The organism is Nocardia sp. NPDC059177 (assembly GCF_042755165.1).
In the GTDB taxonomy this organism is placed as follows: Bacteria; Actinomycetota; Actinomycetes; order Mycobacteriales; family Mycobacteriaceae; genus Nocardia.
In genome coordinates, this window is sequence record NZ_JBHZBX010000021.1 from 55,744 (window position 1) to 110,773 (window position 55,030).

The 55,030-nt window shown below is 67.3% G+C and carries 59 protein-coding genes and 1 pseudogene (2 of these 60 running past the window's edge); 27 read left to right on the top strand and 33 right to left on the bottom strand.

Annotated features, from left to right (window positions below):
• A protein-coding gene (locus ACFXK0_RS23665; protein WP_379412881.1) for a glutamate decarboxylase crosses the window boundary here: on the bottom strand, positions 1–687 show its 5' portion. It extends 684 nt beyond the left edge of the window; only the first 687 of its 1,371 coding nucleotides appear in the window; the start codon lies at positions 685–687; its stop codon lies beyond the left edge, outside the window.
• A gap of 149 nt (positions 688–836) precedes the next feature.
• Here ACFXK0_RS23665 and ACFXK0_RS23670 point away from each other — a divergent pair, with 149 nt between their 5' ends.
• From ACFXK0_RS23670 to ACFXK0_RS23680, 3 genes are read left to right on the top strand one after another with little or no spacing between them, the layout of a single operon-like run.
• Positions 837–2,261, top strand: a complete 1,425-nt coding sequence (locus ACFXK0_RS23670) for an APC family permease (protein WP_379412883.1) — start codon at positions 837–839, stop codon at positions 2,259–2,261.
• Positions 2,258–2,695 carry a hypothetical protein gene (locus tag ACFXK0_RS23675; protein WP_379412885.1) on the top strand — a complete coding sequence of 146 codons (438 nt, stop codon included), beginning with the start codon at positions 2,258–2,260 and terminating at the stop codon, positions 2,693–2,695. Before ACFXK0_RS23670 ends, ACFXK0_RS23675 begins: the two co-directional genes overlap by 4 nt.
• Before the next feature lie 11 nt (positions 2,696–2,706).
• The gene (locus ACFXK0_RS23680; RefSeq protein WP_379412886.1) at positions 2,707–4,059 is read left to right on the top strand and encodes a dipeptidase; all 1,353 of its coding nucleotides are present in this window, start codon (positions 2,707–2,709) and stop codon (positions 4,057–4,059) included.
• On the opposite strand, the gene ACFXK0_RS23685 is transcribed toward ACFXK0_RS23680, so the two are convergent.
• Entirely contained in the window at positions 4,060–4,704 is a 645-nt protein-coding gene (locus tag ACFXK0_RS23685; protein WP_379412887.1) for an MBL fold metallo-hydrolase, read from the bottom strand.
• A 99-nt stretch (positions 4,705–4,803) separates the two neighbouring features.
• Between ACFXK0_RS23685 and purS the strand changes: the two genes are divergently transcribed.
• Together purS and purQ are read left to right on the top strand one after the other, a co-directional pair.
• Positions 4,804–5,040, top strand: coding sequence for a phosphoribosylformylglycinamidine synthase subunit PurS (gene purS / locus ACFXK0_RS23690; protein WP_022565847.1), 237 nt, complete (start codon positions 4,804–4,806; stop codon positions 5,038–5,040).
• Positions 5,037–5,711, top strand: coding sequence for a phosphoribosylformylglycinamidine synthase subunit PurQ (gene purQ, locus ACFXK0_RS23695; protein WP_379412888.1), 675 nt, complete (start codon positions 5,037–5,039; stop codon positions 5,709–5,711). Before purS ends, purQ begins: the two co-directional genes overlap by 4 nt.
• Positions 5,712–5,808: 97 nt before the next feature.
• Here purQ and ACFXK0_RS23700 read toward each other — a convergent pair whose 3' ends face one another.
• On the bottom strand, positions 5,809–6,885 hold the full coding sequence (locus ACFXK0_RS23700) for a substrate-binding domain-containing protein (protein ID WP_379412889.1): 1,077 nt from the start codon (positions 6,883–6,885) through the stop codon (positions 5,809–5,811).
• 95 nt (positions 6,886–6,980) lie between these two features.
• Here ACFXK0_RS23700 and ACFXK0_RS23705 point away from each other — a divergent pair, with 95 nt between their 5' ends.
• Both ACFXK0_RS23705 and ACFXK0_RS23710 read left to right on the top strand, forming a co-directional pair.
• A complete protein-coding gene (locus ACFXK0_RS23705; protein ID WP_379412890.1) occupies positions 6,981–7,376 on the top strand; it encodes a MarR family winged helix-turn-helix transcriptional regulator in 396 nt (131 codons plus the stop codon).
• A 17-nt stretch (positions 7,377–7,393) separates the two neighbouring features.
• Complete coding sequence (locus ACFXK0_RS23710) at positions 7,394–8,686, top strand: M18 family aminopeptidase (RefSeq protein ID WP_379412891.1); 1,293 nt, start codon at positions 7,394–7,396, stop codon at positions 8,684–8,686.
• Between the two features lie 22 nt (positions 8,687–8,708).
• Here ACFXK0_RS23710 and ACFXK0_RS23715 read toward each other — a convergent pair whose 3' ends face one another.
• Positions 8,709–9,971 (bottom strand): glycosyltransferase 87 family protein, encoded by a 1,263-nt coding sequence (locus ACFXK0_RS23715; protein WP_379412892.1) that lies wholly within the window; start codon positions 9,969–9,971, stop codon positions 8,709–8,711.
• Between the two features lie 134 nt (positions 9,972–10,105).
• Between ACFXK0_RS23715 and purL the strand changes: the two genes are divergently transcribed.
• Together purL and ACFXK0_RS23725 are read left to right on the top strand one after the other, a co-directional pair.
• A complete protein-coding gene (gene purL / locus ACFXK0_RS23720) occupies positions 10,106–12,397 on the top strand; it encodes a phosphoribosylformylglycinamidine synthase subunit PurL (RefSeq protein WP_379412893.1) in 2,292 nt (763 codons plus the stop codon).
• 22 nt (positions 12,398–12,419) lie between these two features.
• Positions 12,420–14,216 carry an alpha/beta hydrolase gene (locus tag ACFXK0_RS23725; RefSeq protein WP_379412894.1) on the top strand — a complete coding sequence of 599 codons (1,797 nt, stop codon included), beginning with the start codon at positions 12,420–12,422 and terminating at the stop codon, positions 14,214–14,216.
• A 48-nt stretch (positions 14,217–14,264) separates the two neighbouring features.
• Here ACFXK0_RS23725 and ACFXK0_RS23730 read toward each other — a convergent pair whose 3' ends face one another.
• Positions 14,265–14,558 carry a YiaA/YiaB family inner membrane protein gene (locus tag ACFXK0_RS23730; protein ID WP_379412895.1) on the bottom strand — a complete coding sequence of 98 codons (294 nt, stop codon included), beginning with the start codon at positions 14,556–14,558 and terminating at the stop codon, positions 14,265–14,267.
• 137 nt (positions 14,559–14,695) lie between these two features.
• Between ACFXK0_RS23730 and ACFXK0_RS23735 the strand changes: the two genes are divergently transcribed.
• Entirely contained in the window at positions 14,696–16,426 is a 1,731-nt protein-coding gene (locus ACFXK0_RS23735) for an alpha/beta hydrolase (RefSeq protein ID WP_379412896.1), read from the top strand.
• On the top strand, positions 16,423–17,205 hold the full coding sequence (locus ACFXK0_RS23740) for a CPBP family intramembrane glutamic endopeptidase (RefSeq protein WP_379412897.1): 783 nt from the start codon (positions 16,423–16,425) through the stop codon (positions 17,203–17,205). The genes ACFXK0_RS23735 and ACFXK0_RS23740 overlap by 4 nt, the downstream gene beginning before the upstream one ends.
• Here ACFXK0_RS23740 and ACFXK0_RS23745 read toward each other — a convergent pair.
• From ACFXK0_RS23745 to ACFXK0_RS23790, 10 genes are all read right to left on the bottom strand, one after another.
• Entirely contained in the window at positions 17,185–18,216 is a 1,032-nt protein-coding gene (locus ACFXK0_RS23745) for an alpha/beta hydrolase (RefSeq protein WP_379412898.1), read from the bottom strand. The genes ACFXK0_RS23740 and ACFXK0_RS23745 overlap by 21 nt on opposite strands.
• A 166-nt stretch (positions 18,217–18,382) precedes the next feature.
• The gene (locus ACFXK0_RS23750) at positions 18,383–19,003 is read right to left on the bottom strand and encodes a DUF6968 family protein (RefSeq protein WP_379412899.1); all 621 of its coding nucleotides are present in this window, start codon (positions 19,001–19,003) and stop codon (positions 18,383–18,385) included.
• A gap of 89 nt (positions 19,004–19,092) precedes the next feature.
• Entirely contained in the window at positions 19,093–20,640 is a 1,548-nt protein-coding gene (locus ACFXK0_RS23755; RefSeq protein WP_379412900.1) for a molybdopterin-dependent oxidoreductase, read from the bottom strand.
• A 49-nt stretch (positions 20,641–20,689) separates the two neighbouring features.
• The gene (locus ACFXK0_RS23760; protein ID WP_379412901.1) at positions 20,690–21,424 is read right to left on the bottom strand and encodes an anti-sigma factor domain-containing protein; all 735 of its coding nucleotides are present in this window, start codon (positions 21,422–21,424) and stop codon (positions 20,690–20,692) included.
• Positions 21,421–22,068, bottom strand: coding sequence for an ECF RNA polymerase sigma factor SigK (sigK, locus tag ACFXK0_RS23765; protein WP_379412902.1), 648 nt, complete (start codon positions 22,066–22,068; stop codon positions 21,421–21,423). Before sigK ends, ACFXK0_RS23760 begins: the two co-directional genes overlap by 4 nt.
• A gap of 122 nt (positions 22,069–22,190) precedes the next feature.
• Positions 22,191–22,838 (bottom strand): fasciclin domain-containing protein, encoded by a 648-nt coding sequence (locus ACFXK0_RS23770; RefSeq protein WP_379412903.1) that lies wholly within the window; start codon positions 22,836–22,838, stop codon positions 22,191–22,193.
• A gap of 178 nt (positions 22,839–23,016) precedes the next feature.
• On the bottom strand, positions 23,017–23,886 hold the full coding sequence (locus tag ACFXK0_RS23775; protein WP_379412905.1) for an alpha/beta fold hydrolase: 870 nt from the start codon (positions 23,884–23,886) through the stop codon (positions 23,017–23,019).
• A gap of 34 nt (positions 23,887–23,920) precedes the next feature.
• Positions 23,921–24,421, bottom strand: a complete 501-nt coding sequence (locus ACFXK0_RS23780; RefSeq protein WP_379412906.1) for a hypothetical protein — start codon at positions 24,419–24,421, stop codon at positions 23,921–23,923.
• An 11-nt stretch (positions 24,422–24,432) separates the two neighbouring features.
• Positions 24,433–25,335, bottom strand: coding sequence for a ribonuclease Z (locus tag ACFXK0_RS23785; RefSeq protein WP_379412907.1), 903 nt, complete (start codon positions 25,333–25,335; stop codon positions 24,433–24,435).
• 54 nt (positions 25,336–25,389) lie between these two features.
• Entirely contained in the window at positions 25,390–25,788 is a 399-nt protein-coding gene (locus ACFXK0_RS23790; RefSeq protein WP_379412909.1) for a HicB family toxin-antitoxin system, read from the bottom strand.
• Positions 25,789–25,980: 192 nt separating this feature from the next.
• On the opposite strand from ACFXK0_RS23790, the gene ACFXK0_RS23795 reads away from it, so the two are divergent.
• Positions 25,981–26,376 carry a sterol carrier family protein gene (locus ACFXK0_RS23795; protein WP_379412910.1) on the top strand — a complete coding sequence of 132 codons (396 nt, stop codon included), beginning with the start codon at positions 25,981–25,983 and terminating at the stop codon, positions 26,374–26,376.
• Positions 26,377–26,432: 56 nt separating this feature from the next.
• The gene (locus ACFXK0_RS23800) at positions 26,433–26,837 is read left to right on the top strand and encodes a multiprotein-bridging factor 1 family protein (RefSeq protein WP_379412912.1); all 405 of its coding nucleotides are present in this window, start codon (positions 26,433–26,435) and stop codon (positions 26,835–26,837) included.
• A 35-nt stretch (positions 26,838–26,872) separates the two neighbouring features.
• Here the strand turns inward: ACFXK0_RS23800 and ACFXK0_RS23805 are convergent, their stop codons facing one another.
• Positions 26,873–28,339: an ATP-binding protein gene (locus ACFXK0_RS23805; RefSeq protein WP_379412913.1), complete on the bottom strand. Its 1,467-nt coding sequence runs from the start codon at positions 28,337–28,339 to the stop codon at positions 26,873–26,875.
• Positions 28,340–28,356: 17 nt separating this feature from the next.
• Complete coding sequence (locus tag ACFXK0_RS23810) at positions 28,357–29,667, bottom strand: YhgE/Pip domain-containing protein (protein ID WP_379412914.1); 1,311 nt, start codon at positions 29,665–29,667, stop codon at positions 28,357–28,359.
• Positions 29,668–29,940: 273 nt separating this feature from the next.
• Between ACFXK0_RS23810 and purF the strand changes: the two genes are divergently transcribed.
• From purF to ACFXK0_RS23825, 3 genes are all read left to right on the top strand, one after another.
• A complete protein-coding gene (gene purF, locus ACFXK0_RS23815; protein ID WP_379412969.1) occupies positions 29,941–31,503 on the top strand; it encodes an amidophosphoribosyltransferase in 1,563 nt (520 codons plus the stop codon).
• Positions 31,504–31,658: 155 nt separating this feature from the next.
• Complete coding sequence (locus ACFXK0_RS23820; protein WP_379412915.1) at positions 31,659–32,183, top strand: DUF3558 domain-containing protein; 525 nt, start codon at positions 31,659–31,661, stop codon at positions 32,181–32,183.
• A 25-nt stretch (positions 32,184–32,208) separates the two neighbouring features.
• Positions 32,209–32,598 (top strand): hypothetical protein, encoded by a 390-nt coding sequence (locus ACFXK0_RS23825; RefSeq protein ID WP_379412916.1) that lies wholly within the window; start codon positions 32,209–32,211, stop codon positions 32,596–32,598.
• A 181-nt stretch (positions 32,599–32,779) separates the two neighbouring features.
• Here ACFXK0_RS23825 and ACFXK0_RS23830 read toward each other — a convergent pair whose 3' ends face one another.
• From ACFXK0_RS23830 to ACFXK0_RS23845, 4 genes are all read right to left on the bottom strand, one after another.
• Complete coding sequence (locus tag ACFXK0_RS23830; protein ID WP_379412917.1) at positions 32,780–33,163, bottom strand: DUF6188 family protein; 384 nt, start codon at positions 33,161–33,163, stop codon at positions 32,780–32,782.
• A 2-nt stretch (positions 33,164–33,165) separates the two neighbouring features.
• Complete coding sequence (locus ACFXK0_RS23835) at positions 33,166–34,419, bottom strand: hypothetical protein (protein WP_379412918.1); 1,254 nt, start codon at positions 34,417–34,419, stop codon at positions 33,166–33,168.
• 145 nt (positions 34,420–34,564) lie between these two features.
• Positions 34,565–34,870 carry a WXG100 family type VII secretion target gene (locus ACFXK0_RS23840; RefSeq protein WP_379412920.1) on the bottom strand — a complete coding sequence of 102 codons (306 nt, stop codon included), beginning with the start codon at positions 34,868–34,870 and terminating at the stop codon, positions 34,565–34,567.
• Entirely contained in the window at positions 34,870–35,214 is a 345-nt protein-coding gene (locus ACFXK0_RS23845; RefSeq protein ID WP_379412921.1) for a WXG100 family type VII secretion target, read from the bottom strand. The genes ACFXK0_RS23840 and ACFXK0_RS23845 overlap by 1 nt, the downstream gene beginning before the upstream one ends.
• Positions 35,215–35,358: 144 nt before the next feature.
• Between ACFXK0_RS23845 and ACFXK0_RS23850 the strand changes: the two genes are divergently transcribed.
• From ACFXK0_RS23850 to ACFXK0_RS23865, 4 genes and pseudogenes are all read left to right on the top strand, one after another.
• Complete coding sequence (locus ACFXK0_RS23850; protein WP_379412922.1) at positions 35,359–35,526, top strand: hypothetical protein; 168 nt, start codon at positions 35,359–35,361, stop codon at positions 35,524–35,526.
• A 275-nt stretch (positions 35,527–35,801) separates the two neighbouring features.
• Positions 35,802–36,326, top strand: coding sequence for a DUF3558 domain-containing protein (locus ACFXK0_RS23855; RefSeq protein ID WP_379412923.1), 525 nt, complete (start codon positions 35,802–35,804; stop codon positions 36,324–36,326).
• Positions 36,327–36,358: 32 nt separating this feature from the next.
• Positions 36,359–36,748, top strand: a complete 390-nt coding sequence (locus ACFXK0_RS23860) for a hypothetical protein (RefSeq protein WP_379412925.1) — start codon at positions 36,359–36,361, stop codon at positions 36,746–36,748.
• 812 nt (positions 36,749–37,560) lie between these two features.
• Positions 37,561–37,736, top strand: a pseudogene (locus ACFXK0_RS23865) (amidophosphoribosyltransferase); the annotation flags it as partial.
• Positions 37,737–37,781: 45 nt separating this feature from the next.
• Here the strand turns inward: ACFXK0_RS23865 and ACFXK0_RS23870 are convergent.
• Both ACFXK0_RS23870 and ACFXK0_RS23875 read right to left on the bottom strand, forming a co-directional pair.
• Positions 37,782–38,162 carry a type II toxin-antitoxin system HicB family antitoxin gene (locus ACFXK0_RS23870; protein ID WP_379412926.1) on the bottom strand — a complete coding sequence of 127 codons (381 nt, stop codon included), beginning with the start codon at positions 38,160–38,162 and terminating at the stop codon, positions 37,782–37,784.
• Positions 38,159–38,383, bottom strand: a complete 225-nt coding sequence (locus tag ACFXK0_RS23875; protein WP_379412928.1) for a type II toxin-antitoxin system HicA family toxin — start codon at positions 38,381–38,383, stop codon at positions 38,159–38,161. Before ACFXK0_RS23875 ends, ACFXK0_RS23870 begins: the two co-directional genes overlap by 4 nt.
• Before the next feature lie 107 nt (positions 38,384–38,490).
• On the opposite strand from ACFXK0_RS23875, the gene ACFXK0_RS23880 reads away from it, so the two are divergent.
• Positions 38,491–38,742: a hypothetical protein gene (locus tag ACFXK0_RS23880; RefSeq protein WP_379412929.1), complete on the top strand. Its 252-nt coding sequence runs from the start codon at positions 38,491–38,493 to the stop codon at positions 38,740–38,742.
• A 25-nt stretch (positions 38,743–38,767) separates the two neighbouring features.
• Here the strand turns inward: ACFXK0_RS23880 and ACFXK0_RS23885 are convergent, their stop codons facing one another.
• Positions 38,768–39,502 carry a helix-turn-helix domain-containing protein gene (locus ACFXK0_RS23885; RefSeq protein WP_379412931.1) on the bottom strand — a complete coding sequence of 245 codons (735 nt, stop codon included), beginning with the start codon at positions 39,500–39,502 and terminating at the stop codon, positions 38,768–38,770.
• A 133-nt stretch (positions 39,503–39,635) separates the two neighbouring features.
• On the opposite strand from ACFXK0_RS23885, the gene purM reads away from it, so the two are divergent.
• Positions 39,636–40,715, top strand: coding sequence for a phosphoribosylformylglycinamidine cyclo-ligase (gene purM / locus ACFXK0_RS23890; RefSeq protein WP_379412932.1), 1,080 nt, complete (start codon positions 39,636–39,638; stop codon positions 40,713–40,715).
• Between the two features lie 275 nt (positions 40,716–40,990).
• On the opposite strand, the gene ACFXK0_RS23895 is transcribed toward purM, so the two are convergent.
• From ACFXK0_RS23895 to ACFXK0_RS23910, 4 genes are all read right to left on the bottom strand, one after another.
• Entirely contained in the window at positions 40,991–41,215 is a 225-nt protein-coding gene (locus ACFXK0_RS23895) for a DUF3073 domain-containing protein (protein WP_379412934.1), read from the bottom strand.
• A 175-nt stretch (positions 41,216–41,390) separates the two neighbouring features.
• Positions 41,391–42,341: an asparaginase gene (locus ACFXK0_RS23900; protein WP_379412935.1), complete on the bottom strand. Its 951-nt coding sequence runs from the start codon at positions 42,339–42,341 to the stop codon at positions 41,391–41,393.
• Positions 42,338–42,988, bottom strand: coding sequence for an MOSC domain-containing protein (locus ACFXK0_RS23905; RefSeq protein WP_379412970.1), 651 nt, complete (start codon positions 42,986–42,988; stop codon positions 42,338–42,340). Before ACFXK0_RS23905 ends, ACFXK0_RS23900 begins: the two co-directional genes overlap by 4 nt.
• Positions 42,989–43,200: 212 nt before the next feature.
• Complete coding sequence (locus ACFXK0_RS23910) at positions 43,201–44,346, bottom strand: YgfZ/GcvT domain-containing protein (protein ID WP_379412937.1); 1,146 nt, start codon at positions 44,344–44,346, stop codon at positions 43,201–43,203.
• Between the two features lie 92 nt (positions 44,347–44,438).
• Between ACFXK0_RS23910 and ACFXK0_RS23915 the strand changes: the two genes are divergently transcribed.
• The 5 genes from ACFXK0_RS23915 to ACFXK0_RS23935 all read left to right on the top strand — a co-directional run bounded on the left by ACFXK0_RS23915 (position 44,439) and on the right by ACFXK0_RS23935 (position 51,658).
• Positions 44,439–45,344, top strand: a complete 906-nt coding sequence (locus ACFXK0_RS23915) for an aminodeoxychorismate lyase (protein ID WP_379412939.1) — start codon at positions 44,439–44,441, stop codon at positions 45,342–45,344.
• 130 nt (positions 45,345–45,474) lie between these two features.
• Positions 45,475–46,935, top strand: a complete 1,461-nt coding sequence (locus ACFXK0_RS23920; RefSeq protein WP_379412940.1) for a cytochrome ubiquinol oxidase subunit I — start codon at positions 45,475–45,477, stop codon at positions 46,933–46,935.
• Between the two features lie 9 nt (positions 46,936–46,944).
• Entirely contained in the window at positions 46,945–47,973 is a 1,029-nt protein-coding gene (gene cydB / locus ACFXK0_RS23925; RefSeq protein WP_379412942.1) for a cytochrome d ubiquinol oxidase subunit II, read from the top strand.
• Between the two features lie 113 nt (positions 47,974–48,086).
• Complete coding sequence (gene cydD / locus ACFXK0_RS23930) at positions 48,087–49,946, top strand: thiol reductant ABC exporter subunit CydD (protein ID WP_379412971.1); 1,860 nt, start codon at positions 48,087–48,089, stop codon at positions 49,944–49,946.
• Positions 49,943–51,658, top strand: a complete 1,716-nt coding sequence (locus ACFXK0_RS23935; RefSeq protein ID WP_379412944.1) for an ATP-binding cassette domain-containing protein — start codon at positions 49,943–49,945, stop codon at positions 51,656–51,658. The genes cydD and ACFXK0_RS23935 overlap by 4 nt, the downstream gene beginning before the upstream one ends.
• 223 nt (positions 51,659–51,881) lie before the next feature.
• Here the strand turns inward: ACFXK0_RS23935 and ACFXK0_RS23940 are convergent, their stop codons facing one another.
• The 5 genes from ACFXK0_RS23940 to ACFXK0_RS23960 all read right to left on the bottom strand — a co-directional run.
• Entirely contained in the window at positions 51,882–52,568 is a 687-nt protein-coding gene (locus ACFXK0_RS23940) for an FABP family protein (RefSeq protein ID WP_379412945.1), read from the bottom strand.
• 180 nt (positions 52,569–52,748) lie between these two features.
• Complete coding sequence (locus ACFXK0_RS23945; RefSeq protein ID WP_379412947.1) at positions 52,749–53,054, bottom strand: DUF1416 domain-containing protein; 306 nt, start codon at positions 53,052–53,054, stop codon at positions 52,749–52,751.
• Between the two features lie 5 nt (positions 53,055–53,059).
• Complete coding sequence (locus ACFXK0_RS23950) at positions 53,060–53,893, bottom strand: sulfurtransferase (RefSeq protein ID WP_379412948.1); 834 nt, start codon at positions 53,891–53,893, stop codon at positions 53,060–53,062.
• A gap of 29 nt (positions 53,894–53,922) precedes the next feature.
• Positions 53,923–54,393, bottom strand: a complete 471-nt coding sequence (locus ACFXK0_RS23955; protein WP_379412950.1) for a DUF4395 domain-containing protein — start codon at positions 54,391–54,393, stop codon at positions 53,923–53,925.
• Between the two features lie 269 nt (positions 54,394–54,662).
• A protein-coding gene (locus ACFXK0_RS23960) for a thioredoxin family protein (RefSeq protein ID WP_379412951.1) crosses the window boundary here: on the bottom strand, positions 54,663–55,030 show its 3' portion. 67 nt of this gene lie beyond the right edge of the window; 368 of the gene's 435 nt are visible here — the last part of the coding sequence; the start codon falls outside the window, past its right edge — the gene reads right to left on this strand; the stop codon is at positions 54,663–54,665.

Below are 55,030 nucleotides of genomic sequence, written 5' to 3' on the forward strand. Positions count from 1 at the left end.
GGCCGCGTCGACGTGAATCGGGATATCGGGGCCGCCGGCGGCCTGCAAACGGTCCAGCTCGGCGCTGATCGCGGCCACGTCCTCGTAGAGGCCGGTGAAGGTCTGGCCGAAGGTCGGTACCACCGCGATGGTGTTGGCGTCGCAGTATTTCGGCAGGTCATCGGGGTGCAGTGTGTATCGGTCGCCGCGTAGCGGTACCTGACGCAGTTCGACATCGAAATAGCGCGCGAACTTCTCCCAACAGACCTGGACCGGCCCGGATACCAGGTTCGGTGTCCCGGTGCCGCCGGCCGCTCGCCAGCGGAATTTGGCCGCCAGTCCGCCGAGCATCGCGGCCTCGCTGGAGCCGGTGGTCGAGGTGCCGAGGGTGGTGGCGGGGTCGGGGGCGTGCCACAGATCGGCGAGCATGCGGACGCAGCGGCGCTCGAGCTCGGCGGTCTGCGGGTATTCGTCCTTGTCGACGATGTTCTTGTCGGTCGACTCCGTCATCAGTTTGCGCGCGGAGTCGTCGATCCAGGTGGTGCAGAAGGTCGCCAGGTTCATCCGGGAGACGCCGTCGAGGATCAGTTCGTCGTGCACGATCTCGTAGGCGACGTCAGGCATGAGCTCGTGGATGGGGAAACCGCCGTGGGGTGCGGGGCGGGTGAAGCCGGGACGGCTGAACAGATCTTCGCGATTCTCGGCCACGGTTCCTCCAGTCGGTGAATGCACTGCCCGGGGTTAGCTGCGGTCTAGCTCGTTTCGAGCCTACCGGGCGGATGCTCAGCGGTTACTATGCGTCGGCAGGTGATCGAGGGTTTCCGCTAGTTGTGCAGACACAGCAGGAGGCAGCGCTGATGACGGGCACCGCGACGAAAGCCGCGACGACGACGAAGTATTTGTCCTGGGTGACATTGGCGTTGATGACCACCAGCTCGGTGGCCAGCCTCCGATCGGCCCCGACAATGGCGGTCTACGGACTCGCCTGTGTATTCCTCTACGTGATACCCGCGATTCTGTTCCTGATGCCGACCTCGCTGGTCGCCGCGGAACTCGCCTCGGGCTGGGAGGGCGGGGTCTACAAATGGGTCGGGGAGGGGCTGAACAAGCCACTCGGCTTTCTCGCCGTCTGGTGCCAGTTCGCCATGACCATTTTCTACTATCCGAGCCTGCTCGCTTATGTGGCGAGCACTTTCGCGTACATCATTCATCCGTCACTGGCCGGCAACGGATTGTATGTGGCGATCGTGATCATCACCGTTTACTGGGCCGGGGTGTACGTCTCCTCGCAGGGCACGAAAACCGTTGCCGGACTGTCGAGTATGGGTCTGGTCATCGGCACGCTGATTCCCGGCACGGTGCTGGTGGTGCTCGGGCTGGTCTTTCTCGCGCAGGGCAATCCGTCGGCGGCGCCGATGGATTCGTCGCACCTGCTGCCCGCCTGGACCGGGCTGGCGAGCCTGGTGTTGATCGTCAACAACTTCCTGTCCTACGCGGGCATGGAGATGAACGCGGTGCACGTGTCCTCGCTGCGCAATCCCGCCAGGGAATTCCCGAAGGCGATGTTCCTGGCCATGGGCCTGGTGCTGGTGATCTTCATCCTGCCCGCGCTGGCGATCAGCTGGGTGGTGCCCGCGGCCAGCCTGAGCCTCACCGCGGGCGTGATGCAGGCCTTCGACGGATTCTTCAGCCACTTCGGGATCGGATTCCTCACCCCGATCGTCGGCATCGCGCTGGTGGCCGCCGCGCTCGGCGGCATGCTCACCTGGCTGGCCGGACCGTCCAAGGGGCTGTTGCTGATCGGTCGCAGCGAAGGCTATCTGCCGCCGATCCTGACCACGCTGAACAAACACGGCGTGCAGCAGAACATGCTGGTCGCCCAGGGTGTGTTCACCACCTTGATCGCGCTGCTCTACGCCTTCATCCCGAATGTCTCCAGCGCGTACTGGATTCTGTCGGTGATCACCACGCAGGTGTATCTGATCATGTACGTGCTGATGTTCGCCGCGGCCGCGAAATTGCGCCGCGACGATCCGGCTCATCCACGCGGTTATCGGGCGCCGATGTTGTTCGCGCTGTGCGGGCTCGGCGCCGCGTCCTCGATCGCCGCCTTCGCGATCGGTTTCGTGCCGCCTTCGCAATTCGGTGCGGGCAGCCCGTGGATCTATGTGCTCATCGTCGGTGGCGGTATGGGCATCGTCGGCCTGCTCATCCCGTATCTGTTCTACCGAAATCGCAGTGACAGCTGGAAACGCGCCGTCCCGGAAGGGGAGAAGGCATGACCACCGGAGACGCTCCCGACCGCAAGCGCCGCTGGATCTATCTCACCGCCGCCGGGTTGCTGGTCGTCTTCGCGCTGACCGGCCTGTTCACCTTCACCGAAATCCGCGAGAATTCCCGGGCGCACGCCAAAGCCGAACAGCTGCACAACAATCTGCTTGTCGCCGGCCTGCCCGCACCCGCTGTCGGGGTGATCGCCAATGCGCTCGGTGACGACGGCGGTTCGGTCTGCCAGGACCCCGGCGCCCCGCTGATCAGGGCGAAATACCAGGCCTCGATCACCAATGGCGCGGCCGGGCCTGGCCGGCGGCCGGTGATCGGACCCCGCGACACCACCGAGGCGGTCGCGCTGACCATCGCCACCTACTGCCCGGATCGACTGCCGGACTATCTCTCTCATCTCGACACCCTGAAACTGGACGACACCACGAAGTGAGGCGTGAGGCAATGACCGAAACACCCGAAGTGACCGCGCTGCGTACCACGGTCTCCGGGCTGATGAACCAGGCGAAAAAGGATCTCACCCAACTGGTTTCGTTCAAGTCCGTGGCCGACGCACGGCAGTTCCCGCCCGCGGGATGCGAGCAGACAGCGCAGTGGGTGGCCGACGCACTCGCCGCCGCCGGGCTGACCGAGGTCGACCTGCACGAGACACCCGACGGCAGCAAGGCTGTCATCGGGCACAAGCCGGGACCGCCCGGCACGCCGACGGTGCTGCTCTACTGCCACTACGACGTGCAGCCCCCGCTCGATGACGCCGCCTGGCACACCCCCGTGTGGACGCTGACCGAGAAGGACGGCCGCTGGTACGGTCGCGGCGCCGCCGACTGCAAGGGCAATATCGTCACCCATCTCACGGCCCTGCGCGCGATCGGGCCGGACTTCCCGATCGGTATCAAGGTGGTCTCGGAGGGGTCCGAGGAGCAGGGCACCGGTGGGCTCGAGCAGTTCGTCGCCGCCAATCCCGACATGCTCAGCGCCGATGTCATCCTGGTGGCCGACTGCGGCAACTTCGCGGTCGGTGTGCCCACCTTCACCCAGACCCTGCGCGGGAACGTCAATGTCGTCGTCACGGTGACGACGATGGCGGGGCCGATGCACTCGGGCATGTTCGGCGGCCCGGCCCCGGACGCGCTCGCCGCGATGATCCAGCTGCTGGCCACCCTGCGCGACTCGCACGGCAACACCACCATCGACGGGCTCACCGACATCCAGAAGTGGGCGGGCGTGCAGTACCCGGTCGAGGACTTCCGCGCCGATGCGGGCGTGCTCGACGGCGTCGACCTGCTCGGCAGCGGCACCGTCGCCGACATGGTCTGGGCGCGGCCCGCGCTGACCGTGCTCGGCCTGGACGTGCCCGCCGTGGTCGGGTCGTCGGCGGCGATCCAGCCGAGTTCCCGGGCCCGGCTCAACCTGCGCATTCCGCCGGGTACCGAACCGAAACAGGCCCTCGACCTGCTGGAAATGCATCTGCGTGCGCATGTGCCGTGGAATGCCCGCATCGAGATCGAGGTGGAGGCGCTCGGTGAGCCGTTCGTCGCGTCCGAGCGCGGGCCTGCGCGCACCGCGCTGTCGCGGGCGCTGGCGAGTGCCTACGGCCGCGAGGTGACCACCGAGGGACAGGGCGGCTCGATCCCGCTGTGCAATGTCTTCGCCGACACCTATCCGAAGGCCGAGATCATGCTGATCGGGGTGGAAGAACCGAAATGCCTGATCCACGCGCCCAACGAGAGTGTCGACCCGACCGAGATCGAGCACATGGCCCTGGCCGAGGCACTGTTCCTGCGCAGCTACCGCTGATCAGAACTGCGCCTGATCCTCGGGCTGGATCACCCGGAACTCGGTGCCGGCCGGCGCCATCTCGGTGAGCCTGCCGAAGTAGACGCCCTGCGCCGCCGGCGCGACGATCCCGTGATGGATCGGGATGGCGGTGCGGGGGTTGACCGCGCGCAGGTAGTCGACGGTGTCCCAGATCCGCATCCACGGGGCGACGGCCGGGATGGCCAGCACGCCCACCGGGACCGGCGGCACCCACAGCGAGTCGCCGGGGTGGACCAGCTGGGCGGGGTCGGCCGCGGTGCCGAGCTGGAAGACCGTGTTGTCGATCACCGGGATCTCCGGATGGATCACCGCATGGCGCCCGCCACCGCCGGTGATCTGGAGCTCGCCGATATCGAGTACCTGACCGGCCGACACCGGCTCCCAGCCCTCGCTGCGCTGCTGGGCGGTCTGCGGGTCCGACAGCAGGCGGGCGGCCGGATTGGCCTCGATCAGCGCTTCGATCCGGTTCGGGTCGATGTGGTCGGGATGCTGATGGGTCACCGCGATCGCGTCCAGTCCGGTGATGCCCTCGAAACCGTGCGCGAAGGTGCCGGGATCGAACAGCACTTTCACGCCGTGCAGATCCACGAGGATGCAGGAATGGCCGAAGTGGGCGATACGCATACGCCGATGCTAAGCCGCCGCGACCCCGGAAGGCGGGTACGACGGCCGGGTCAACTAGGATTTCTGGAGTAAACCCCCACACCACATGAGGAGCAACGCGTGGCACGAGTCGTGGTCGAGGTCATGCCGAAGGCCGAGATCCTGGACCCCCAGGGGCAGGCCGTGGTCGGCGCGCTCCCGCGTCTGGGATTCGCCGGAATCTCGGATGTGCGGCAGGGCAAGCGATTCGAGCTCGAGGTGGACGAGAGTGTCTCCGACGCCGAGCTCGAGCAGATCGCCGAGGCGCTGCTGGCCAACACCGTGATCGAGGACTGGAAGGTCGTTCGGGTCTCGTGAGTCGCATCGGCGTCATTACTTTTCCTGGCACGCTCGACGACGTCGACGCGGCCCGCGCGGTGCGCCTGGCCGGTGGCGAGGCGGTGAGCCTGTGGCACGCCGACGCCGACCTCAAGGATGTCGACGCGGTCATCGTGCCCGGCGGCTTCTCCTACGGCGACTACCTGCGCTGCGGCGCCATCGCCCGGTTCGCGCCGGTGATGGGCGAGGTCGTGCGCGCGGCCGGCCAGGGTATGCCGGTGCTCGGCATCTGCAACGGTTTCCAGGTGCTGTGCGAGGCCGGGCTGCTGCCCGGCGCGCTGACCCGCAACGAGGGCCTGCACTTCATCTGCCGCGACGAATGGCTGAAGGTGGAGGCCACGAACACCGCGTGGACCTCCCGTTACGAGCCGGGCGCGCAGATCCTCGTCCCGCTGAAGTCGGGCGAGGGCCGCTACCAGGCGTCGCAGGCCGTGCTCGACGAACTCGAGGGCGAAGGTCGCGTGGTGTTCCGCTACGCGGGCGACAACCCGAACGGTTCGCAGCGTGGCATCGCGGGCATCGCCTCGGCCAACGGCCGCGTCGTCGGCCTGATGCCGCACCCCGAGCACGCCACCGAGGCACTGACCGGCCCGAGCGACGACGGCCTCGGCATGTTCTATTCGGTACTCGACACCCTGGTCAACGCCTGAGTTTTTGGAGCGCTGGCGCGCTCGAGGTCGCGGCGGGACGGCCGCGACGGCCGACTTCGTCGGCCTGCCCCTCCTCAGGGTCGGGGCGTGGTGGTCGCTAGGGCAGCCGGTCGATGATGTCGAAGTCGACGCCGTCGGCTCTGGCCAGGAAGGCCGGGCCGACGGCCTGATTGCCGTGGAACCCGTGCCGGGCGGCAGGGCCGTCCAGGGTGATGCCGTCGGCCAGGCGCGCGGTGATGGTGTCCACGTCGAGGGTGCCGACCGCGTCGGCCAGGGTGCCCAGCAGGTGCACCGCCTCGTAGGTGGAATTGCTGAATGTGGTCAGCGCGGGGGCGAAGGAGCCCTGGTGCCTGCGATAGCGGGCGCGCCGGTCGCGGCCGTCGGCGGTGTGGTCGTCGACGAAGAATCCCGAGGCCACGTACAGGTTGTCGTTGGCCTTCGGGCCCGCGCTGAGCAGCACGTTCTCGTCCACCGCCGGGCTCAGTCGCGGCATGATCGCCGGCAGGCCGGTCGCGGTGAACTGCCGGTTGAAGCGGGCGGTGTCGGCGCCGACCATCAGCACCAGGACCGCGTCGGCGAACAGCAGCGCCGGGTCGTCGAGGAAGGCGTGGAAATCGGTGGTGCCGAGCGGGACATAGCGCTCGAGCACGATGTCGCCGGGCGTGGGGAGCGCGCGGCGCAATGCGCGCACCGTCTGACGTGGCCAGATGTAGTCGTTGCCGATCACGGCCCAGCGCCGCACACCGAGTTCGCGGGCCATCCAGGCGGCGGCGGGCACGGTCTGGTGATCGGGATGTTCGCCGACCATCAGCACACCGGGCCGTTCGTCGGTGAGGCCCTCGTGATCGGTCGCGTACAGGTAGGGCACCCGCCCGCCCACCGCGTCGGCGACCGCGCGGCGCACCGCCGAGGTGTGCCAGCCGGTGATGGCGCCGACCATACCGGTCGCCAGGAAGGCCTCGACCTCGGTGGCGACCTCGTGCGGCGGGCGGCCGCCGTCGATTGTCGTCATCCGGATTTCGCGGCCGAGAATTCCTGTGCTGCTGTTGATTTCGTCGACGGCAAGCGAAATCGCGGCCGTGCACGATGGTGCGATGATGCCACCCGGGCCCTGCGTCGGGACGATCGAGAGAATCTCGATCGTCTCCTCCCGGCTCTCGGGGAACGTGGGCATTCGGTACTCTATCGCCTAGGTGAACGGTTTCGTTCGACGGAATGTTTCGGCAGGTGGGAATGCAATCGGTGTCCATCATAAGTGGGTTTTCCACATTGCACGCTGCGCTGCGCCGCGCCGAGCGTAACTGGGTCCGCCGTCTCGAATCCGCGCTGTCGGCCGATAATCTCTCGGCCGACCATTGGGCGATTCTGTCGCAGCTGTCCACCGACGAGGGCATCACCATGTCCGAATTGGCGGCGCTGGCCCGGCTGGCCCCCTCCTCGGCCACCCGCCATGCCGACCATCTCGCCGAACGCGGCCTGATCTTCCGCGTCGCCGCCACCGACGACCGCAGGCGCATTCTCATCGGGCTGAGCAGCCTCGGCGCCAAACTCGTCGCCCGGATCAGGGCCGAGGAGCAGATCGCCGAAGAGGAACTGCGCGCCCGCCTCGGCGCCCGCCGCTACGGCGATCTCGTCACCGCGCTCGGGGTCATCGCGCAGCGTTAGCCCCTAGTATCGGGCGCATGCCTGTATCTCTGACAGCGGCCACTGCCAGTGGACTGTGTGCCTTCATCGATGCTTCGCCGTCGCCGTTCCACGTGTGCGCGACGGTGGCCGCCGAACTCGATGCCAATGGGTTCACGGCGTTGCCGGAGGCGCGGTCCTGGGATGACGCGGGCGGGAAACACTATGTAGTGCGCGGTGGTTCGCTGATCGCGTGGGCCGATTTCGATGCCGCGCCCACCGATCCGTTCCGGGTGGTCGGCGCGCACACCGACAGCCCGAATCTGCGGGTGAAACAGCATCCGGATCTGTCGTCGGCGGGCTGGCAGCTGGTCGGGCTCGAGCCCTATGGCGGTGCCTGGCTGAATTCGTGGCTGGACCGCGAACTCGGGATCTCGGGGCGGCTGAGTGTGCGCGAGGGCAACCGGATGCGCGATCAGCTGGTGCGCATCGACGAGCCGATCCTGCGGGTGCCGCAGCTGGCGATCCACCTGTCCGAAGACCGGCGCGGGGTGACGCTGGACCCGCAGCGGCACGTGAACGCGATCTGGGGGATCGGTGAACCGGCGGTCTCGTTCCTGGATTTCGTGGCCGGGCGGGCCGGGGTCGACGGCGCCGAGGTGCTCGGCTGGGAACTGATGACCCACGATCTGGCGCCGAGCACACTGGTCGGGCGCGAGCACGATCTGGTCAGCGCGCCCCGATTGGACAACCAGGGCACCTGCTATGCCGGGCTGCAAGCGTTCCTGGCCGCGGTCGACGAGCCGGGCGCGGCCTCGCCGGTGCTGGTGATGTTCGACCACGAGGAAGTGGGCAGCCAGTCCGACCGGGGCGCGCAGTCGGATCTGCTGCCGGCGGTGCTGGAACGGATCGTGCTCTCCCGCGGCGGCGGGCGCGCGGATTACCTTGCCGCGCTGGCCGGTTCGATCGTCGCCTCCGGGGACATGGCCCATGCCACCCATCCCAACTACCCCGAGCGGCACGAGCCCGCGCATCGCATCGAGATCGGCGGCGGACCGGTGCTGAAGGTCAACCAGAACCTGCGCTACGCCACCGACGCGGCGGGCGCTGGCGCGTTCGCGCTGGCCTGTGCGCAGGCGCAGGTGCCGTTGCAGCGCTATGTGCATCGCGCGGATCTGCCGTGCGGGTCGACGATCGGCCCGATGACGGCGGCGCGCACCGGCATGTCGACCGTCGACATCGGCGCCCCACAGCTGGCCATGCACTCCTGCCGCGAGCTCATGGCGGCGGCCGACGTGCCCGCCTACGCGGCGGCGCTGGCCGCGTTCCTGACCCCGGCCGACCTGGACTGATCGCCACACCGCGGGGCCGGTCTTACGCGGCCGGGAGCTCCTGGGCGGCGGGCTTGTTCGGCCGGTACGTGCACACCGCGTAGACGATCACCGCGAACGTCGCCCACACGTAGCTGCTGCCGATGATCTGCTGCCACCACGCCCAGGCGAGTTCCTTGTCGTTGGAATGTGGCAGCACCCACTGCGGCCCGACGATGAACATCAGCGTGAACAACACCACCACGGCGGTGAAGGCGCGCGAGCGGCGCCGCGTCGCCTGGTCGACCGCGAGGACCAGCACGGGGGCCACCCACACCCAGTGATGCGACCAGGACACCGGCGACACCAGCAGGATCGCCGCCGCGTTGACCAGCAGCGCGGCCACCTCCGACCCCGCGCTGATCAGCCGCGACATCCACACCGCCGCCAGCCCGACGACCAGCACCGACAGCGCGATCCACAGCCCGGTCGCCACCGTCTCGTCGAGGCCGAGCCGGAACAGTGTGCCCTTGATCGACTGGTTACCCGCGAAGTACGGGGTGCCGATGCGCCCGGTATCGGTGACGGTGTGGAACCAGTACTCCACCGAATCGTTCGGGAACAGCAGGAACCCGATGCCCACCGCACCCGCCGCCGAGGCGACCAGGGTGGCCGCGGCCTTCCAGTCGCGGCGCACCAGGAAGTACAGCAGATAGCCGGCGGGGATGAGTTTGATCGAGACCGTGATCCCGATCAGCATGCCGCGCGGCCAGAACGGCTTGCGGACCAGCACGTCGACGGCCACCACAGCCATCAGCACCAGGTTGATCTGGCCGAAGTTGAGGGTCTGGCGTACCGGCTCGAGGTACTGCGCCAGGCCGAGGCCGCCGATCACGATGGTCAGCACCGCGATCCGGTCCAGCTCGGGCCGCACCCGGACCAGGGCCAGCCACAGCACGATGGCCAGGCTCAGCAGCGAGCTCGTCAGCACCGCGATCTCGGCCACCACCAGCGGCATCAAGGCCAGCGGGACGAAGAACATGGCGGCCAGCGGCGGATAGGTGAAGGGCAGGCCGAGTCCGTAGACCGGCGGCATCGGGCCGTACAGGTCGCCGCCGTCGAGCCACACGCGCGCGCCGTTGCGGTAGACCTGCAGGTCGATGAACCCGTGCCACCAGTGCACGAGCAGCGCGATCACCGCGGAGAAGACGAACAGCCCGATCGCGGCGGCCAGCCAGCGCCGCTGACGCTCCGGGTCCATGGACTCGGGCGGGCACGCGGGAACAGACGGCTCGACCTGCTCGGCAACCCCCGGACTTTCGTTCACCGCGCCAGAGTAACGGGTCGGCGCCTGGTCGCAGTGCGGGTGTGACGAGCTCCGTACGGGGCGGCGTGGGCGCCCGTCCAGGGCCGATTAGACTCAGCGGCAAGTTCCCCCGGCCGAAAGGACCCTGGTCTCCCGTGACACTGCAGGTCGACACCGTCGCCACCGCCGCAGCCACCCCGGATGCTCCGCAGCCGTACAAGGAACTCGGTCTCAAAGACGACGAGTACGCCCGCATCAAGGAGATCCTGGGCCGTCGGCCCACCGACGCCGAGCTGGCGATGTACTCCGTGATGTGGAGCGAGCACTGCTCCTACAAGTCCTCCAAGGTGCACCTGCGCTACTTCGGTGAGACCACGACCCCCGAGATGAAGGCCTCCATGCTGGCCGGTATCGGCGAGAACGCGGGCGTGGTCGACATCGGCGACGGCTGGGCGGTCACCTTCAAGGTCGAGAGCCACAACCACCCGTCCTACGTCGAGCCGTACCAGGGCGCGGCCACCGGCGTCGGCGGCATCGTGCGCGACATCATGGCGATGGGCGCGCGCCCGATCGCGGTCATGGACCAGCTGCGCTTCGGCGCGGCGGATGCCCACGACACCCGTCGCGTGGTCGACGGCGTGGTGCGCGGCATCGGCGGCTACGGCAACTCCCTCGGCCTGCCGAATGTCGGCGGCGAGACCGTCTTCGACGCCTCCTACCAGGGCAACCCCCTCGTGAACGCGCTGTGCGCGGGCGCCATGCGGGTGGAAGACCTGCACCTGGCCTTCGCCTCCGGCGCGGGCAACAAGATCATCCTGTTCGGCGCGCGCACCGGCCTCGACGGCATCGGCGGCGTCTCCGTGCTCGCCTCCGACACCTTCTCCGGCGAGGAGACCGGCACCGGCCGCAAGAAGCTGCCCGCCGTGCAGGTCGGTGACCCGTTCACCGAGAAGGTGCTCATCGAGTGCTGTCTCGACCTCTACAAGGCCGGACTCGTCGTCGGTATCCAGGACCTCGGCGGTGCCGGGCTGTCCTGCGCCACCTCCGAACTGGCCGCGGCGGGCGACGGCGGCATGCACATCGACCTGACCAAGGTCCCGCTGCGCGCCAAGCACATGACCCCCGCCGAGATCCTGTCGAGTGAGTCGCAGGAGCGCATGTGCGCGGTCGTCACCCCCGAGAACGTGGACGCCTTCATGGCCGTGTGCAAGCGCCACGACGTGCTGGCCACCGTGATCGGTGAGGTCACCGACGGCGATCACCTGGTGATCAGCTGGCACGGTGAGACCGTCGTCGACGTGCCGCCGCGCACCGTCGCCCACGAGGGCCCGGTCTACGAGCGCCCCGTGCAGCGTCCCGACACCCAGGACGCGCTGATCGCCGACACCACCGCGAACCTCACCCGGCCCAAGACGGCCGACGAGCTCCGCGAAACCCTGCTGACGATGATCGCCAGCCCGCAGCTGTGCAGTCGCAAGTGGATCACCGAGCAGTACGACCGCTACGTGCGCGGCAACACCGTGCTCGCCGAGCACGCCGACGCCGGTGTGGTCCGCATCGACGAGGAGTCCGGTCGCGGTATCGCGCTGGCCACCGACGCCTCGGGCCGCTACACCAAGCTCGACCCGTACACCGGCGCGCAGCTGGCGCTGGCCGAGGCCTTCCGCAATGTCGCCACCACCGGCGCCACCCCGAAGGCCGTCACCAACTGCCTGAACTTCGGTTCGCCGGAGGACCCGGGCGTGATGTGGCAGTTCCAGCAGGCCGTGCGCGGTCTCGCGGACGGCTGTGCGGCCCTTGGTATTCCGGTCACCGGCGGCAATGTCAGCTTCTACAACCAGACCGGCAAGGACGCCATCCTGCCCACCCCGGTGGTCGGCGTGCTCGGCGTCATCGACGACGTGCACCGCCGCATCCCCACCGGCCTCGGCCTGGAGCCGGGCGAATCGCTGATCCTGCTCGGTGACACCCACGACGAGCTGGACGGCTCGATCTGGTCGCAGGTCGTGCACGATCACCTCGGTGGTGTGCCGCCCAAGGTCGACTTCGCCCGCGAGCAGCTGCTCTCGGAGGTGCTCACCTCCGGCTCGCGCGACGGCATGATCTCCGCCGCGCACGACCTGTCCGAGGGCGGCCTGATCCAGACCGTCGTCGAGGCCGCGCTGGCCGGCGAAACCGGTTGCCGCATTCTGCTTCCCGAAGGTTCCGATCCGTTCGTTCAGCTGTTCTCGGAATCGGCCGGGCGCGTGCTCGTCGCGGTGCCGCGTTCGGAGGAGACCCGGTTCACCAAGATGTGCGACGCGCGGCAGCTGCCGTGGGTGCGCATCGGCGTGGTCGACCAGGGCTCGGATTCGGTCGAGGTGCAGGGCCAGTTCTCGGTGACACTCGCCGAATTGCGCGAGGCGTTCGAAGGCACCCTGCCTAAGCTGTTCGGAGCGCACACCTAAGCAGGCAGATGAGGAGTCGAGCTTGACCATCGAGGATGCGAGCTCGGCTCCCGCTCCCGCGGCCACCGGAGCAGCCCCGGCGGCACCGGATTCCGGCAAGCTCCGCGTGATCCACCTGGTGGAGCGGTTCTTCCACCCGAACTACACCGGCCTGCTGGTGGCCACCATGTTCTACGGCTGGTCGATGACGCCCTCGCTGCTGCCGCGCGGCTGGTTCTTCCAGGGCCTGGTCAGCGGCATCAACGCCACCATCGGCTACGGCCTGGGCTGCGCACTGGCCTGGGCCTGGCGGCGCTGGGTTCTGCCGCGGATCACCTGGCCGGACCGGGTGCAGGCGATCTGGGCGCGACGGGCGAGCTGGACGGCGATCGCGGTGAAATCGGTGATCGTGCTGGTGTGCCTGGTGTTCGCGATCCTGATCACCCTGCAATCGGCGCGCTGGCAGCGCGAGATCACCGATCTCATGGGGATGGAGCCGGTGTCGGAATCGCTGGCCGGCTACCTGCGCACCACCCTGCTCGGCGCCGTGGTGGTCGGGCTGCTGATCTGGATCTCGCGTGGCGTCGTGCGCCTGGTCCGCGCGGTGAGCCGTGGATTGAACCAGTGGGTGCGCATCCCCACCTCCTTCGCCCGCCCGCTCGGCATCCTCATCGTCGGCGTGGCGGCGGTGCTGCTGTTCAACGGCGTACTGGCGAAAGCCTTTTTCACCGTGGCCAATTCGGCGTTCAGTGCGCGGAACACCCACACCTCCGAACACGCGGTCCAGCCCATCCAGCCCGAACGATCCGGCAGCCCGGCCTCACTCGCAGGCTGGGACACGCTCGGTTCGGAGGGCCGCTGGTTCGTCGCCAACGCGCCGACGCCGCTGGCCATCGAGGAGGTCACCGGAAAGCCTGCCCGCGAACCGATCCGGGTGTACACCGGCCTGGAATCGGCCGACGGTTTCGAGGCGCAGACGGATCTGGCCGTGGCCGAGCTGGAGCGGACCAAGGCCTTCGAGCGGGAGGTGCTCGTTGTCATCAGCACCACCGGCACCGGCTGGGTCGACACCACCAGCGCCGAGGCGATCGAGCTGATGTTCAACGGCGACACCGCGCTGGTCGCCACCCAGTACTCGTATCTGCCCAGCGCGCTGTCGTTCCTGTCCGACCGCGACAAGTCGATGACCATGGGCAGGCTGCTGTTCGACAAGGTCTACGAACGCTGGGCGGTGCTGCCCGAGGACGCACGACCCAAGCTGCTCGTCTACGGGGAGAGTCTCGGCTCGCAGGGTTCCGAAGGCGCGTTCTCCGGGCTGGCCGACATCCGCAACCGCACCGACGGCGTGCTCTGGGTGGGCCCGCCCAATTCCAATCGTCTCTGGTCGGAGTTCGTCTCGCGCCGCGATCCCGGCACCAGGGAGATCACCCCGACCTTCGCCGACGGGCTGTCGGTGCGTTTCGCCGCGAATGCCGAACAGCTGGCGAAACCGTCGCCGAACTGGACCGATCCGCGCATCGTGTATCTGCAGTACGCCTCGGACCCGGTGGTGTGGTGGTCGCCGGATCTGCTGTTCAGCAGGCCGGACTGGCTGCGTGAGCAGCGCGGACCCGATGTGTCGCCGTCGATGTCGTGGTATCCGATCGTCACCTTCTGGCAGGTCGCCGCGGATCTGCCGCGCGCGCAAACAGTGTCGGAAGGCCACGGCCACAACTACGGCGATCTCGTGCCCGACGCGTGGGCCGCGGTGGCCCAACCACCGGACTACACACCGGAATTGGCGGCGCGGATCAAGACGTATCTGATCGAGTCGATGGCGACCGAGCGTCAGCTGAAGTGACGAACCGGGGCAGCTCCTGACCCCTCGACGGGAGCTGCCCCGGTTCGCTCACGACACCGTCTTGAACGGATTGTGTTCGGCGATCAGCTTTTCCAGCCGCGCCTCGTCGATGCGCCCGATCAGCGTCTGCGTCTCCTGCTGGTCGCGTACGACCTTGGCGAGGGTGAAGCAGCTGGTCACCAGGAACAGGCCCGACATGGCCAGGAACGCGCGCTGCCAGCCGTCCAGCGGCAGGTAGGCGATCCCGGCGCCGGTCCCGAACAGGCTGACCGCGAAAGCGATCGCGGCCTGGGCCATGTAGGCCGAGGTGTTCTTCGGCTTGGCATTGGGTGCTGTGCTCATGGGAACAAGTCTGCGCAGCGGCGGGTTCGCGCGGGCGCGTGAAACTACTCGAGTGCGTTGGGTAGTTGCCGCCGATGTGACCGACCCGCCATCCACAACAGCCGACCGTGCCGAATCCGGGCAGCCATACTGGGTTGGTGTCTGCGGCAGGCTCGACCCTCGTGACGTTGCGTGCGCGCGGCGCCGCGTTGTTGCGCCGCGCCGAGGACGTCATCGACCTCAACTATCCAGGCCTGGTGCTGGCCACGCTGTTCTTCGCGCTGTCGGTGACGCCCTCGCTGGTACCGCGCGACTGGCTGTTCCAGGGCCTGATCAGCGGGATCAACGCCGCGATCGGCTACGGGCTCGGCTGTGTGCTGGAGTGGATCTTCCGGCGCTGGGTGCGCGCGCGGATTCCGCTCCCGAGCCCGTCGGACCGGCTGCGCTACCTGATCAAGGCGACCGTGCTGGTGGTGTGCGCGCTGGTCGCGGCGCTGATGCTGATCCAGTCGGCGCGCTGGCAGCGCGAGATCACCTCGCTGATGGGGATGGCGGGCACCACCAACGCCGCCTACCTGCGCACCGGGCTGCTGAGTGTGGCGGTCGGGGTCGCGGTGGTCGCCGCGTATCGGACCTTGCGCGTGCTGGTGCTGGTGCTGGCGCGTCAGCTCAACCGCTGGGTGAAGGTGCCGCGCGAGCTGGCACCTGCCGCCGGGGCGCTGGTGCTGGTGGTGTTCGCGGCGACGCTGTTCAACGGTGTCGCCTCGCGCGCGTTCATCGCTGTGGCCAATTCCGCGTTCAGTGTGCGCAACGACCGGACCACGCCGTTCGCGGTGCAGCCGACGGCGCCGCAACGGTCCGGCAGCCCCGAATCGCTCGCGCCGTGGCGCACCCTGGGTTACGAGGGCCGCTGGTTCGTCGCCAACGGGCCAAGCGCCGACGACATCGCCGAGGTGACCGGAAAGCCCGCCCGCGAACCCATCCGCGCGTACGTGGGCCTGGAATCGGTGCGCGGCGGGCAGACCGCGGCGCAGCTGGCTGTCGCCGAACTCGAACGGACCGGGGCCTTCGACCGTGCCGTGATGGTGGTCATCACCACGACCGGGACCGGGTGGGTCAACGCGATGGCCGCCGGCGCCGTGGAATATCTCTTCGGTGGCGATACCGCCCTGGTCGCCACGCAGTACTCCTATCTGCCCAGCGTGCTGTCGTTCCTGTCCGACCGGGACAAGGCCGCGGCGGCCGGGCGGGAACTGTTCGACGCGGTGTATCAGCGCTGGCTGGCCGAACCGGAAGGGGAGCGGCCCGAGCTCTACGTCTACGGCGAGAGCCTGGGCTCGCAGGGTTCGGAGGCGGCCTTCGACGGGCTCGCCGATCTGCGCGAGAAGGTCGACGGGGCGTTGTGGGTGGGGCCGCCGAACTCCAACCGGCTGTGGAAACAGTTCGTCGACCGTCGCGACCCGGGATCACCGCAGGTGGAGCCGGTCTACGCGGACGGTCTTGTGGTGCGCTTCGCCGACGACGCCACCGACCTCGGCCCACCCGAAACCTGGCGCGCCCCCCGCATCGCCTATCTGCAACATCCCTCCGACCCGATCGTCTGGTGGTCGGTTGACCTGATCTTCACCCAGCCCGATTGGCTGAGCGAGCCGCGCGGCGCGGATGTGTCGACGCAGATGCGGTGGGCGCCGTTCGTGACGTTCTGGCAGGTCACCGCCGATCTCACCAATGCCCAGGGCGTGGTCGACGGGCACGGGCACCGGTACGGGAGCCTGGTGCTCGACGGGTGGCTGGCGGTGGCGGCGCCACCCGGGGTGAGTACTGCGGTGGTCGAGAGCATCCGGGACGCGCTGGTGGCGGCGGAGGTCTACGAGCGGGAGGTCAAGTGAGGCGCGTGCGGTCGCGGGTCGGCGGCGGTGCCGCGCTGAACCTCGCGCGATCGGTCGGTGTGTCGCCGGGTGCGCGCGCTGTGGCGCGAGACGACCGTAAGCAGTCGGGCGGGGCGCTGCGACGGCACTGTGTCGCCGCTGAAAGTGTTGTTGCGCTGGCACTTCCACTGGCGTGGAACAATCGGGTACTGCCCGCGCTCGACCTTCCCTTGCGCGGGCGCACGGTGGCGCACACTGTCTTCGCCGTGGGCTATGTCGCGGTATTCGGTGGTCGGCCGAAGTGGTTGTCGGCCAGTGGGTTTCGCTGGGGGATCGGTAGTTCGGCGGTTGTGCTCGCGGGTTATGCGGTGGCGCTGTCGATTCCGGCGGTGCGGCGGGTGCCGCTCGAGGTCGCCGAGCGGGTGCCCGAGACCTCCACGCTGGAATGGATCGCGCTACACATCCCGGTCGGCACAGTGCTGGCCGAGGAAGCGGTGTTTCGCGGCACGCTCGACCGGCTGCTCGACGACGCATTCGGTCCGTCGGCCCCGGTCCTCGCCGCGCTCGACTTCGGGCTGTGGCATGTGCATCCGGCCCGCGTCGCCGGTGATTCGGTGGCCGCGACGGTGCTGGCGACCACCGCGGCCGGGCTGGTCTTCGGCGTGCTGCGCCGCCGCACCGGCAGTGCCACCGCCCCCGCCCTCCTACATCTGGCGATCAATATCGGGGGAGCGCTGATGCCGGTCGCGGCCCGGTGGATCGAGGAGCTCATGGGCCGCTCAGCTCGTTCGGCTACCTAGCGAACGTGCGAGGAAGGGCCATGAGGTCTTCAGATCGTCTTCCCAGTAGCCCCACGAATGGGTACCGACAGCACGCTCATCCGTCGTCACCGGGATATTCAGAGCACGGAGGCGGTTTGCGAGGTTGACCGTGCAGAAGTGCACTGCCGCTTCGATAGGGCCGCCGAAAGCGATCTGGATCGGAAGTGGAATCCTGCCGTCCTGGACCCGCGCGTCCGCGGGGGTGTCGTGCGGTGCGCCGGGGAGCCCGGTGCCGGTGCTCAGATAGATATCTGTGCCCCGTAGCCCTTCCGCGTTGAGCAATGGATCGTTCGCCCGCCACAGCGCGCTGTCGCGGGGTCCCCACATGTTCTCGATACTCTGCCCGCCGCCCCAGGTCTCGACGGTGATCCGCACGAACTCTTGGCCGATGGGGTCCGAGGTCTGGGCGCAACCACTGTAGGAGGCCACACTGTTCCAGAAACCGGGCTTGGCGATGGCCAGATTCAGCACGGAGGTGCCGCTCATCGACACACCGACCAGGGCCCGGTTGCCGTCCGCGTTCAGATAGTCCTCGACTACCGGTGGCAGCTCCTCGTTGAGAAACGTCTGCCATTTGTTGCGGCCGAGTACCGGGTCGTCTCGCACCCAGTCGGTGTAGTACGAGCTGGCTCCCCCCACCGGGGTGACGACGTTGATGTCCTTGGCGCGCAGGAATTCGTGGGCGTCGGTCTGCGAGTCCCATCCGCTCTGGTTCGGGCCACCTTGCGAACCATTGAGTAGATACATCGTCGGCCGCGGGGTCATTGTGTCCGCGGCGCGGATGACCTGCACGGTGATGGGCTTGTCCATCGCCGCCGAGAAGACGGTGATGTCTTGGCGTCGCTCGTCGACAGCCGCAACCGAGACAATGCGTGCGGACTCCGGCTCCGCGTTGGCCGCCGGTGCCGGGAACATCAGCGCGGCGGCGGCCAGGATGCCCAGCGCCAGCTGCGAGGTTGTCGAGCGAGCGGTTCGTCGTTGCTTCTTCACTATCGGGGAAACCTCCGGTATATCGAACGGGGCGACGGGCCGTGTATGAACCGTGTGCTCACTCGGCTGCGCACACGGCATGATCTGGACTTCGGGCCGCGTGCCTTCGCGGATGGGTTGTCGAAACGGACTTCGGCTGATGCCGTCCTGACGATTCGCCGGGTGACTAATCGGTCCGATAGTTCGGCGCCGGCCAGTCGCGCGGTATGCCCAAGATCGCGCTCACACTGCGGATCGCTGACATCACCGCGTGTACATCGTCGAATCCCTGCCCGAACGCTTCGGTGCGATCAGCGATACGGAAGGGGCACAGATAGGTGTGCTGAAGAGCCGGATCCAGGCGGGGCCGCCCGATGACGATGACAACCGGACCAGAGGTGGTCTCGACAGCCCGCGCTCCCAGCGGTGGGCCGAATTCCCAGATGTTCGCCGCGGATGCGGCAGGACCGCTCTCGCCGGTGCGGCGGACCGCGGGTACTCCCGACCCGGCCACGTCTCTTGCGGCGTCTGGCGAACCGAATCGGGCTGCCGCGGTCTGGATGTCGATCAAAGCCGCGTAGATGGCGGACAACCTGTCCGTCCCGCGCACGCGGTGTGTGCTCGTGCCATCGACTCGATAGGTGCAGTGCCAATCCCGGCTGGTGACGTCTTGCCGGGGATCGGCGATTTCTATGTCGACTTTTCGAGTACTGTCCCTGACGGTACTCGCGATAACTATTTCGCCCAGCTCGGTCCTCACAGATCCTCCCACCTGGATATTCGTGGCTTTCGTCGGTGCGATCAGCAAGGGGAATTCCTTTCCAAGATGCGGATCTATTGCGGAGGTATTTCGCCGCGAGCAGCTACAGGGCTGGGTACCGGTGCGATGCGGTTACGTCAGCGCACTGTCACCACCCGAGTGTGTCTGCCGGTGGCGCCGTCGGGGAATGGCGTGGTGCGGACGCCGGTCTGGACCACACCGGTGGCATCGACGGCGCGTACGCGCAGCGTGTGGGTACCGGGCGAGGCGTCCCACGTCCATGTCCACTGACGCCAGGTATCGAGGGAATACGCCGCGGCCAGCGTGGCCGGACTCCAACGGCCGTCGTCGACCTGCACCTCGACGGCGGTGATGCCACGTCCCTGCGCCCAGGCGACACCGGCCACGGTGACCGGTCCGGACGGAAGGGTCGCGAATGCGGCCGGGACGTCGATCCGTGATGCGGTCTTGATGGGTGCCCGCTCCGCCCAGCCACGCTCGGTCCAGTACGCACGGGCCCGGTCGAATCGAGTGAGCTCGAGGTCGACGACCCACTTGGTGGCCGAGACGTAGCCGTAGAGGCCGGGCACGATCATCCGGGCCGGATAGCCGTGGGCGACGGGCAGCGCTTCGCCGTTCATGGCGACGGCCAGCAGTGCGTCCGGATTGCCGAGGACCGCATCCAGCGGGGTTCCGGCAGTGAAGCCGTCTACGCTGCGCGACAGGATCATGTCGGCGTCAGGTGCCGGGCCGGCCTCCGCCAGTAGGTCGGTGAGACGATAACCGGTCCAGGTGGCCGTACCGGCCAGATTGCCGCCGACCTCGTTCGACACACAGGTCAGCGTGATCAGCGATTCGACGGCGTCGCGAGCGCTCAACGCGTCGAAATCCAGCACGACCTCCCGGTCCACCATGCCGTGAATGCGCAGGCGCCACTGCGCACGCGTCAGCGACGGGAGCTGCAAGGCCGTGTCGATGCGATAGAACTCCGTGTTCGGGGTGATGAAGCGGGTCAAGCCAGGCACCGCGAGATCCATCTCGGGCAGCACCGGTGACGCGGGATCGGCGACACGCGGTAGCACGAAAGCCGAACGGTCGGCCCCGATATCACGCAGACGGCTCCCGACGAATCGGCCCGTCGCCCCCGCGGCCGCCGCACCGGCGGCGACCGCAGCCACGGCGAACAGGAAACCGCGCCGGGTCGGCCCGTCACCGTCACGGCCGCCGCGAGCGGCAGGCACGACGAAAAGCAGACAGAGCGCGGCGACTCCCGCCATCGTTGCGACCAGGGCGGGAACCGCGAAAGCCAGGCCCGCGGTCGGCCGCAGCAGCGCGAGGCCGGCCACCGCGGCACCGAGCCCGCCGAGAACACCCGCCCCCAGCGCGAGGCGGCGGCGGGCGAGGAGGCCGATCAGAACGGCTCCGGCCACCATGACGCCGAGCATCGTGATCGCCAGCGCCAGTTTGTCATTGGTGCCGAACCAGCGGATAGCACTGTCCTTCAGCCACCTCGGCGTGTGGTCGATGACGGTGGCGCCCAGGACGAAGAACGGGGAGGCATTCGGATCGATGACCGCCGCGACGAGGTGTCCGACGCCGAGAACGACCGCGGCGGCGGACGTGGCGGCGAGCGCGGCAGCGGCGGGGCCCAGCGGACGAGAGGTGAAGGCGATGCGGCGGACCATGCTGTCACTCCTGAGGTTTCGAGTGCCGGCATGGCCCGCCGCGAGCGGGTCAGCCGACTGTCATGCTGGCGATTACCGGTGGGCTCGGGGCGGGCGAACCACCGGCGGGTTCGACTGTCACCGCGAGGGTGTCGGTGGCGTCGACGGCGGTGACCACAGTGGCCGGATCGTCCATGACCGCCACCGAGCGGGGCGCGCCGCCTGTGGGTACGATCCACAGCTGGTACGTGCGATCGGCAGGCAGCGCGGGCAGGTCGCGGAACGACACTGCCGCGGCACCCAGGGCCGTGGACTCATACACCGTCATCGCGCCGCCACCGGTCACTGCGACCGAGGACTCCCGGCTGTCCGACTGATCGACCACCTGCTGCGCGGTGATCGCACCGGTGTCATCGGTGGCCCGGTCGATCACGGCGGCCCCGACGATCCCGGCGACAACGGCCACGACGGCGGCCGCGGCGGCGGTCAACCAGCGCACATTCCGACGCCTGCCGAGTGCGTCCCGCGGGGCTGGCGGACGCACCTGCGGGTCGAGCTGGTCAAGCGCGCGCATCAGCGCGGATTCGAGCCGGGCGGGTGGCGGCACCGAATCGACAACGGTGGCCGTCGCCATCGTCTCCTGGATCCGATGGACGGTGGCGCGGAACTTCGACGCTACGTCTGAGCCCGCGGTGTCGAGCCAGTCGTCGACGGCACGCCGTTGCTGGGGTTCCAGCGCGTCCAGCGCGTACGCGTATGCCTGGTCGAGCCGCGACTCGGAGATCCACCGATCTGTCTCGCTCATCGGGAAATACCTCCGGTCAAACAGGTTTCCAGTCTTCTCAAGCCGTCCCTGATCCGGCTCTTCACCGTCGGCAACGGCACGTCCAAGGTCGCGGCGACCTCGACGTAGGTGCGCCCGCTGTAGTAGGCCAGCGCCACTGCCTCACGCTGCAGGTCGGTCATCGTCTCGAGGCAGTCCTGTACAGACTGCTCGTCGAGCCGCTGGGTGACCTCCTCGGCCACGATGTCGTGGTCACGACCGAGATGGGTGTGCCCGAACACCAGGTCACGGGTGGTCGCCGACTGTTCGGCGCGCACCCGGTCGACCGCGCGGCGGTGAGTCAGCATCATCAGCCAGCCGATCGGGCTGGCCTTGCCCGCGTCGTACTCCCCGGCCAGCGACCAGACCTGCAGGAACACCTCCTGCGCGATGTCCTCGGCGGCGCCGTGGTTGCGCACGACCCGCAGCGCGAGCCCGAACACCCGCGGGCTGGTGGCACGGTAGAACTCGGCGAACGCCGTCCGATCCCCGGACGCGATCTCATCCAGCAGTGTCACCAGCCGGGCTTGGACGGCGTGGTCGGGCTTGGTAGCCGTCGGGCAAGCCGGCGCCGGATCGGCGACCACTCGCAAACGGATCGGCGCCGAGCCCGGTTGGTTCGTCATCTTCTGGCCTCTGCGTGCATCAGCATAAGAAGGATTTCGGCCAGCCCTGCGGGACGGATGGGCGCCGTAGCGAAGTTCTTCCCGCGACTCTACGGCCTCCCATGACGCGACCATCATCGACCTCACGCCGCGGGCGGCATGAGCACGCTGTCGATCATGTACACGGTGGCGTTCGCGGTGCGCACACCACCGCAGACGACGGCCGCGTCGCCCACCTTCAGCGCGTCACCGGACCCGGTGACCGTCACCTCGGCGCCCTCGACTGTCTTGTGCTTGCCCGCGATGTCCTTCGGCGCGATCTGACCAGGCACGACGTGATAGGTCAGGATCTTGGTGAGGGTGGCCGAGTCGGTCTTCAACGACTCGATGGTGGCAGGATCGATCTTCGCGAACGCGGAGTCGACGGGCGCGAACACGGTGAACTGGCCGCCGTTGAGCGTGTCGACCAGGTTGACCTGCGGGTTGAGTTTGCCCGAGACCGCTGATACCAGGGTGGTGAGCATCGGGTTGTTGGACGCGGCGGTCGCCACCGGGTCCTGAGCCATCCCGCTGACCGAGCCCGGGCCGCTGGGGACCTGGGCGGCGTATTCGGCGCACCCCGGCCCGACGAGGTCTGCCGCGGCGGAGCCGTTCGCGCCGGACGCGGTCGAGGTCATCGGCGCGGAGGTTGCCGTCGCCGAAGAGGTCGAATCGTCGGAGGAACACGCCGAGGCTCCGAGCACCGAGCCGAGAAGCGCTGCCGTCAGGAGGGTAGTGCGCAGGGGTCGCATTAGTCTGTCCGTCATTTCCGTAAGGGCGGCGAGATGCCGCACTGGTTGGTGTGCAACGGAGTTCGGCCAGCCCGTCGGCCCGGATGGCTCCTGATCTACATCTACTGCGGCAGGCGGGGCGTTCGGTCGAGCCGCGCATGGTACGGCGCTGGCTGGAAGTCGCTCGCCGGTTGTCGGTTCAGGCGGTGGCGACGAAGGTGGCGACGGCGTCGGTGAAGGCGTCGTTGTCGTCGCCTGCGGCGGTGTGGGCGGCGGTGCCGATCTCGGCCAGGCGGGCGTGCGGTGCGAGGGCGAGGAAGGCGGCGGCGCCCTCGTCGCTGACCACATCGGACTTGCCGCCGCGGACCAGCAGGACCGGGATGGTCAGCGCCTCGGCGGCGGCTTCCATCTCGGCGACCCGGTCGTCGGGGTTGGCGTCGACGTCGCCGATCAGGTTCGGGTCCCAGTGCCAGTACCAGCGGCCGTCGCGCTGACGCAGGTTGCGCAGCAGGCCGTCGGCATTGTCGGGGCGCGGGCGATGCGGCATGTAGGCGGCGACCGCGTCGGCCACCTGTTCGAGGGTGTCGAAGCCGTCGCGGTGCCTGCCGAGGAAGTCCATCACCCTGGCCACGCCCGCCGATTCCGACCGCGGCACGATGTCGACCAGCACCAGCGCGCGGATCGCGCCGCCACCCGGCTCGGCGGTGGTGAGCAGCCCGGTGATCCCGCCCATGCTGGCGCCGACCACCACCGCGCCCCGCTCCGGGGTCGCGCCGAGCTGGTCGAGGACGGTCACCAGGTCGGCGACCATCGAGGTCCGGGAGTAGTCACGATCCGGCGCCCAGTCGCTGTCGCCGTGACCGCGCGCGTCGAGGGCGACCACGCGCATCCCCCCGGCCGCCAGCGCTCGCCCCGTCCGCTTCCACGAATGCCGCGTCTGACCGCCGCCGTGCAGCATCACGACCAGCGGCCCGTCGGCCGGGCCGAAGCTGTCGGCGGCCAGCGTGAGCCCGTCCGTGCTGCTGCGCAGCCGCACCGTCGTCGGTTCCAGTGGATCGATGACACTCATGGGACGAATGTACGACTTCTTCCCGGACGGGTGGTCAACCGGTCACGATTTCCCAGTTCAGCAGCTCGGCGCCGGGCGACGGCGTGCCGTCCCACGGATGCTGTCCGAAGGACTGGTCGCGCACCGCGATGGGCCCGGGATTCGCCGGGCACACGCACGCGACGGCGAGCGCGGCGGTGCGGGTGCCGAGCTCGTGCGCCTTCAGGTCGTGGGCCAGCGCGGTGGCGACCGCGCGCAGCTCGTCGAGGTCCGCCGCACCCGGCAGGCAGAGGTCGAGCGACAGATCGACCAGTCCCGGCTGCGCGGCCGACAACGCCAGCTGGCCGCCCGCCACCCGGACGCCCGAGGGGAGCTGGGTGTCCGCGATGAATCTCGCGAGATCGGGGCCGGCGATGGTCTGCGGTCCGGTCGGCTGCTCACCCGCGCAGGCGGCGACGAGCAGCGGCGTTCCCGGCGGGGTGATGTCGTCGGGCGCCTGGCACCCGGCGGCCAGCGCCACGGTGGCGATCGAGAGCAGGATTCGCGTGCCTCGCATAGCTGCCGACCCTAGTCCGCGCGCGGATCGGCCGGGCGGCGCGGAGGCAGGGGGATGCGGGCGAGGTCGTGGGCGAGGACGGCGCCGGGGAAGTCGGCCTGGTCGAGGAACGTGGCGTCGTCGGATGCGGTGTAACGCTCGGAGAAATGAGTCAGGACAAGGGTTTTCACGCCAGCGCTGTGGGCGACTTCGCCGGCTTGGCGGGCGGTCAGGTGGCCGCGTTCCTCGGCGAGGTGTGCTTCGGAGTCCAGGTAGGTGGACTCGATGATGAGCATGTCCGCGCCCGCGGCGAGCGCGAAGACGTTGTCGCACAGGCGGGTATCCATCACGAACGCGACCTTCTGGCCCGGCTTACGCACCGAGTACTCCTCCAGCAGCGCCCCCGAGAGTTCGCGGACCGCCGCGCCGGTGATGCCGTTGGCGCGCAGCCGATCCGGCAGGAAGGTGCGGCCGTCCGGTTCGGCGAGGCGGTAGCCGTAGGTGGGGATGCTGTGGTCCAGCGGTAGTGCGGTGAGGGTGAAACCGTTGCCCGGCAAGGTTTCCCGCTCACCGCTGACCGGATGCTCCACGAGCGAGGGCGAATCGTAGTAGCTGGTCGCGTACTTGAGTCGCTCCCAGTACTGCGCGCCGTCGGCGGGGAACACGGCGTGGACATCGTGCGGCACGCCGTCGCGCCCCAGTCGCTGCACGATCCCGGGCACGCCGAGCGAATGGTCGCCGTGGAAATGCGTGACGCACAGCCACCGCAGTTCGGTCGCCGACGCCCCGGCCAGCGCCATCTGCCGCTGGCTCCCCTCCCCGGGATCGAACAGAATCCCCTGCCCATCCCACCGCAGCAGATACCCGTTGTGATTACGGCGGCGCGTCGGCACGGCCCCCGCCGTCCCGAGCACGATGAGCTCCCTGGTCGACATCGCCCCATCCTCGCCGCTGCGCGGTGCCCGCGCCACGCCGTTTCGGTCAGAGCGTCAGGAGTTGGCCAGCTGGGATGCGCGCTGGAAAGTGACGCCGAGAACGGCGCCGATATCGCGAACGGGGACCCCGTCCGCAGCCAGGAGTCGGGCGGTCGCGGTCGCGATCGTCATGGCGCGGGCCTCCTGCCGCGCTGCCTCGGCTCGCGCGCGGGCGAGTTCTTCCGCAGCGGCCGTCACATCGGTATCGCCGACATGGGCGGTGATGCTGAGCTCCACGGTCGACGGTGCGATATCGGCCACGGTGCAGATGTAGTCGGTCGCTTCCTTGCTGATGTCGGCGTAGCGCCGTGCCTGGGTGAGACCTTCGATATTGCCGTTGACGCCGTCGAGTTGGGGAATCCTGATCATCCACCAGCGGTCGTCGCGGGACACATCGATCCGGTAGACGGTCATGCTTCCTCCGTGCATTGCGCTTGGCACTGGCAATCGCCTTGTTGACGGTGCGGACCATGCCCGGCGACTGCGAGTTGTGCCCGGAGGCCACGGTCACCGTGACGGCTCGATGCTTACAGATCCACATCGTATGGGTGCTATTGCCCTGGTGGTGGGGGTCCTGATGGATTGCCGGCGGTAGCGTTACGGGGTATGGGTCGGAATTCGGTGGATGCGGGGGCGGTGCGGGCGGCGGTGCTCGTGGTGGGGGAATGGTTGCGGGATGAGGGGGTGGCGGCGCCGGCTAGGGGGGAGATCGCGGCGGCGGTGCGCGGGACAGCGCGAGCGCTGGCGAGCAGTGCGCCGGGGCATTCGGTGGAGGTGCGTGTGCCGCCGTTCGTGGCGGTGCAGTGCATCGAGGGGCCGCGGCACACGCGCGGCACGCCGCCCAACGTGGTGGAGACCGACCCGCGCACCTGGCTACTGCTGGCGACCGGCCTGCTCGATTTCGACACCGCGGTCGACTCCGGCACCCTCACGGCCTCGGGCTCACGAGCTCGCGAGATCGCCCCCTGGCTCCCGATCGTCCCGCTCCGGCCTGCAGACTGAAGGTCCTCGTCGAGCGCTGCGGCAATGTCGAAGCATGAAGGGAACCCGTGATATCCATGGATTACCGGGAACTTCTGAACGAGCGCCTCGCGCGTATGATGCCCTCGGCGCGAGCCGAGTACGACGCTGCTCATGAGCGCGCCGGACTGGCGCTCCGATGGGCTGAGTTGTGCTACGAAGCCCGTGTCGCGGCTGGGTTGACGCAGGCGGAGTTGGCCCAGCGCATGGGCACCACGCAGCCCACGGTAGCCCGCATCGAGGACGGCGATCGGATGCCGACGGTGGACATGCTCGAACGTCTGTCCACCCTTGTCGGCCGGCCCGAGGAGGGGCATCAGGCCTCCGAGTGTACTGCCGAAGCGGATATCGTTGCGGGGCATCACAACACATTCGATGACGCCGAGGCATTGCTGGTGCACTTGGACTCACTCGCCGCAGGTTCCGCCGGGACGGGGGAGTGACGTAGCGGGGGCGGCGTGCCCGGATGGGCGGGGTCCTAGCGGTACAGCGTCGCCAGGTCGACCAAGACAAGGTCGCCGGTTTCGGCGGCGGCAGCCCTTGCCTTGTCGTTGAATCCCGCACCGCTGAAGAGCAGCAATCGGGTGTGTGCGGTGTCGAATTTGCCGTTGGCGGTGATGGTCTCGCGGATCGTGCGGAGCCGGTCGATATGCGCCGCGCCGATCGTGTCGTTCCACTTCGCCTCCCCGATCGCCAGCAGTGGCGGCTTGCCGCCGTCGGCGACGCCGACGAGCGCGACATCGATCTCGCTGGTGGTCCGGGTTCGCGGGTCATGGACCGCGCCGTGGCCGACCCGGGCGGGTAGCCCGGCGAACAGGTCCGGGTCGGCGAAGTAGAGCGCCCACTCCCGGCAGAGCTGCTCGAAATGCGGGCCGACGACATTGCCCGCGAACCGATGACGGCTACCCCGCCACACCCGGGTCGCGTTGCCCGGTCGCTCCAGCTGCGGCCACACCGGTCGCATGATCGACTGGTAGAAGGTGATCAGCGGCTCGGCGATGCGGTAGGTGGATCGGTTGTCGCGGAACGCGTCGGCGTCGCGGTGCAGCAGGCCGACGTCTTCGAGGACGGTGATCGGGTGGGCGATGTCGGTCGCTTTCCGTTCGAGATAGGTCGCCACTCCGCCGCGCGTGCTGTTGCCGGTGGCGATCGCGGCGAGCACGGAAAGGTACAGGCCCCGATCCCGGAGGTCGGGTTCCTCCGCGAGCAGGTAGCGGGGTTCGCGGAAGAGCGGGGTTTCCGGGTTCAGGACGGTGCGGGTGACCCAGTCGTCGAAGTCGTCCCAGTTCGCCGGGGTGTCACCGCGCGCGAATTCCCGCCGGTACGCGGGCGTTCCGCCGACAATGGCATGCACCGAGACGGCCAGTCGTGGGTCGTCGATATCCCAGAAACGGGCCGCGGCTCGGTAGTCGAGTGGATGGACGACGAGTTCGAGGCCCGCGCGCCCGCGCAGTGGCGCGTTTCCCGAGAGCAGCCGCCCCATGAACGGCATTGCCGACCCACACAGCAGCAAGCGCGTGCGGGAGTTCATCCGCTGCTCGCGCAACGGGCGATAGGCGTCCTGAATCACCGAGGGCAACTCGGGGTTGGCCCGCGCCAGAAACGGAAACTCGTCGATCACCACCGGAACCGGGCGCTGCGAACCCAGTTCGAGAAGTACGTCGATCACCTCGGCCCAGTGCTGGAAATGGAACGGGCTGGCGGGCCGGAGGTGACTGCTCAGCGCCTCGCCGATCCTGCGTAGCGACTCCGCGTCGGCTGCCTCGGTGGCGCCGAAGTAGAAGCCGCCCGCCGCCTGAACAGCCGCCTCCAGCAGAAACGTCTTACCTTGCCTGCGCCGTCCCGCGACGACCCCGAGCGTGGCGCCGGCGCGCCCGTCCTCGATGAACCGGGTCAGCGCGGACCACTCGTGGTCGCGATCGAACATGTCGTGGGGCTTGTCCACGCCATCTCCCTATAAGGCTAAACAGCCTTCTTATCGAGGAAGTTCTCCCGGTGCAGGCCCTTGAAGTCGTAGTACCGGGTGATGGCGATGCCGCCGATCAGGGCGAGGAGCAGGCCGAGCAGCGACATCCAGATTCCCCGGCCGAGGCCTGCGGCGTAATCGGATTCGAAGTACAGGATCGAGCGCATCCCCAGGTAGACCTGGTGCATCGGCTCGAACTCGGCCAGCCAGGCGATATAGCGGGGCGTCGCCTGGATCGGGACGGTGCCGCTCGAGGAGGGCAGGCCGAGGATGACGAAGACGGCCAGGTTGATCAGCAGGCCCGCGGTGCCGAACGCGGCCAGCGAGGCCATGCAGGTCATGCCGACCGCGATCAGCGCCAGCACCGAGAACAGCAACAGCTGCACCGGCTGGTCACCGGCCACCCCCAGGATCTTCGCCACCAGCAGGTAGAGCAGCGAGATCACCACGGCGACCACGACCATCACGCCCCACTTGAGCAACAGGGTGTGGAAGCGCGAGATCGGCGTCGGCGGATAGTGCACGTACCAGGGTCCGTACTCGGTGGGCTGGAAGCCCAGTTGCGCGTCGACCATGGTGTGGATGACCATCGCGCCCACCACGCCCGCCATCAGGATCAGCAGCGCGTAGAAGAAGGCGGTCAAGCCCATGCCCGCGCCTGCGCGCAACGGCCGCCATTCCTGCTCGATCACCTGGATCGGCTGGGCCAGCGTGAGCTGGGCGGCGCCGGAGATCTCCGGCGACCCCTGGGGGCTCGCGGCGAGGGTGTCGCGCACGCGGGTGGTGAGCTGGTCGCCGACTTGCTTGTTCACCTCGGCCATCGCCTGCGCACCGATGCGGGTCACGATGCCCGCGGAGTACGGGCCCATGCCGGAATTGGTCTGCACGGTGATGATCGGGCGCTCGATCTCGCCGCCGACCACGCTGCCGACCCCGAGAATGCCCAGCCGTTTGCTGAAGTCGCTGGGGATGATGACGGCACCGTAGATCTGGGCGGTGCGCATGAGCCGCTCGGACTCGCTGATCCCGACCACCCGCAGATCGACCTGGTCGGCGGGCACTCCCGCGACCAGCGCGTCGGCCACTTGCTTGCCGAAGTTCACGTGTTCGGCGCGGCCGTCGGTGTCGATGGTGTCGCCGACATCCTGGTTGACCAGCGCGATCGGGAAATCGTGCAGGTTTCCCTCCGGATCGGCGATGTAGGCCAGATACATGACACCGAGCAGCGACATCACCACCGCCAGGACCGCCGTCGGCGCCGCCACCATCCGGGCCAGCCGCCGGGGTGTGATCCGGATTGTGTCCAAGGTCGCTTCCGGCCGCGGCGACGAATCGGAATTCCGCGCTACCGACGCGGCGTTGTCTCTGTCAGACGCTGGGGAATCAGCTGGTTCGTGCGCACTGTCGTCGGTGGTCACAATCGGCACCGTAACAGCTGTTCCACCGGAATTCGGGTGATCACTACCGTCGATTGCGCCGGGTTTGCGCCGCGGTGCGCGTCGCTGCTCCATTCACCCGTAGAATGACGGGTGCCCCCAGCCCGCCCGAACAGGGAGCACACGGTGACCCACGCCGATCCGATGATCGACAGCCCTTCCACACTTCCGGACGAGCCCGAGAACGAGCCCCGCGAGGAGTGTGGCGTCTTCGGCGTCTGGGCTCCCGACGAGGACGTGGCCAAGCTCACCTACTACGGCCTGTACGCGTTGCAGCATCGCGGCCAGGAAGCGGCCGGTATCGCCGTCTCCGACGGCTCGCAGATCCTGGTCTTCAAGGATCTCGGCCTGGTTTCCCAGGTGTTCGACGAGCAGACCCTCGGCGCCATGCCGGGGCATATCGCCGTCGGTCACTGCCGGTACTCCACGACCGGTGGTGTCACCTGGGAGAACGCGCAGCCGATCTTCCGCACCACCGCCGTCGGCTCCGGCCTCGCGCTCGGCCACAACGGCAACCTGGTCAACACCGCCGAATTGGCTGGTCGCGCCCGCGAACTCGGCCTGATCGGCGCCGGCGTCATCGACGGCCGCCCGCAGATGACCGGCGCCACCTCCGACTCCGACATCGTCACCGCGCTGCTGGCCGACGCCGCCGCGGACTCGAGCATCGAAGCCGCCGCGATGCAGCTGCTGCCTCAGCTGCGCGGCGCGTTCTGCCTGACGTTCATGGACGAGCACACCCTCTACGCCGCCCGCGACCCGCACGGTGTGCGTCCGTTGGTGCTCGGCCGGCTCGAGCGCGGCTGGGTGGTCGCTTCCGAGACCGCCGCGCTCGACATCGTCGGTGCCGCGTTCGTGCGTGAGATCGAGCCGGGTGAGCTGCTGGCCATCGACGCCGACGGTGTGCGGTCGATGCGTTTCGCCAACCCCGAGCCCAAGGGCTGCGTGTTCGAGTACGTGTATCTGGCGCGTCCCGACACCACCATCGCGGGCCGCTCGGTGCATTCGACCCGGGTCGAGATCGGCCGCAAGCTGGCCAAGGAACATCCGGTCGAGGCCGATCTGGTGATCCCGGTGCCGGAGTCGGGCACGCCCGCCGCGGTCGGTTACGCGCAGGGTTCGGGCATCTCCTACGGCCAGGGCCTGATGAAGAACGCCTATGTGGGCCGCACCTTCATCCAGCCCAGCCAGACCATCCGTCAGCTGGGTATCCGGCTCAAGCTCAACCCGCTGCGCGAGGTCATCCGCGGTAAGCGCCTCATCGTCGTGGACGACTCGATCGTGCGCGGCAACACCCAGCGCGCCCTGATCCGCATGCTGCGCGAGGCAGGCGCGCTCGAGATCCACGTGCGCATCGCCTCGCCGCCGGTGAAATGGCCCTGCTTCTACGGCATCGACTTCGCCTCGCGCGCGGAACTGATCGCCAACGGCACCGGCGCCGACGACAGCTACGCCGACATGGTGGAGAACGTGCGCCGCTCGATCGGCGCCGACAGCCTCGGCTACATCAGCACCGAGGGCATGATCGCGGCCACCGAACAGCCCGCCACCCGCCTGTGCACGGCCTGCTTCACCGGCGACTACCCGATCCCGCTGCCGCAGGAGGCCGCCATCGGCAAGAACGTGCTCGAGGGGATGCTCTCGGGTCAACCGGAGTCGAAACTGCTGGGCGAGAACATCAACGCCGACGCTTTGAGCCGCCCGTAGCGGCGACCAGCGAGGGCCGGTCAGGGAAACCTGACCGGCCCTCTTGTTTTCGTGCCGGCGAACGGCGAAGGTGGCTGTTCTGTAATCCGAGGGAACCGAATCGGGCGCCGGCGCGTCCAAGTTATCGAGTGGGTGCTGTGCGGAACGAGGAGACGATGATGCGACTGGTCGGCGTGGTGGCCGCGGGCTGTGCGGTGCTCGCGCTCGCGGGGTGCTCTCAGGATGTGGCGGGGCAGCCGGAGGCGAGTGGGGCGCCGTTGACGAAGGAGCAGTTGTTCGATCCGTGCTCGGTGCCGGATGATGTGCTGCTGGCTGCGGGGGCGGATCCTGCGTCGAAGGACGACAATCCGTTCTCGGTGGAGCGGGCGGAGTGGAAGGGGTGCAGCTGGAAGACACCTGGATACTTCCTGAACTTCCACTCGACTACCAAGACGGTTCAGGAATTTCGCGAGAACGACTACTTTCACGATTTCACCGACATCACCGTCGGCGATCGGCTGGCTCTCCAGTATCTCCTCGGCACGAGAACGCCGATTGATCAATGCGCGATCGCCTTCGCGACCAGTCGCGGCACGGTCACGTTGACGGCGGCCCTGTTCGTGAACGACAAGTCGGGAACAGACCCGTGCCCGCTGGTCAATGCTGCGGCAGCAGATTTCGTAAAAGTCATTCCCGAGTAGCTCTGCTAACAAGGAGGATCCAGCGATGGCAGCGAACGAGCTGGCCGATCACTTCAAATCACTGGCTGGCCAGGCCGCCGCCGGCAATCTGATCATCGAATACGACGCTGCCGAACGATGCGCGAAGTGGTGTGACGACTACATCAACGATCTGACCGCACTTTCGAACCGCACACGACAGATGGTCGTGGTCGATTCATTCGGAGACCTCAACTCTGCCAAAGCCCTTGGAAAGAAGTTCCTCGACCTCGCCGAGGGCGGCGAAGGATCCGGCTCCTACCTCGACGCCGCCACCAAACACATCGAGATCCTCACCCAGATGGCCGACATGTACCGCAAAGCCGGCGCCGCCTACAAGAACTGCGACGAGGCAACCCAGCTCGCCATCAAGCAACAGACCAACAAGCTCGATTGATCCCCGGGGTGCACTGATCCCCGGGGTACAGCGAGCCCGGCGTGGAGTACCGGCTCGGTGTTCGGCGACCGTTAGAGTCGTCCACGCCCGACCAGTCAAACGAACTCCCGCGAATCCAGCACCCATGCCCGCTTCAACTCCGCCAACGCTGCCAGATACCAGGCTCTGCCCGGCAGCATTCTTATTTTGCGGACCAGATGGCCAGCTCTCCGCCAGGTAGGCAAATGACTCGATATCCGCTCAGCCCAACTATTCCCCAAGCTTCATAGTGATCGTCAACGGGAACTTCGAGTACTGTGCCAGAACTCAATACGATTTTCAAACCGTTGACTTCGCTGGCGATGGCTCGTGTCACTTTCGAGCCAACGATGGATTCCAGTTCATTGCGTATGTCGGCGTAGTTGTTCGATGGAGCACTCGCCAGTCTCCCGTCTGTGGTATGGATGGATATTTCACCCTCTACCTGTAGTTCAAATTCAATCGGCGAACCGAGCCTAATCGTCGCCGTGAAACCCAACTCGACCTCGGAGATGGGTTGTCCAATGATTTCCAACTGTAGTTCCATGATCACCAACCTGGAGGTGTCGGGTACGTGCCATCGGCGTTCTTAGGTATGTGTGTTTCTGCGTTGCTGCCAGGCTTTCCGTCGAGTTTAAGCGGTTGACCGTGCTCGTTGTAGAAGCGTACATATCCGTTCGGATAGTCTTTTGTAGGAAGAGCATCGCGGAATGTGTTTTGATTGAAATTCGATCCCGGCTTCTGCCAAACCCAGCCTTTCCCATTGTCTGCAAGTCGCGCCTCCCAGTCGTCAGGAACATGACTCGGACGCTTAGGAGACCCCAGCTTGACCGCCCGCTTGGCGAGGTCGATAATGCGTTGTAGCTTACCACGAATAGTGGTTGGAGGGTTTTTTACCTTGATTGCTCGCAGAAGCTTGAAGGTGGTGTAAATTCCCCTAAGCTTCTCGACGTATACCTGTACTTTATCGTATATCTTTTTTGCTCGATATGCTGCAACGGCGACCGCGCCATACCCTGCAGACAATGCGCCAGCGATCACCGATATAATTACACCCTCGACGACGTATTCGGCGATGTCAGCGGCAAGGTCCTGAAGGAGTTTTGTTATCTGCTTGCGCATATCATCGATAGCGGTTTTCTGATCGCGACACGATTGTGCTATCTCTGCGAACAGTGCAAGGATGTCCTCGGCGGCGGTCTTCATTTCCCGCAGGTCCTCGTCAATGAACGAAGCATCCTTTGCGGTAATGGCTTCGAAACATTTGGCCTGGGCTTCGATCCGGGCCGGTAAGTTTGCCGCTTTACCCTTGGTTGCGAGAGTTTCCCATGTTGTTGCAGCTGCTAGCAACTTGTCTGGGTCGCCATCTGGGATGGTAACTCCAGCCTGTGCGGCGAGGTCGAAACCGTCGTCGATGAGGCCGTTTCCTGGACCTCCGGCCGATGGTGGCGGCACCGGGCATGTGCGCCAGGCGGGCATGAAAGGTGACGGTTGGATCGGTTCGGGTCGACCGGTGCCTTTTGCGTAGTCGGCAAGCGCATAGTTGTATCCGGCCTGTTGCAAGATTCCTGCGTAGTTGTCGAGCGCTTGAATCAATGAGCTTGCGAGATTGTAGGCTTCGGTGGACAGCTCGTCGTATGAGGCTGCCCAATTCTTGCACTCCCCGACACTGCCCCCCATGTTCCCGGAATCGCTCAGCGCCGCCATCTGAGTTCGGAAGTCGGCGTGGAAGTCCACGGCGGCACTATGGAGATTGGATGCGGAGGTGGCGTAAACGATTGGATCGACATTTAAGGTAGTCACGCTGAATATGTCCTTGTAAGGATAAGTATCGAAGCGGCAAATAGGTAGAGCAGATTGCTCTTGACGGTGGCAGTTCGCAATTCGGTTACAAAGTCTCGGCGCGCTACAGGTGCGTTCGCTGGGAATGACGCATATCGCCTGCTACTTACGATCGCCCTAACATTCCTAAATTCGCTGCGAGGGCATCGGAGTATCGGTTATGGACAGCTTGTGCGGCCTGGCGCATTATTTCAATACCGTCGGCGACATCTGTTGCGCCGGAGTGCCATTCTCGGTATGCCTCCGCTTGCGCATCGGCTGCTGCACCGCTCCAGTTCTGTTGAACCGTTGTGATGCGCTGCTGAATTCCATCGAGACTGTCGGTTAGAAATCCGACGAAACTTGATACGCGGATGACGATCTGCTCGAGTTCGGCGAGGTTGACAATGAAGGGCTGAGAGTTGTCGACCATCAGAATTCCGGTAGGTCGAGGGAGCCGGACAGTGTGTTGGTGTTGCCTGCCCAAATGTGGTCTTGATTGTCAAGTGTCTTGCTGGTGACGCCGAGAAGTTCGGCCATATCGGAAAGGGCATCAAGAACGGTGTCTGCGCCGTACTTCGTCTCGGTCCACCCTGCAGAGAAAGAGTCAGCTGAGGTGCCGCGCCAGTTGTTCAGAAGATCGGCGATGTCGGTATCCAAGGACGTCAGCCCATTTATCAGGGATTCGGCAACTTGCTGCACGAACGTCCCGGCGTCTGCAACTTCGTCTGGCACTAACGAGAAGTTGCCGTTTGATCCGTTTGATTCCATTGTCATGTATCCCCCTCTGGATGAAGCCACTGGACCGTACCATAAGAGTGTGCACTCGCGGACGGTTGACCATGGACTTTCAGTAGGGCGAGATCAGGATTTCGAGCAGGTGACGTTGAGTGTGACTGACCGGCCGCCGAGGATACTGTGGTGGCAGCAGACAAGAGTGCCAGGGCCTTCGGCCGGCCAAAGCGGCGGCGATTCGCCTCGGAGTGCAAGCTGGCAATCGTGGCCGAGTACGAGCAGTTGACCGAGCCGGGTGCTCGGGGCACACTGCTGCGCCGTGAGGGCCTGGTCCACTCTCACTTGATCGAGTGAGCCTGCCTCATCATCCCGATGGAATCCATTGCCGCGCTGGATGGCTGAGGCGTCCCTCGTGCTGTGACTGACGAACCCCTGAGTGAGAACATCAACGTCGACGCTTTGTGCCGTCCGTGGTCGATCACTGCGCGGTCCGGTCAGGATAGGCCGGACGGGACCCGTGTTTTCGATCGGGCGAACAGCGAAGGAGACTGATCTGTGATCCAGGGGAACCGAATCGGGCGCCGGCGCGTCCAAGTTATCGAGTGGGTGCTGTGCGGAACAAGGAGACGATGATGCGACTGGTCGGCGTGGTGGCCGCGGGCTGTGCGGTGCTCGCGCTCGCGGGGTGCTCGCAGGATGTGGCGGGGCAGCCGGAGGCGAGTGGGGCATCGTTGACGAAGGAGCAGTTGTTCGATCCGTGTTCGGTGCCGGAGAGTGCGCTGATCGCGGCTGGGCTCGACCCCGCGTCGAAGGACGACAACCTGTTCTCGGTGCCGCGAGCCGAATGGAAGGGCTGTGGCTGGCGAGCGGACGGCTACTTCATAAATTTCATGTCGACCGTTTACACGATGGATGAAATTCGCGGAAACGACCGATACCACGATTTCAAGGAGATTTCCGTCAGCGGCAGAAGCGCGCTGCAGTTTTACATCGGTCGTGAGCAACCGCCGGTGGAATGCGAAATCGCGATCGACACCGCGCAAGGCCGCGCGCTGATCAACGCGAGTATGTTTGTCGACGACAAGTCGGCTACCGATCCATGTCCGCTGGCGATCGACGCCGCACCGCATTTCATGAAATTCATTCCGCGATGACCACGTCCACTATCCGGGAGGGGCTCTGAGCAATGGCAGAGAACAAGGCCGCACAAGAATTCAAGACTCTTGCCGGCGAAGCCGCCGCAGGTCGGCTCATCATCGAGGCTGACGCCGCCGAGCGCTGCGCCAAGTGGTGCGACGACTACATCGCCGACCTACGCATTCTTTCCCAGCGAACACGACGAATGGTCGATGTCGACTCGTTCGGCGACCTCGGCTCCGCGTCAAAGCTCGGCCAGAAATTCTCCGACCTCGCCGACGGCGGCGAGGGATCCGGCTCCTACCTCGACGCCACCACCAAGCACATCGAGATCCTCACCCAGATGGCCGACATGTACCGCAAGGCCGGCGCCGCCTACAAGAACTGCGACGAGGCGACCCAGCTCGCCATCAAACAGCAAACCAACAAGCTCGACTGATCCACGAGTGCCGTCCGTCGGCCGAACGCACGAAAGGTCACCATTACGCTTTCGGACGACCTGCTCGAGTCGATCCGCGAGCGGGCCGACGAGCGTGGCGTATCGGCCTACGTCACCGAGGCAATCCGGCATCGTGACGGCGCATTCTTCATCAGCCTTTGAGGGCGGCGTTGGTGCTGTTGGAGAAGTTCTCCAATGCGGCGCTAATTTCCGGCTCATGGTAGCCGGTCCGGTATCTGGCTTCTAATGGGCCCAAACCCACCCATGCAACATTGAGTAGGCGTGGCCACAGTTCGCAGATATGCCTAGGTACATATCGAATCGCTTCCTCGCCCACTCCGAGTGGCAGTTCGGGCCTGGCAGGCACTTCCGGCAATATTTCAGAATCTGCGACAATCGAAATGATTATCCGTGAGCCCGGGTTGAGATCTCTAGGGAGCGATCGCACTGTCCCGCACAAAAATCGATCAATCTCTAATGTCCAACCTTGTTCGGACATTAGAGATCCTCGGAAATTGGGAATTTCTTTCGTAACCTGTCGGATAATCTCGAAAGTTGGACCGTCAATGGCAAAACTTGCACTTGATATCATTTGATCAAAATCCTCGCCACGTTTACTTGAGGTCTTCGAACGCGTCTCGACCGTCCCGGGGTGTGAATACGGTCCCCGCAGGCGGGTCCTCAATTATCAATGCTCCCCTTTCGTTGTCCCAGTATGCAGTCCGGCCATTACTGAGATATCTCTGCTCAGTCGATATCTCGCCGTCAAGGACCTTGCGTACATACTCCGCCAGGCCAATGGCGGGTACGCCAGAAACGAAATGCGTGTGCGTCCGCTGGTAGTGGGCCGGCTCGAACGCGGCTGGGTGGTGGCCTCCGAGACCGCGGCCCTCGGCATCGTGGTGCCGCGTTCGTGCGGGAGATCGAGCCGGGTGAGCTGCTGGACATCGACGCCTACGGGGCGTGGTCGATGTGTTTCGCCAACCCGATCGGCGACCGCATGTCTGCCCAGGAGAGAAAGCGCCGCGCCTGGTCAGGCGGAAGTCAATTGCTGTGCGCGTTGGTGGGAGACGCCCAGGATTTCGCCGATGTCACGCACCGGGACCTGTTGGCGCGCCAACTCTCGCGCCAACTCACGTGCTTCGGCGGCTGCCAGTTGTTCCAGCCGTACGGCCTCGCGTCGGTGTTCTGCGAGAACGCCGGCGCGCCGGGATACCGGGATATCCGCGACGGCGATTTCGACCTCGACCACTACCTCACTCAAGGGCGTACCGGTGTGCAACGCGATGACCTCGCGCGCCATGGCGGGCGCCTCGGACAGCCGCCGTGCCTGTGTGAGTTCGTCGAGTTCGGGAATGTGAACCATCCACCAGCGGCCATCACGCGTGATCTGTACGTCGTAGATCTTGCTCACTCTTGTTCTCCTTCCGCCGCGGCTTTGGCCTGATCATCCTCGATCGCCGTGCGTACCTTGCGGTACACGCCAGGCGAGATCGTCCGGTGGCCATCCGGTACCGACACGAGGGTTCCGTGCGGGCCGGTCCACATGCCGTGGCTGCCTTTCGCATCGGTGCGCACAAACCCGGCAGCGCGTAGTTCCTTGACCACCTTGCGAGTCGCTTGCTCCGATACCATCAGTTTAGTCTACGTGGATAGGCGAAAACAAGGCAATTCGGCTAGGCGTTTGACTGATGCTGCGACAACGACTTCGCTGCGCGGATAGCAAGTGCCATGCTCGAGGTATGGCGCGAAAGGTCACCATCACGCTTCCGGACGACCTGCTCGAGTCGATCCGCGAGCGGGCCGACGAGCGCGGCGTGTCGGCCTACGTCACCGAGGCAGTCCGGCATCGTGACGCGATGGACAAGCTCCGTGAGCTGGGAGATTTCCTCGACTCCGAGTACGGCGGCGTTCCGGCCGCCGAGGTCGAACGAGCGCGAGCGCAGTTGATCGAAGCGCTCTGGGGCGACGCTGCCTCGCGGAAGCCGGCGTGAGCCGTCTGCCGCCCGCCGTCTTCGTTCATCGGTATCCGTCCAGGATCTCAGCCATTGCGCGTTGGCCGACTCCTCGTTGACGCGGATCAAGGGAGGTCGCGATGTCAATAGCGGCGACGAGGACACCACCTGTGACCAGCCTGCGCACCTGGTCGAAGTCGAACTCGGTGATACGCAGGGTGACATCTCCCGCCGGATCGGCCCGAAGTCCGAGAGAGCGGACGAGGCTGTCGCGGTCGCGGGCGGCTAGATAGCCGTCGATGCGATCCTCGCCGCTGTCGACGATGCCGAGTAGTCCGACATTCGGTTGCAGGGTAAGCGAGCGCAGGCGCGGTAGCGCTGCGCGGTGGGCCGCGAAGGTTTGCGGGCGCGCACGATTGCGGACCCGCGCGACCAGTTCGATCGGGTCGGTCAGATCACGCAGGGTGCGACGTACCCTCGAACGCTGGGTTGGGCCGAGCCAGTCCGCGTCGCCGCCGTACAGCAGCGAGATCGCGCCCCAGGCGGTGTGGTCAGCCCATGCGCGAGTACGGCCCTGGCCCTGCGACAGCAGGTATCGCTCGACCGAGTCGTGGTCGACCAGGGTGCCGGCGATCTGGGCCAATCGCCCCGACTTCACCAGACGACGTGCGTGCCGGGCGGAAACGCCGAGCGCGCTCGCTGCCTCTTCCACGGTGACGAAGTCGCCCGAAGTCATGACAGACAATGTCCAACTTCGGACCTGATCTGTAAAGCTGTTCGGCGGCGGCGTGGTGGACATCGGGGAGAGACCGGCATCATATTGGCCGAGGAGCTGGAACAATGAGCTGGGAGCCGCACGTCACCTGGGCAGGCGGATCACTTAGAGTTAGTACGCATCTATCCGCCGATTCGGTTTGGAGCTTTCCCCCACAATGACTGAACAGACCCCCAGCGGTGCCGGCGCTTCCTACGCTGCGGCAGGCGTGGACATCGAAGCCGGTGACCGTGCTGTCGAATTGTTCGGACCATTGGCGAAGAAGGCCAGCCGACCCGAGGTGCAGGGTGGGCTCGGTGGGTTCGCCGGGCTGTTCGCGCTCAAGGGTGGATACCGCGAGCCGTTGCTGGCCGCCTCCACCGACGGTGTCGGCACCAAGATCGCGGTCGCGCAGGCGCTGGACAAGCACGACACCGTCGGCCTCGACCTGGTCGCCATGGTCGTCGACGACCTGGTGGTCTGTGGCGCCGAGCCCCTGTTCCTGCAGGACTACATCGCCATCGGCAAGGTCGTCCCGGAGAAGGTCGCCGAGCTGGTCTCCGGCATCGCCGAGGGCTGCATCAAGGCCGGTTGCGCGCTGCTGGGCGGCGAGACCGCCGAACACCCGGGGCTGATGGACCCGGACGACTACGACCTGTCCGCCACCGGCGTCGGCGTGGTGGAAGCCGATTCGGTGCTCGGGCCCGACCGGGTGCGCCCCGGTGACGTCGTCATCGCGATGGGCTCCTCGGGCCTGCACTCCAACGGCTACAGCCTCGCCCGCAAGGTTCTGCTCGACATCGACCGCATGTCGCTGACCGGCTACGTCGAGGAATTCGGCCGCACCCTCGGCGAGGAACTGCTCGAGCCGACCCGCATCTACGCCAAGGACTGCCTGGCGCTGATCGCCGAGACCGATGTGCGTACTTTCTCCCACGTCACCGGTGGTGGCCTGGCCGCCAACCTGGCGCGCGTGCTGCCCGCCGGCCTGGTCGCCGAGCTGGACCGCGGCACCTGGAACCCGGCGCCGGTGTTCAAGATGATCGCCCAGCGCGGCCGGGTCGAGCGGGTCGAGATGGAGAAGACGTTCAATATGGGCGTCGGCATGGTCGCGATCGTCGCCCCCGAGGACGCCGAGCGCGCGCTGGCGGTGCTCACCGCCCGGCACATCGACTGCTGGACGCTGGGTCAGGTCAAGAAGGCCGCTGACGCCGACGCGCCGCGCGCGCTGCTGCTGGGCGACCACCCCAGGTTCTGACACCGACGCGAGAGGCCGGGCCGCGCACGCCGCGACCCGGCCGCTCGCGTTTGCGGGGTTTGTGCCGGCCGCCGATCGGCTATCCCTGTGAGGTGCGGCGTCGGCTCGGGGAGGTCGGGGCCTCGAGGCGGCGAACACGACGAGCGCCCTGTGTGTGCACAGGACGCTCGTCGTGTATTCGGATGTTCGCAGTACTGCTGCGAGCCCGACGCGCGCTGGTCGACAACGGCTAAAGGGGGAGGCCGCGCATGGCCTCCCCCTTCACCGATGTTCGGTCAGCGGCGCCAGCTGTCGTAGTCGTCGTCCTCGTTGTTCCAACGGGACGGCGACTCGTCTGCGTCGTGCTCATCGGATATGACTGCGCCACTCCTGGTTGGGGAGTGGAGCGGATCACTATCCGACAGCTCGCGCTGAAGGCTCGCGAAGTCGGTCGGCGCGGAGCTGTACTTGAGCTCACGTGCGACTTTAGTCTGCTTTGCCTTAGCCCGGCCACGGCCCATGGCTGACCCCCTCGCGTCACTGCGGGGCGGCCTGGGGTTTGTTGGCGGCCCCGTTCGAATTAATACTCTTCCTGACAGACACTTTAGCGTGTGTTAGACGGTCGCGCTCCCAGGAGTGGGTGAAGAACTCCCGAACCGCTACCGTTTGCCCCTTCTTCGCCGAGACCACCCGGTCTCAGAGCACCCCCGGAATCGCGCGGATCACACCGACTCTGGCATCGCCACCGGTGACGGCGGTGGCGGCGAGCTCGGTGTGGGCGTCTGTCCAGTCGACGCCGAGCCGACGCAGAATCGCCAGCGTCAGCGGCATCCTGGCCCGATCGTGACCGTCGTCGACCTTGTAGGCGAAGGCCCGTCCGTCGGGGAGCGCGCCCGCGTGCACCCCGTCGGCGCCGATCTTGCAGAACAGGCCGGGGGTGGTCGACATGGCCAGCAGATCCGGGCCGTTCGTGCCCGAAATCACTCGCGGATTCGCCCGGACGGCATCGGCGATCCGGCGCGGCGCGCTGCCGGGCTCGGCGGTGGTGAAACCGGCGAAGGCGCGGGCCAGGTTGATCAGCGACACGGGCACGATCGGCAGGCCGCAGCCGTCGATGCCCAGGTCGGTCTCGGGTTCGCCGGTGACGTCGGCGACGGTCGCGAGCACCGCCTGCTGCAACGGATGCTCGACCTCGAGATATCCGGTGCGTGGCCAGTCGTTGATCAGGCAGGTCGCCAGCATCGCCGCGTGTTTGCCCGAGCAGTTCATGTACAGCGGGCTCGGCCCGGAGCCGGTCCGCGCGCGGGCACGGGCGTCTTCGGCGAAGGGCAGATCGGGTGGGCAGGCCAGATCGGCCGCGGTGAAACCGAAGCGGTCGAGCAATCGCTGCACGAGCGCGATGTGGTCGGGTTCGCCGAAGTGTGAGGCGGTGGTGATGGCCAGCTCGGCGTCGTCGGCGGGGTCGAAACCGTTGCGCAACAGGGTCAGCGCCTGCATCGGCTTGTTGGTCGAGCGCGGGAAGATCGGGCTGTGGACCTCGCCGAGTTCGAGGGTGGGGGTGCCCTCGGCGTCGAGGACGACGACCGAACCGCGGTGCACGCACTCCCGGAAACCGGAGCGCACGACCTCCACCAGTTCGACGCTCACGCGCTCTCCTCTCCACCAGCGATGTGCTCGGCCGCCACGAGCGTGCGCCGGGACCTGGCGTGCCGGTCGATCTGCATCCGCACATCGGCCGAGATCGTTGGCTCCTCGGCCCGTAGCCGCTCCAGCAGCGCGGGGTCGGCACCGGTGAACAGATCGCGCACAGTGATGCCGTGGGCGGGCACGTGGACCACCCGAACCACGTCTCCCGCGCCGATGCTGCCCTCGGCGAGCACCCGGAAATAGCAGCCGGTGTCGGATCGGAGGGTGAAACGCTTGACCCACTGCCGTTCGCCGGACCACTGCCCGAACGCCGCGCACGGAACGCGGGGACCGCTCACCTCGAGTTGCGTGTCGCCGATGACCCAGCGCGCCCCGATCACCGCGTCGCTGACCGGCAGCCCGCTCAGGCGTAGGTTCTCGCCGAACCAGCCCGCGGGCAGCGTGCGGCCGAGTTCGCTGCTCCAGCGGTGCGCGTCGGCCTCGGAATAGGCGTAGACGGCCTGATCGAGACCGCCGTGATGCTCGACATCGCAGACATGATCACCGTCGAGCCCGAGTGCCCGCACCGGCACGCGCCCCGCGACCGGCCGCTTGTCGATAGCTGTCCGGCCGACCCGGGTGCGCACCTCGATCTCGGCGTGCACCACGCAGACCGCCTCGACCCGGCCGGTGTCACCGACCCGCTGGGACGGACGGCCGCTCGCAGGGGCGCCGTTTCCACTCCCGGCGCGGTCGGTCGCCGAGACTGCTGCGCCGTTTCCGCGCGCCGCGCGATCCGTCGCCGAGACGGGTCGACCGGCAGTGCGGCCGATCGCCTGGTCGGCCGACATGGGTTCGTCGGCGCGCCGGAGGACCTCGCTCATCGCCCGCGCAGCCGGTCGACGGCGGCGCGGCCCGCTTGCACGACATCGTCGGCGGGGACCGAGTCGGGGTCGATGGCCGCGGCCATGGTGCCTGCGACCAGCGCGGTGCCCGCCGGGACCGAACGCTTGACCAGTGCCAGCGCGATCGGGCCCAGTTCGTAGTGGTCGATGACGGTGCCCAGCCTGCCGACCGCACGTCCGCCCGCGGTCACGTCGTCACCGACGGCGGGGCGTTCGTCGGCCGAGCCGTCCAGGTGCAGCAGCACCAGGTTGCGCGGTGGCTTGCCGAGGTTGTGCACCCGGGCGACCGTCTCCTGCCCGCGATAGCAGCCCTTGTTCAGGTGCACCGCGCCGTGCTCGTCGATGCCGCCGATCCAGCGGGCCTCGTGCGGGATGGTGCGCTCGTCGGTGTCGACGCCGACGCGGGGACGCAGTTCGGCGACCCGCAGCGCCTCGAAAGCCCACATGCCTGCGGGCTGGGCGCCCGCGTCGGTGAGCTTGCTCCACCAGTCGCCGAGCGCGGCGCGGGGGACGATCAGGTCGTAGGCGTGCTCGCCGGGCCACGGCATCCGGCGCAGGAACCCGCCACCGGGCAGCGCAACGGCGGCGTAGACCCCGGGCAGCGCATCGATGCCGAGTGCTCCGGCAAGGGTGCTTGCCTGCGGGCCGAGCAGGCTCAGCATCGCGTAGCCGGGTGCGGGCTCGGGTTTGGCGTCGGCCCAGAAGACCATCTTCTGCAAGAAGGCCAGCAGCTCGGCGCCGCGTTCGGCCTCGGTGTCGATCCAGAGCGTGCCGTCGAGGTCGGTCACCACGTAGTGGTGCTGGACCCGGCCGTTGAGATCGAGGTCGAGCGTCTCGGCGCTGTGCGCGTCGGGCAGGGCGGCGATGTGCTGGCTGGTGATGGTGTGTAGCCAGCTCAGCCGCTCGGCGCCGGTGATGGTGGCGAGGCTGCGATGGGAGCGATCGACGACCGCGACCCGCTGCACCGCGGCCTTCTGCTCGCCGAAGGGATCGCCGTAATGCCAGGCGACAGCGGCGTCGGGGGAGCCCGGTGCGCCCGCGACGGCACCCGGAGTATGGAGAACAGGACTGGGGGCGACGGCCTGCGACACATCACCCACTGTAGGCGCGTGCACCGACATGCGCCGCAGGCGGGCGGTGCGACAGGCTGATCCGAACGCCGGATTCGATGCAGCCATAGGCATAACGGACCGATAACGCCTACGCTCGTCACATGGGAGAACGGGTTCTTGTGACACTCGACGGCGCGTTCGCTGATGCGAACGCGCCGTTGCTTTATGCCGACGACATCGGAGCACTGCGCGGAGACGGGGTTTTCGAAACGATTCTGGTGCGCGGTGGCACCGCCACCGCGCTGGAATTCCACCTGGCCAGGCTGCGCCGTTCGGCGCAGGCGCTGGAACTGCCCGATCCGGAACTGGCGAAATGGCGCTCGGCGGTCCAGCTGGCGGTCAAGGAGTGGGGCGCCGAGGAGGAAGGCGTGCTGCGGCTGATCTACTCGCGCGGCCGCGACTCGGAATTCGACGCACCGCGTTCGGGGCTGGCGCCGGAGGATCCGGAGCCGACCGCGTATGTGCTCGTCTCCCCGGTGCCCGAACGTGTCGCGACCGCCCGCGCCGAGGGCGTGAAGGTGATGTCGCTCGCCCGCGGCATCTCGATCGATCTGGCGCAGGCGGCGCCCTGGCAGCTGCTCGGCGCCAAGACGCTGTCCTACGCGACCAATATGGCGGCGCTGCGTTTCGCCCGGCGGATGGGCGCTGAGGACGTGATCTTCCACAGCACCGAGCACCGGGTGCTGGAGGGTCCGCGCTCCACCGTGGTCATCGCGCGGGACAAGCAGCTGATCACGCCGCCCGCGAAAAACGGTGTGCTGCCCGGTGTCACCCAGCGCTCGCTGTTCGCGGTGGCGGAGAAGGCGGGCTGGGAGTGCAAGTACCAGTCGCTGTTCACCGCCGACCTGTTCGACTGCGACAGCATCTGGCTGTTGTCGAGCGTCACCCTGGCCGCGCGGGTGAATCAATTGGACGGCGTGCGCATGTCGGCGCCGGACAACGCGCAGGAGATCGTCGATATGGTTGATCAGGGCATCGAACGGCCGGGCGCCATCGGCGACTGGTGAGCCGTGCGTGGGGCACGGGTGGGCGTGCCCCTGCGGGTTTCGGCGTGTCGTGGCCGTCGTCACCCTTGAACAGCGGCTACCCGGGCGTACCATCTACTACAAGTCGTCGTAGTGGAAGGTGGGAGCTCGAATGGACACGCTCGATGTCTCGCGGTGGCAATTCGGGATCACGACCGTCTATCACTTCATTTTCGTTCCCCTGACCATCGGCCTGGCACCGCTCATCGCGATGATGCAGACCGCGTGGGTGGTGACCGGTAACGAGCACTGGTACCGGCTCACCAAGTTCTTCGGCAAACTGTTCCTGATCAACTTCGCCCTCGGCGTCGCCACCGGCATCGTGCAGGAATTCCAGTTCGGCATGAACTGGAGCGAGTACTCCCGCTTCATCGGTGACGTCTTCGGCGCACCACTGGCGCTGGAAGCGCTGATCGCCTTCTTCATGGAGTCGACCTTCATCGGCCTGTGGATCTTCGGCTGGACCCGATTGCCGAAACTCGTGCACCTGGCGACGATCTGGATCGTCGCCATAGGAGTGAACGCCTCGGCCTACTTCATCGTCGCGGCGAATTCGTTCATGCAGCACCCGGTCGGCGCGCGCTACAACCCCGAAACCGGGCGCGCCGAACTGGAGAGCATCGCGGCGCTGCTCACCAACAACACGACGGTGGCGGCCTTTCCGCACGTGGTCGCCGGCGCTTTCCTCACCGCGGGCGTGTTCGTCGCCGGGATCGCCGGCTGGTGGATGGTACGCAACGCGCGCAGCGGTGATCCGGCGAAACTCGAAGAGGCGCGCACCATGTGGCGCCCGGCCGCGCGGGCCTCACTGGTGGTGGTCGTGCTCGCGGGCGTGGCCCTGATCTTCACCGGTGACATCCAGGGCAAACTCATGTTCGAGCAGCAACCGATGAAAATGGCCTCGGCGGAATCGTTGTGCCACACCGAGACCAACCCCGATTTCTCGATCCTCACCGTCGGCACGCACAACAACTGCGACAGCGTCACCCACGTGCTGAAAGTGCCCTATGTGCTGCCCTATCTCGCCGAGGGGCAGTTCACCGGCGTGACCCTCGACGGCGTGCAGGACCTGCAACAGACCTACAACGTCGAATACGGTCCGGGCGACTACCGGCCCAACCTGTTCGTCACCTACTGGTCCTTCCGCGCCATGATCGGCCTGGCCGCGGGCGCGATGGTGCTGGTCTTCGCCGGCTTCTGGGTGACCCGCGGCGGCCGGGTACCGGACCAGCGGTGGTTCTCCTGGCTGAGCCTGCTCGCCATCCCCACCCCGTTCCTGGCCAACAGCGCGGGCTGGGTGTTCACCGAGATGGGCCGTCAACCCTGGGCGGTGGTGCCCAACCCGACCGGCGATCCGAATATCCGGATGACGGTGCAGCAGGCGGTCTCCGAGCACTCCGCAGGCACCGTGCTGTTCTCGCTGGTGGTGTTCACGCTGCTCTACGGCGCGCTCGCGGTGGTGTGGTTCTACCTGATCCGGCGCTATGTCATCGCGGGGCCGGAGACACCGAAACCACCGGCCGACACCCCGGATGACGAAACACCCGCCGACCAACTGTCCTTCGCTTACTAGGAGCCGGCGATGAATCTGCAGGAATTCTGGTTCGTACTCATCGGCGTGCTGTTCACCGGCTACTTCGTGCTCGAGGGTTTCGACTTCGGCGTCGGCATGCTGATGCCGATCCTGGGCAAGGGCTCCGACAAACGCAGGCGCGTGGTGCTCAACACCATCGGCCCGGTGTGGGACGGCAACGAGGTGTGGCTGATCACCGCCGGTGGCGCGCTGTTCGCGGCGTTCCCCGAGTGGTACGCGAGCATGTTCTCCGGGTTCTACCTGGCATTGCTGCTGTTGCTGGTCGCGCTGATCCTGCGGGTGTGCGCGATCGAGTACCGCGGCAAGATCAACGACCCGAAATGGCGGGCCTGGTGCGATCTCGGGATCGGGATCGGATCCTGGATTCCGGCGCTGGCCTGGGGCTGGGTGTTCGCGAACCTGGTGCGCGGGGTGCCGCTGGACGAGGACAAGCAGATGGTCGGCTCGGTAGGGGATCTGTTGAGCCCGTACGCGCTGCTCGGCGGGCTGGCCACGGCGGTGCTGTTCGCGCTGCACGGCGCGGTGTTCCTGGTGCTCAAAACCGCGGGCGAGGTGCGCGCCGACGCCCAGCGCGCCGCACGGCTGCTGCTGGTGCCCGCCGCGGTGGTGGTCGGCGCCTTCGGGCTGTGGACCCAGCTCGCCTACGGCACCGGCTGGACCTGGGCGATGCTGGTGCTCGCCGTCCTCGGCTTCGTACTCGCCGGCGCGGCCGGATTCGCCGGGCGCGACGGCTGGGCGTTCGTCGGCACCACGCTGACAGTCATGTCGGCAACCGTCCTCATCGTCGGCTCGATGTTCCCGAACGTGCTGCCCTCCACGATCAGCCCGCTCTACGACCTCACCGTCTACAACGCCTCCTCCACGCCGTACACGCTGCGCGTGATGAGCTGGGCCGCCCTCATCGCGACCCCGGTGGTGCTGATCTACCAGGGGTGGACGTACTGGGTGTTCCGCCAGCGCATCCGCGTCGAGCACATCCCGGAGCCGATCGGGCTGCCGTTCAGCGGTAAGGGCTGACGGTGGTGCAGTCGCGCGACCACTCGGCCGGCACTGGGTCGGTCGAGCCGGTGCGGGAGCGTGCGGTGGTCGACGGAACGTTCGTGGTGGCGCAAGAGGGTGCCGGGAACTCCGTGGCGGCGCCCGACGGCGCGGTCGTCGCCGGGGAGCCGGTGCGGGCCGGTGCTGGGCGGAAGCCGGTCGATCCGCGGCTGTGGCGGTATGCGCGGTCGGCGCGGCCGCATCTGGTGATCGCGGTCGCGCTCGCGCTGGTGATCACCGGGTCGATCGTGGCTGTCGCCGTGCTGCTCGGACGGGTGCTGGCCGGGGTCATCACCGATCCGGACAAGCGTGACTTCGGTTCGTGGACAACCGAGTTGGTGCTGCTGGCGGTGGCTGTTGGCGTGCGGGCGGCGGCGAGCTGGTGGCAGGCGCGGCTGGCGCATCGGGCCGGTAGCGCGGTGGTCGCCGAGCTGGAGAACGCGGTGCTGCGGGCCGGGGCCGAACTGCCGCCGCGCGAGCTCGACGCGCGCCGCACCGAGATCGCCGTCGTCGTCGGCAACGGGCTCAGTGGGTTGCGCGGCTGGTTCACCGGGTACCTGCCCGCCCTGCTGCTGGCCTGCCTGGTGCCGCCGATCGTGTTGGTGGTCATTGCTTTCCACGACCTGGCCTCGGCGCTGATCGCGGTGATCACCGTGCCGCTGATCCCGATCTTCATGATCCTCATCGGCCTGCTCACCCAGGGCCGCGCCGAGGCGACCCTCGCCGCCACCACCCGCCTGTCCGACCAGATCCTCGACCTGTTCGCCGGCATGCCGACCCTGCGTGCCCTCGGCCGCGAAGGCGCCGCCGGGCCGAGCATGGTGGATCAGGTTCGCGCCCTGGGTGATTCGCTGCGCGTGCGCACCATGAAGGCGCTGCGGATCGCGTTCCTGTCCTCGATGGTGCTGGAAGGGCTCGCGACCCTGAGCGTCGCTCTGATCGCCGTCGCCATCGGCATGCGGCTGGTGTACGGGGAGATGACTCTCTACGCCGGCCTGGTCGCGTTGATCCTCGCGCCGGAGGTGTACTGGCCGCTGCGGGTGGTGGGGGAGAAGTTCCACGCGGCGCAGGACGGGATGGCGGCGGCGGAGAAGGCGTTCGCGGTGCTCGACCCGAAGAGTCGGGCGGCTGCGGACCCGTCGCGATTCGGAGCATCCAGCGTCGCCGCTTCGCCTGCCGCTCAGGGTTCCGGCGCATCGACCACTGCGGCCCGAATCGACCTGCACGGCTTGACGATCGCGGCACATACCGGCGCGGCGCCGGATCGGCTGAGCGCCCAGCTGGCGCCCGGCGCTGTGACAGTGCTGACCGGGCCGAACGGATGCGGGAAATCGACCACGCTGCAGGCGATTCTGGGGTTGATCGAGCCCGATCGCGGCGCAGTACAGGTCGACGGTCTCGATGTGCGCGACCTCGACCCCGCCGCATGGTGGGCACGTATCGCATGGCTGCCGCAGCGGCCTGTATTGGTGCCGGGGACATTGCTGGAGAACGTCGAACTGCTCGGGGGAGGACCTTCGCGCGATCTTGCCAGGCTCGAAGAGGCCAGTGTCGCCACAGGTTTCGACGCGGTGCTCGATGAACTTCGGGACCGCTGGGACACCGTGGTCGGGCAAGGCGGCACCGGCCTGTCCCTCGGGCAGCGCCAGCGCCTTGCCTTGACCCGCGTCCTCGCCGCCGACCGCCCGATCCTGCTCCTCGACGAACCAACCGCCCACCTCGACCACGCCGCCGAACAGCGCGTTCTCGCCACCCTGCGCGCGCTCGCCGCAGACGGCGCGACAGTCGTCATCGTCGGCCATCGACCCACCGTGCTCGCCGCGGCGGACGTGGTGGTGCGGGTGAGTTCGGGGCTGTTCCCCGGGGTGGGTGGCGATTCCGACGGCGTCGGCGTGGATAGCAGCTGCCGAACCGGCGTGAGTGCCGGTGCCGAGCGGAGGGGGGAGCGATGAGCGCGGTGGGTCGGGGGTCCTCGGTGGTCGGGGATGTGCGGGCTATGTGGCGGCTGTTGGCGTTGTCGCCGGGGCGGGTGGTGGTGGCTGTCGCGTGGGGTGTGGTGGCGCTGGGGAGTGGGCTCGGGCTGGCCGCGCTGGCGGCGTGGTTGATCGCGCGGGCGTGGCAGATGCCGCCGGTGTTGCATCTGAGTGTCGCGGTGGTGGGGGTGCGGGCGCTCGGGATCTCGCGTGGGTTGTGCCGGTATCTCGAACGCCTGGCGACCCACGATGTGGCGTTGCGGGCGATGACTTCGGCGCGCACCACCGTGTATCGGACGCTGGCCCAGTCGGACATCTGGTGGTGGCGCGACCCCAGCCGGGCCGAACGGGTGGTGAGCGAAGGGGACCGGGCGGGGCGTGCGATCCAGCAGATGCGGCGGGGGGATGTGCTCGTCCGGGTAGGCGCCGATATCGATGATCTCGGTGCGGTGGTGGTGCGGGTGTTCGTGCCGGTCGCCGTCGCGGTGGTGTTGTCGGTGGCGGCGGTGGGGTTGATCGCGGTCATCTCGCCGTTGGCCGCGGTGATTCTGGCGGTGGCGCTGGGGGTTTCGGGGATGCTCGCGCCGTGGTTGTCGGCGGTGGCGGGGCGGGAGGCCGAGCGGGCGGTACGGGCCGATCGAGCCGAGTTCACGGCCGAGGCGATGACGGTGCTCGATCATGCCGCCGAGCTGCGGGTCGCGGGGCGGCTGGACGCGGCACTGGACAACGCGGACAAGGCTTCTCAGCGTGCGGTGCGCGCCGAGGACAACGCGGCCTCGCGCAGTGCATGGGCCGCCGCCGCGACCCCGCTCTCGATCGGCGTCAGCACCCTCGGCGCCCTCCTCGTCGGCATCGCCGCCTACGGCCCCACCGGCGGCCTCCCGGGCGGCATGACCCCGATGGCCCTCACCATCCTGGTCCTGGTCCCCCTCTCCGCCTTCGAAGCCGTAGCCGCCCTCCCCGCCGCCGCCACCACCCTCACCACCTCCCGCGCCGCCCTGCACCGCCTGCAAGCCGCCGCCACGCCTGCCACGGAAACAGCGGCCGCGGTGACAGGGGCATCCGTTGATCTGCCGGAGGGTCGACGGATAGTCGTCGTCGGGCCGAGTGGGGCCGGGAAGACGACATTGCTGATGGCCTGGGCCGGGTTGTTCGATACCCCGCGCGAGGGAGTGACATTCTTCGCCGAGGACGCGCATCTGTTCGGCACATCGATCCTGGAGAATCTGCGGGTCGCGCGCGGGGATCTCACGGCCGAGGAGGCCGAAAGCGCGTTGGGGGCAGTCGGTCTCGGGGCGTGGGTGGCGTCGCTGTCGAAGGGCGTGCACACCAGCCTGACGGGTGGTGCGGCCGCTGTTTCCGGTGGTCAGCGTCGTCGGATCCTGCTCGCGCGAGCGCTGGTCGCCCCGGCGGACACCCTGCTGCTCGATGAGCCCACCGAGCACCTGGCCGCCGCGGAAGGCGAGCAGCTGCTGTGCGATCTGCTCGATGTGGAGAGCGGTTTGGTCGACCCGGAGCGGACCGTCGTGGTCGTCACCCATCAGCTCCCGGCCGAGCACCGCGCCGACGTTGTCGTGACGGTGGACGCGAACGGCGCCGCCCACATCGCGCACCGCCAACCGGCGGGAGCCGCATTCCCCCAGGTCAGCACCGCAAATAAATCAATTGCCGCCGACAGTCCGCACCGATAGATTCATCGGTACACAAGAGAGGAGGTGGTCTGAAGAATGTATGTTCAACGGATGCGTGAGGTGGCTGCCCGCTAGCAGCCCCACTGTGGGAATTCCCCCAGCGGTGCGCTGAGCGAATCCCAAGCAGTCACCCGACCCCCGAGCCCCCGGCAGATCCAACCGGGACCGCCACGTTCTCACCGAACGCGACGATACGGCTCGGGGGTCGCTCCATATCCGGGTGTCAGCCGATGTAGCGCCGCAGGCGGGCCGAGAGGCGGGGGACGAGGGCGCCGTCGGGGTCTACTCGTTCCTCGACGTAGGCCAGGTCGCCGCCCTCGACGATGCCGTAGAGGCGCTTGGCGCCGCCGACGACCGCGCCGGACTGGCTGCGGATCACCACGTCGGTCGCCAGTTCCCAGGAGGACTGGGTGCGGGCGGTGCCGTAGTACAGCTCGACGATGCCGGAGCTGTGGGTGAGCAGGAGTTCGAGCATTTCGGCGTCACCGTCGGTGCCGACGCGCCAGAAGCCGCTCTCCCGCAGATCGGGGGCCGTGTACTCGCCTTCGGTGTCGAGCTTCCAGGTCTGTGATTCCCAGACCAGGTAGTCGCCGCCGTCATGGGAGACGACGATCTGCTGACCGAAGTGGTAGTCGCCGTCGGTGGGGTGGTTGCCCTCGCCCTCGCCGCGCCACACGCCGACCAGCGGCAGCAAAGCCAGCATGGCGTGGTTCAGATCGGGGCCCTCGCGCAGATTCGCGGTGTCTTCGGGCAGAGGAAGATCCGGCAGGACCGAAATATTTCGGACGCCGGTCTCTTTGGCGCGTTCGGCGGCCACGTCGACCGCCTCGTCACCGCTTCGACGTGCGGCCGGAGCCGCTGTCACGTCACTCGCTCGCTCCGGGGAACCTTCGCTCGCGAGTCCGCTCATGACTCAGTGAACAGCCGGTAGAAGACGTACAGGCCGAACCAGCCGATGAGGATCGACACGGCGATGAGGAGAATCTCGAAGAAGATGACCACGTACCGGATTCTAGCGACTCCGGTACGCGGACACACAAACGGCCCCGGCGGTTCCCGCACGGAAACTACCAGGGCCGTTGTGAGGTTCTTACTTGGCGACCGCGACGTCGACGGCGTGAATGCCGGCGCCCTCGGGACGGACCTCGGCCGAGCCGTTGCCCGACGAGGACAGCGCGCGCAGGGTCCACGAACCCGGCGCGGCGAAGAAGCGGAAGTCACCGGTGCCGGAGGCGACGACCTCGGCGGTGAAGTCACCGTTGCCGTCGAGCAGACGCACGAACGCGCCGCCCACCGGCTGGCCGTCGGTGCTCACGACACGGCCGGTGATGACCGTCTCCTTCTCCACATCGACGCCGGCCGGGATGGCCTGACCCTGGGTAGGTGCTGCACACATATTGATTACGCTCCCAACTCGATAGGCACGCCGACGAGCGAACCGTATTCGGTCCAGCTGCCGTCGTAGTTCTTGACGTTCTGGTGGCCGAGCAGCTCCTGCAGCACGAACCAGGTGTGCGAGGAACGCTCGCCGATGCGGCAGTAGGCGATGGTCTCCTTCTCGCCGTCCAGGCCCGCGTCCTTGTACAGCTCGGCGAGCTCGCCGTCGGTACGGAAGGTGCCGTCCTCGTTGGCCGCCTTGCTCCACGGCACGTTGATCGCGGAGGGGATGTGGCCGGCCCGCTGGCTCTGCTCCTGCGGCAGGTGCGCGGGAGCCAGGATCTTGCCGGAGAACTCGTCGGGCGAACGCACGTCGACCAGGTTCTTGGCGCCGATGGCCGCGATGACCTCGTCGCGGAACGCGCGGATGGAGTTGTCGGGCGCCGACGCCTTGTACTGGGTGGCCGGGCGCGAGACCGCGTCACGCGAGAGCGGACGGCCGTCGAGCTCCCACTTCTTGCGGCCGCCGTCGAGGAGCTTGACGTCGTTGTGGCCGTAGAGCTTGAAGTACCAGTAGGCGTAAGCGGCGAACCAGTTGTTGTTGCCGCCGTAGAGCACGACGGTGTCGTCGTTGGCGATACCGCGCGCGGAGAGCAGGTCGGAGAACTGCTCCTGGTTCACGAAGTCACGACGAACCTGATCCTGCAGGTCGGTCTTCCAGTCCAGGCGGACGGCGCCTTCGATGTGGCCACCCTCGTAGGCGGAGGTGTCCTCGTCGACCTCGACGAAGACGACGCCGGGGGCGTTGAGGTTCTCTTCGGCCCAGTCAACGGAGACCAGGACATCGGAGCGAGCCATGTTGTTCCTTTCAGAGATGACTTGCAGGGTCAGTTCGATGCCGGGGCAGTGGACCGGCGGAAGCGGGCCACCAGGGGGTAGATCTGGCAGCCCAGGCAGATCCCGAACGCGGCGTTCAAGAACGCCGCGAACAGGGCGAAGCCGGCGAACACCGCGCCGACGATCGGGGAGCCGAGCGTGAAGCCCAGCAGGGAGAGACCGGCGAACGCGAAGCCGAGCAGCTGCGCGAAACGCAGCGGCGGCACGGGTTCGGTCTCGGTGGGCGGACCGTTGCGCGGTGCGAGCAGCGCCGCGTAGATCCGGCCGTAGGGGTGCTTGACCGGGCCCGCTGACGCGCCGATCGCGAACACCACGGCCTGCAGGCCGATCAGGATCGCGGCGGCGACGGTCGAGAAGGCGGCGGTGACCAGCACCAGCACCAGCACGCCGGTGGTGATCCAGGCGACGAAACGTGGCCCGCGAACATCGACGCGCTGTGGGGTGTCGGAGGAAGTGGTCATGGTGCGATCTCCTGCGCTGAGTGGAATCAGTGGGAACTACCGGTTCGCCGGGGGATCGACACGATCACTCACACGGCGGACACAGGTCGGCGTCAGGAATCTCTGGTGAGAAGCCGACCGTTCAGCGGCACAGGCAGCAACAACCACCGAGGCGACACAGATCAACTGTGCGGCGTCGGGTGAGCATCAGCTCGTGGTCGGATTGCACGAGAGGTAGTTTACCCGGTCTCCCCGGGAAATGTCCCGGGCCCCCGGAACCGGGTGCTGGATCACACTGTCAGCGGTTCCAGCGCGGTGCGCAGATCGCCCGCCTTCGGGACACCGGAGATGCGGAAACGCTCCTTGCCCTCGGCGTCGAAGACGAAGGTGGTCGGCAGCGAGAGCACATTGAGTTCGCGGGCCAGCGCGGGATCGGCGTCGATATCGATCTCGATGTCACGCGGGGCGTTCGGGGAATCGGAGAGGTCGGCGGTGACGCCGGCGACGACCCGGCGGACCGCGTCGCACGGGCCGCACCAGTCGGCCGAGAAGTGCAGGACCGCGGGGGCGGCGCCGGTGACGCCCGCGGCGTCGAGCAGGCGGGCCCGCTGCTGGGTCTGCGGGTCGAGCGTGGCCGCGCGGACGCGGCCCTGGTTGC

Bases quoted from the DNA above. Each gene is read 5' to 3' on its own strand.
- ACFXK0_RS23670 (WP_379412883.1), top strand. From the start codon at position 837: ATGACGGGCACCGCGACGAAAGCCGCGACGACGACGAAGTATTTGTCC.
- ACFXK0_RS23675 (WP_379412885.1), top strand. From the start codon at position 2,258: ATGACCACCGGAGACGCTCCCGACCGCAAGCGCCGCTGGATCTATCTC.
- ACFXK0_RS23680 (WP_379412886.1), top strand. From the start codon at position 2,707: ATGACCGAAACACCCGAAGTGACCGCGCTGCGTACCACGGTCTCCGGG.
- ACFXK0_RS23685 (WP_379412887.1), bottom strand. From the start codon at position 4,704: ATGCGTATCGCCCACTTCGGCCATTCCTGCATCCTCGTGGATCTGCAC.
- ACFXK0_RS23700 (WP_379412889.1), bottom strand. From the start codon at position 6,885: ATGCCCACGTTCCCCGAGAGCCGGGAGGAGACGATCGAGATTCTCTCG.
- ACFXK0_RS23710 (WP_379412891.1), top strand. From the start codon at position 7,394: ATGCCTGTATCTCTGACAGCGGCCACTGCCAGTGGACTGTGTGCCTTC.
- ACFXK0_RS23730 (WP_379412895.1), bottom strand. From the start codon at position 14,558: ATGAGCACAGCACCCAATGCCAAGCCGAAGAACACCTCGGCCTACATG.
- ACFXK0_RS23755 (WP_379412900.1), bottom strand. From the start codon at position 20,640: ATGGTCCGCCGCATCGCCTTCACCTCTCGTCCGCTGGGCCCCGCCGCT.
- ACFXK0_RS23760 (WP_379412901.1), bottom strand. From the start codon at position 21,424: ATGAGCGAGACAGATCGGTGGATCTCCGAGTCGCGGCTCGACCAGGCA.
- sigK (WP_379412902.1), bottom strand. From the start codon at position 22,068: ATGACGAACCAACCGGGCTCGGCGCCGATCCGTTTGCGAGTGGTCGCC.
- ACFXK0_RS23770 (WP_379412903.1), bottom strand. From the start codon at position 22,838: ATGCGACCCCTGCGCACTACCCTCCTGACGGCAGCGCTTCTCGGCTCG.
- ACFXK0_RS23775 (WP_379412905.1), bottom strand. From the start codon at position 23,886: ATGAGTGTCATCGATCCACTGGAACCGACGACGGTGCGGCTGCGCAGC.
- ACFXK0_RS23780 (WP_379412906.1), bottom strand. From the start codon at position 24,421: ATGCGAGGCACGCGAATCCTGCTCTCGATCGCCACCGTGGCGCTGGCC.
- ACFXK0_RS23785 (WP_379412907.1), bottom strand. From the start codon at position 25,335: ATGTCGACCAGGGAGCTCATCGTGCTCGGGACGGCGGGGGCCGTGCCG.
- ACFXK0_RS23790 (WP_379412909.1), bottom strand. From the start codon at position 25,788: ATGACCGTCTACCGGATCGATGTGTCCCGCGACGACCGCTGGTGGATG.
- ACFXK0_RS23795 (WP_379412910.1), top strand. From the start codon at position 25,981: ATGGGTCGGAATTCGGTGGATGCGGGGGCGGTGCGGGCGGCGGTGCTC.
- ACFXK0_RS23800 (WP_379412912.1), top strand. From the start codon at position 26,433: ATGGATTACCGGGAACTTCTGAACGAGCGCCTCGCGCGTATGATGCCC.
- purF (WP_379412969.1), top strand. From the start codon at position 29,941: ATGATCGACAGCCCTTCCACACTTCCGGACGAGCCCGAGAACGAGCCC.
- ACFXK0_RS23820 (WP_379412915.1), top strand. From the start codon at position 31,659: ATGATGCGACTGGTCGGCGTGGTGGCCGCGGGCTGTGCGGTGCTCGCG.
- ACFXK0_RS23825 (WP_379412916.1), top strand. From the start codon at position 32,209: ATGGCAGCGAACGAGCTGGCCGATCACTTCAAATCACTGGCTGGCCAG.
- ACFXK0_RS23830 (WP_379412917.1), bottom strand. From the start codon at position 33,163: ATGGAACTACAGTTGGAAATCATTGGACAACCCATCTCCGAGGTCGAG.
- ACFXK0_RS23840 (WP_379412920.1), bottom strand. From the start codon at position 34,870: ATGGTCGACAACTCTCAGCCCTTCATTGTCAACCTCGCCGAACTCGAG.
- ACFXK0_RS23845 (WP_379412921.1), bottom strand. From the start codon at position 35,214: ATGACAATGGAATCAAACGGATCAAACGGCAACTTCTCGTTAGTGCCA.
- ACFXK0_RS23855 (WP_379412923.1), top strand. From the start codon at position 35,802: ATGATGCGACTGGTCGGCGTGGTGGCCGCGGGCTGTGCGGTGCTCGCG.
- ACFXK0_RS23860 (WP_379412925.1), top strand. From the start codon at position 36,359: ATGGCAGAGAACAAGGCCGCACAAGAATTCAAGACTCTTGCCGGCGAA.
- ACFXK0_RS23875 (WP_379412928.1), bottom strand. From the start codon at position 38,383: ATGGTATCGGAGCAAGCGACTCGCAAGGTGGTCAAGGAACTACGCGCT.
- ACFXK0_RS23880 (WP_379412929.1), top strand. From the start codon at position 38,491: ATGGCGCGAAAGGTCACCATCACGCTTCCGGACGACCTGCTCGAGTCG.
- ACFXK0_RS23885 (WP_379412931.1), bottom strand. From the start codon at position 39,502: ATGTCCACCACGCCGCCGCCGAACAGCTTTACAGATCAGGTCCGAAGT.
- purM (WP_379412932.1), top strand. From the start codon at position 39,636: ATGACTGAACAGACCCCCAGCGGTGCCGGCGCTTCCTACGCTGCGGCA.
- ACFXK0_RS23895 (WP_379412934.1), bottom strand. From the start codon at position 41,215: ATGGGCCGTGGCCGGGCTAAGGCAAAGCAGACTAAAGTCGCACGTGAG.
- ACFXK0_RS23910 (WP_379412937.1), bottom strand. From the start codon at position 44,346: ATGTCGGTGCACGCGCCTACAGTGGGTGATGTGTCGCAGGCCGTCGCC.
- ACFXK0_RS23915 (WP_379412939.1), top strand. From the start codon at position 44,439: ATGGGAGAACGGGTTCTTGTGACACTCGACGGCGCGTTCGCTGATGCG.
- ACFXK0_RS23920 (WP_379412940.1), top strand. From the start codon at position 45,475: ATGGACACGCTCGATGTCTCGCGGTGGCAATTCGGGATCACGACCGTC.
- cydB (WP_379412942.1), top strand. From the start codon at position 46,945: ATGAATCTGCAGGAATTCTGGTTCGTACTCATCGGCGTGCTGTTCACC.
- ACFXK0_RS23935 (WP_379412944.1), top strand. From the start codon at position 49,943: ATGAGCGCGGTGGGTCGGGGGTCCTCGGTGGTCGGGGATGTGCGGGCT.
- ACFXK0_RS23940 (WP_379412945.1), bottom strand. From the start codon at position 52,568: ATGAGCGGACTCGCGAGCGAAGGTTCCCCGGAGCGAGCGAGTGACGTG.
- ACFXK0_RS23945 (WP_379412947.1), bottom strand. From the start codon at position 53,054: ATGTGTGCAGCACCTACCCAGGGTCAGGCCATCCCGGCCGGCGTCGAT.
- ACFXK0_RS23950 (WP_379412948.1), bottom strand. From the start codon at position 53,893: ATGGCTCGCTCCGATGTCCTGGTCTCCGTTGACTGGGCCGAAGAGAAC.
- ACFXK0_RS23955 (WP_379412950.1), bottom strand. From the start codon at position 54,393: ATGACCACTTCCTCCGACACCCCACAGCGCGTCGATGTTCGCGGGCCA.